General features: G+C 72.5%; 50 protein-coding genes (2 of these 50 only partly in view). 22 read left to right on the top strand and 28 right to left on the bottom strand.

Annotated features, from left to right (window positions below; all coding sequences use genetic code 11):
- Positions 1-687 carry the 3' portion of a 2-phospho-L-lactate transferase gene (gene cofD / locus QSK36_RS06260; protein WP_183534701.1) on the top strand. Its footprint begins 252 nt before the window's first position, so 687 of the gene's 939 nt are visible here — the last part of the coding sequence; its start codon lies off the left edge, out of view; the stop codon is at positions 685-687.
- Positions 688-718: 31 nt separating this feature from the next.
- Positions 719-2,002, top strand: coding sequence for a coenzyme F420-0:L-glutamate ligase (locus tag QSK36_RS06255; RefSeq protein WP_285781637.1), 1,284 nt, complete (start codon positions 719-721; stop codon positions 2,000-2,002).
- 9 nt (positions 2,003-2,011) lie between these two features.
- On the opposite strand, the gene QSK36_RS06250 is transcribed toward QSK36_RS06255, so the two are convergent.
- From QSK36_RS06250 to QSK36_RS06240, 3 genes are all read right to left on the bottom strand, one after another.
- Positions 2,012-2,134 (bottom strand): RICIN domain-containing protein, encoded by a 123-nt coding sequence (locus tag QSK36_RS06250; RefSeq protein ID WP_285781636.1) that lies wholly within the window; start codon positions 2,132-2,134, stop codon positions 2,012-2,014.
- Between the two features lie 22 nt (positions 2,135-2,156).
- Positions 2,157-3,920, bottom strand: a complete 1,764-nt coding sequence (locus tag QSK36_RS06245) for a substrate-binding and VWA domain-containing protein (protein WP_285781635.1) — start codon at positions 3,918-3,920, stop codon at positions 2,157-2,159.
- A 113-nt stretch (positions 3,921-4,033) separates the two neighbouring features.
- Positions 4,034-6,658: a bifunctional FO biosynthesis protein CofGH gene (locus QSK36_RS06240; RefSeq protein ID WP_285781634.1), complete on the bottom strand. Its 2,625-nt coding sequence runs from the start codon at positions 6,656-6,658 to the stop codon at positions 4,034-4,036.
- A gap of 146 nt (positions 6,659-6,804) precedes the next feature.
- On the opposite strand from QSK36_RS06240, the gene QSK36_RS06235 reads away from it, so the two are divergent.
- The gene (locus QSK36_RS06235) at positions 6,805-7,236 is read left to right on the top strand and encodes a hypothetical protein (protein ID WP_285781633.1); all 432 of its coding nucleotides are present in this window, start codon (positions 6,805-6,807) and stop codon (positions 7,234-7,236) included.
- Here QSK36_RS06235 and QSK36_RS06230 read toward each other — a convergent pair.
- The 5 genes from QSK36_RS06230 to QSK36_RS06210 form a co-directional block, all read right to left on the bottom strand.
- Positions 7,221-8,192: a DNA-3-methyladenine glycosylase family protein gene (locus QSK36_RS06230; RefSeq protein ID WP_285781632.1), complete on the bottom strand. Its 972-nt coding sequence runs from the start codon at positions 8,190-8,192 to the stop codon at positions 7,221-7,223. The two genes, QSK36_RS06235 and QSK36_RS06230, sit on opposite strands and share 16 nt — an antisense overlap.
- A 1-nt stretch (position 8,193) precedes the next feature.
- Positions 8,194-9,297 (bottom strand): mannose-1-phosphate guanylyltransferase, encoded by a 1,104-nt coding sequence (gene manB, locus QSK36_RS06225; protein ID WP_285781631.1) that lies wholly within the window; start codon positions 9,295-9,297, stop codon positions 8,194-8,196.
- Positions 9,298-9,686: 389 nt separating this feature from the next.
- Complete coding sequence (locus tag QSK36_RS06220) at positions 9,687-10,814, bottom strand: glycosyltransferase family 4 protein (RefSeq protein ID WP_183534689.1); 1,128 nt, start codon at positions 10,812-10,814, stop codon at positions 9,687-9,689.
- A gap of 230 nt (positions 10,815-11,044) precedes the next feature.
- Entirely contained in the window at positions 11,045-11,971 is a 927-nt protein-coding gene (locus QSK36_RS06215; RefSeq protein WP_183534687.1) for a lysylphosphatidylglycerol synthase domain-containing protein, read from the bottom strand.
- Entirely contained in the window at positions 11,968-12,822 is an 855-nt protein-coding gene (locus QSK36_RS06210) for a class I SAM-dependent methyltransferase (protein ID WP_285781630.1), read from the bottom strand. The genes QSK36_RS06215 and QSK36_RS06210 overlap by 4 nt, the downstream gene beginning before the upstream one ends.
- A 143-nt stretch (positions 12,823-12,965) precedes the next feature.
- Between QSK36_RS06210 and QSK36_RS06205 the strand changes: the two genes are divergently transcribed.
- Complete coding sequence (locus tag QSK36_RS06205; RefSeq protein WP_352239771.1) at positions 12,966-13,919, top strand: lysylphosphatidylglycerol synthase domain-containing protein; 954 nt, start codon at positions 12,966-12,968, stop codon at positions 13,917-13,919.
- Here the strand turns inward: QSK36_RS06205 and QSK36_RS06200 are convergent.
- The 4 genes from QSK36_RS06200 to QSK36_RS06185 all read right to left on the bottom strand — a co-directional run bounded on the left by QSK36_RS06200 (position 13,883) and on the right by QSK36_RS06185 (position 18,976).
- Positions 13,883-14,965 carry a glycosyltransferase family 4 protein gene (locus QSK36_RS06200; protein ID WP_285781629.1) on the bottom strand — a complete coding sequence of 361 codons (1,083 nt, stop codon included), beginning with the start codon at positions 14,963-14,965 and terminating at the stop codon, positions 13,883-13,885. The genes QSK36_RS06205 and QSK36_RS06200 overlap by 37 nt on opposite strands.
- On the bottom strand, positions 14,962-15,897 hold the full coding sequence (locus QSK36_RS06195; RefSeq protein ID WP_205825597.1) for a glycosyltransferase family 2 protein: 936 nt from the start codon (positions 15,895-15,897) through the stop codon (positions 14,962-14,964). The genes QSK36_RS06200 and QSK36_RS06195 overlap by 4 nt, the downstream gene beginning before the upstream one ends.
- Positions 15,898-16,011: 114 nt before the next feature.
- Entirely contained in the window at positions 16,012-16,797 is a 786-nt protein-coding gene (locus QSK36_RS06190) for a permease-like cell division protein FtsX (RefSeq protein ID WP_285781849.1), read from the bottom strand.
- Positions 16,798-16,921: 124 nt separating this feature from the next.
- Positions 16,922-18,976, bottom strand: a complete 2,055-nt coding sequence (locus QSK36_RS06185) for a hypothetical protein (protein ID WP_285781628.1) — start codon at positions 18,974-18,976, stop codon at positions 16,922-16,924.
- A gap of 457 nt (positions 18,977-19,433) precedes the next feature.
- Here QSK36_RS06185 and QSK36_RS06180 point away from each other — a divergent pair, with 457 nt between their 5' ends.
- From QSK36_RS06180 to QSK36_RS06165, 4 genes are all read left to right on the top strand, one after another.
- A complete protein-coding gene (locus QSK36_RS06180; protein WP_285781627.1) occupies positions 19,434-20,909 on the top strand; it encodes a hypothetical protein in 1,476 nt (491 codons plus the stop codon).
- A 335-nt stretch (positions 20,910-21,244) separates the two neighbouring features.
- On the top strand, positions 21,245-23,179 hold the full coding sequence (locus tag QSK36_RS06175) for an LCP family protein (protein WP_285781626.1): 1,935 nt from the start codon (positions 21,245-21,247) through the stop codon (positions 23,177-23,179).
- 301 nt (positions 23,180-23,480) lie between these two features.
- The gene (locus QSK36_RS06170) at positions 23,481-25,997 is read left to right on the top strand and encodes an acyltransferase family protein (RefSeq protein ID WP_285781625.1); all 2,517 of its coding nucleotides are present in this window, start codon (positions 23,481-23,483) and stop codon (positions 25,995-25,997) included.
- A gap of 67 nt (positions 25,998-26,064) precedes the next feature.
- Positions 26,065-27,228 (top strand): glycosyltransferase, encoded by a 1,164-nt coding sequence (locus QSK36_RS06165; protein WP_183534680.1) that lies wholly within the window; start codon positions 26,065-26,067, stop codon positions 27,226-27,228.
- On the opposite strand, the gene QSK36_RS06160 is transcribed toward QSK36_RS06165, so the two are convergent.
- Positions 27,225-27,908, bottom strand: coding sequence for a hypothetical protein (locus tag QSK36_RS06160; protein WP_285781624.1), 684 nt, complete (start codon positions 27,906-27,908; stop codon positions 27,225-27,227). The two genes, QSK36_RS06165 and QSK36_RS06160, sit on opposite strands and share 4 nt — an antisense overlap.
- A gap of 26 nt (positions 27,909-27,934) precedes the next feature.
- Positions 27,935-28,285 (bottom strand): hypothetical protein, encoded by a 351-nt coding sequence (locus QSK36_RS06155; protein ID WP_183534678.1) that lies wholly within the window; start codon positions 28,283-28,285, stop codon positions 27,935-27,937.
- A 138-nt stretch (positions 28,286-28,423) separates the two neighbouring features.
- Here QSK36_RS06155 and QSK36_RS06150 point away from each other — a divergent pair, with 138 nt between their 5' ends.
- On the top strand, positions 28,424-30,400 hold the full coding sequence (locus QSK36_RS06150) for a sensor histidine kinase (protein ID WP_285781623.1): 1,977 nt from the start codon (positions 28,424-28,426) through the stop codon (positions 30,398-30,400).
- Positions 30,388-31,032, top strand: a complete 645-nt coding sequence (locus QSK36_RS06145; RefSeq protein WP_285781622.1) for a response regulator transcription factor — start codon at positions 30,388-30,390, stop codon at positions 31,030-31,032. The genes QSK36_RS06150 and QSK36_RS06145 overlap by 13 nt, the downstream gene beginning before the upstream one ends.
- Here QSK36_RS06145 and QSK36_RS06140 read toward each other — a convergent pair.
- Both QSK36_RS06140 and QSK36_RS06135 read right to left on the bottom strand, forming a co-directional pair.
- Entirely contained in the window at positions 31,011-32,252 is a 1,242-nt protein-coding gene (locus tag QSK36_RS06140; RefSeq protein WP_285781621.1) for an RNA polymerase sigma factor, read from the bottom strand. The two genes, QSK36_RS06145 and QSK36_RS06140, sit on opposite strands and share 22 nt — an antisense overlap.
- The gene (locus QSK36_RS06135; protein WP_285781620.1) at positions 32,236-32,604 is read right to left on the bottom strand and encodes a YciI family protein; all 369 of its coding nucleotides are present in this window, start codon (positions 32,602-32,604) and stop codon (positions 32,236-32,238) included. The genes QSK36_RS06140 and QSK36_RS06135 overlap by 17 nt, the downstream gene beginning before the upstream one ends.
- 161 nt (positions 32,605-32,765) lie before the next feature.
- Between QSK36_RS06135 and QSK36_RS06130 the strand changes: the two genes are divergently transcribed.
- The 6 genes from QSK36_RS06130 (at position 32,766) to QSK36_RS06105 (ending at position 38,442) form a co-directional block, all read left to right on the top strand.
- A complete protein-coding gene (locus tag QSK36_RS06130; protein WP_183534668.1) occupies positions 32,766-33,515 on the top strand; it encodes an acetoacetate decarboxylase family protein in 750 nt (249 codons plus the stop codon).
- Between the two features lie 43 nt (positions 33,516-33,558).
- A complete protein-coding gene (locus QSK36_RS06125; RefSeq protein WP_285781619.1) occupies positions 33,559-34,209 on the top strand; it encodes a response regulator transcription factor in 651 nt (216 codons plus the stop codon).
- A 59-nt stretch (positions 34,210-34,268) separates the two neighbouring features.
- The gene (locus QSK36_RS06120; RefSeq protein WP_285781618.1) at positions 34,269-35,480 is read left to right on the top strand and encodes a sensor histidine kinase; all 1,212 of its coding nucleotides are present in this window, start codon (positions 34,269-34,271) and stop codon (positions 35,478-35,480) included.
- Positions 35,481-35,580: 100 nt separating this feature from the next.
- Positions 35,581-35,958, top strand: a complete 378-nt coding sequence (locus QSK36_RS06115; protein ID WP_285781617.1) for a hypothetical protein — start codon at positions 35,581-35,583, stop codon at positions 35,956-35,958.
- Positions 35,959-35,968: 10 nt separating this feature from the next.
- Complete coding sequence (locus tag QSK36_RS06110) at positions 35,969-36,865, top strand: ATP-binding cassette domain-containing protein (protein ID WP_285781616.1); 897 nt, start codon at positions 35,969-35,971, stop codon at positions 36,863-36,865.
- The gene (locus QSK36_RS06105; RefSeq protein ID WP_285781615.1) at positions 36,862-38,442 is read left to right on the top strand and encodes an ABC transporter permease; all 1,581 of its coding nucleotides are present in this window, start codon (positions 36,862-36,864) and stop codon (positions 38,440-38,442) included. The genes QSK36_RS06110 and QSK36_RS06105 overlap by 4 nt, the downstream gene beginning before the upstream one ends.
- A gap of 10 nt (positions 38,443-38,452) precedes the next feature.
- On the opposite strand, the gene QSK36_RS06100 is transcribed toward QSK36_RS06105, so the two are convergent.
- A complete protein-coding gene (locus QSK36_RS06100) occupies positions 38,453-38,785 on the bottom strand; it encodes a TetR/AcrR family transcriptional regulator (RefSeq protein WP_352239869.1) in 333 nt (110 codons plus the stop codon).
- 196 nt (positions 38,786-38,981) lie between these two features.
- Between QSK36_RS06100 and QSK36_RS06095 the strand changes: the two genes are divergently transcribed.
- Positions 38,982-39,941 carry an SDR family oxidoreductase gene (locus QSK36_RS06095; protein WP_183534658.1) on the top strand — a complete coding sequence of 320 codons (960 nt, stop codon included), beginning with the start codon at positions 38,982-38,984 and terminating at the stop codon, positions 39,939-39,941.
- Here the strand turns inward: QSK36_RS06095 and QSK36_RS06090 are convergent.
- The gene (locus QSK36_RS06090) at positions 39,932-40,912 is read right to left on the bottom strand and encodes a helix-turn-helix transcriptional regulator (protein ID WP_502883288.1); all 981 of its coding nucleotides are present in this window, start codon (positions 40,910-40,912) and stop codon (positions 39,932-39,934) included. The genes QSK36_RS06095 and QSK36_RS06090 overlap by 10 nt on opposite strands.
- On the opposite strand from QSK36_RS06090, the gene QSK36_RS43690 reads away from it, so the two are divergent.
- Positions 40,816-41,463 carry a recombinase family protein gene (locus tag QSK36_RS43690; RefSeq protein WP_502883287.1) on the top strand — a complete coding sequence of 216 codons (648 nt, stop codon included), beginning with the start codon at positions 40,816-40,818 and terminating at the stop codon, positions 41,461-41,463. The genes QSK36_RS06090 and QSK36_RS43690 overlap by 97 nt on opposite strands.
- A 115-nt stretch (positions 41,464-41,578) precedes the next feature.
- Here the strand turns inward: QSK36_RS43690 and QSK36_RS06080 are convergent, their stop codons facing one another.
- The 6 genes from QSK36_RS06080 to QSK36_RS06055 all read right to left on the bottom strand — a co-directional run bounded on the left by QSK36_RS06080 (position 41,579) and on the right by QSK36_RS06055 (position 47,715).
- Positions 41,579-42,460, bottom strand: coding sequence for a glycosyltransferase family 2 protein (locus QSK36_RS06080; RefSeq protein ID WP_183534656.1), 882 nt, complete (start codon positions 42,458-42,460; stop codon positions 41,579-41,581).
- 180 nt (positions 42,461-42,640) lie between these two features.
- The gene (locus QSK36_RS06075; protein WP_183534655.1) at positions 42,641-43,399 is read right to left on the bottom strand and encodes a CDP-alcohol phosphatidyltransferase family protein; all 759 of its coding nucleotides are present in this window, start codon (positions 43,397-43,399) and stop codon (positions 42,641-42,643) included.
- Entirely contained in the window at positions 43,377-44,417 is a 1,041-nt protein-coding gene (locus tag QSK36_RS06070) for an iron-containing alcohol dehydrogenase family protein (protein ID WP_167538693.1), read from the bottom strand. Before QSK36_RS06070 ends, QSK36_RS06075 begins: the two co-directional genes overlap by 23 nt.
- 44 nt (positions 44,418-44,461) lie before the next feature.
- Positions 44,462-45,193, bottom strand: coding sequence for a phosphocholine cytidylyltransferase family protein (locus tag QSK36_RS06065; protein ID WP_285781612.1), 732 nt, complete (start codon positions 45,191-45,193; stop codon positions 44,462-44,464).
- 93 nt (positions 45,194-45,286) lie between these two features.
- A complete protein-coding gene (locus QSK36_RS06060) occupies positions 45,287-45,952 on the bottom strand; it encodes a DUF5941 domain-containing protein (protein ID WP_285781611.1) in 666 nt (221 codons plus the stop codon).
- Between the two features lie 254 nt (positions 45,953-46,206).
- Entirely contained in the window at positions 46,207-47,715 is a 1,509-nt protein-coding gene (locus QSK36_RS06055) for a CDP-alcohol phosphatidyltransferase family protein (RefSeq protein WP_285781610.1), read from the bottom strand.
- A gap of 169 nt (positions 47,716-47,884) precedes the next feature.
- Here QSK36_RS06055 and QSK36_RS06050 point away from each other — a divergent pair, with 169 nt between their 5' ends.
- Genes QSK36_RS06050 through QSK36_RS06040 form a run of 3 tightly spaced genes read left to right on the top strand, consistent with a single transcriptional unit; the run spans position 47,885 to position 51,807 of the window.
- Positions 47,885-49,291, top strand: a complete 1,407-nt coding sequence (locus QSK36_RS06050) for a bifunctional cytidylyltransferase/SDR family oxidoreductase (RefSeq protein WP_139573396.1) — start codon at positions 47,885-47,887, stop codon at positions 49,289-49,291.
- Between the two features lie 34 nt (positions 49,292-49,325).
- On the top strand, positions 49,326-51,176 hold the full coding sequence (locus tag QSK36_RS06045; protein WP_285781609.1) for a CDP-glycerol glycerophosphotransferase family protein: 1,851 nt from the start codon (positions 49,326-49,328) through the stop codon (positions 51,174-51,176).
- Between the two features lie 19 nt (positions 51,177-51,195).
- Positions 51,196-51,807 carry a Uma2 family endonuclease gene (locus QSK36_RS06040; RefSeq protein WP_183534650.1) on the top strand — a complete coding sequence of 204 codons (612 nt, stop codon included), beginning with the start codon at positions 51,196-51,198 and terminating at the stop codon, positions 51,805-51,807.
- Here the strand turns inward: QSK36_RS06040 and QSK36_RS06035 are convergent.
- Positions 51,784-52,842, bottom strand: a complete 1,059-nt coding sequence (locus QSK36_RS06035; RefSeq protein WP_285781608.1) for a glycosyltransferase family 2 protein — start codon at positions 52,840-52,842, stop codon at positions 51,784-51,786. The genes QSK36_RS06040 and QSK36_RS06035 overlap by 24 nt on opposite strands.
- A 195-nt stretch (positions 52,843-53,037) precedes the next feature.
- Between QSK36_RS06035 and QSK36_RS06030 the strand changes: the two genes are divergently transcribed.
- The gene (locus QSK36_RS06030; RefSeq protein ID WP_285781607.1) at positions 53,038-54,417 is read left to right on the top strand and encodes an LCP family protein; all 1,380 of its coding nucleotides are present in this window, start codon (positions 53,038-53,040) and stop codon (positions 54,415-54,417) included.
- Positions 54,418-54,541: 124 nt separating this feature from the next.
- Here QSK36_RS06030 and QSK36_RS06025 read toward each other — a convergent pair whose 3' ends face one another.
- From QSK36_RS06025 to QSK36_RS06015, 3 genes are all read right to left on the bottom strand, one after another.
- Complete coding sequence (locus QSK36_RS06025) at positions 54,542-56,020, bottom strand: AAA family ATPase (RefSeq protein ID WP_285781606.1); 1,479 nt, start codon at positions 56,018-56,020, stop codon at positions 54,542-54,544.
- A gap of 160 nt (positions 56,021-56,180) precedes the next feature.
- Positions 56,181-57,365 carry a serine hydrolase domain-containing protein gene (locus tag QSK36_RS06020; protein ID WP_285781605.1) on the bottom strand — a complete coding sequence of 395 codons (1,185 nt, stop codon included), beginning with the start codon at positions 57,363-57,365 and terminating at the stop codon, positions 56,181-56,183.
- A gap of 38 nt (positions 57,366-57,403) precedes the next feature.
- Positions 57,404-57,671, bottom strand: partial view of a hypothetical protein gene (locus tag QSK36_RS06015; RefSeq protein ID WP_285781604.1) — the 3' portion only. The gene runs 110 nt beyond the window's last position; 268 of the gene's 378 nt are visible here — the last part of the coding sequence; its start codon lies off the right edge, out of view — the gene reads right to left on this strand; the stop codon is at positions 57,404-57,406.

Genomic DNA, 57,671 nt, shown 5'->3' with positions numbered 1-57,671 from the left:
GAGCCGCAGTGGTTCGGCCTCGGCGACCGGGACTTCGCCACCCACATCATCCGCAGCCAGATGCTGGCGGCCGGTTATCCGCTCTCTCAGGTGACCGAGGCCCTGTGCGACCGGTGGCGGCCAGGGGTGCGGCTGCTGCCGATGTCGGACGACCGCACCGAGACCCACGTGGTCGTCTCCGACGAGGCCGGCAGGAGGGCCGTCCACTTCCAGGAGTGGTGGGTGCGGCTGCGCGCCTCCGTGCCGGCCGAGCAGATCGTGCTCGTCGGCGCGGACGAGGCCCGCCCCGCGCCCGGCGTGCTCGACGCCGTCGCGGCGGCGGATGTCGTCATCCTCCCGCCGTCGAACCCGGTCGTCAGCATCGGCACGATCCTCCAGATCCCGGGCATCCGGGCGGCCCTGGAGGACAAGACGGTCGTCGGCGTCTCCCCCATCATCGGCGGCGCGCCGGTGCGCGGCATGGCCGACGCCTGCCTGACGGCGATCGGCGTCGAGACGAGCGCCCAGGCCGTCCTGGAGCTGTACGGCTCCGCGTTGCTCGACGGCTGGCTCGTGGCCGAGGAGGACAAGGGCGTGGCGCTCGACGGCGTGGTGGTCGAGGCCCGCCCGCTCCTGATGAGCGACCCCGAGGCCACGAGGGACATCGCCGCCGCGGCCCTCGCCCTGGCCCGATCCCTCGCGTCCTGAACCGATGCCAGAACAGATGTCAGAGGAGCCCATGCCCCAGATCACTGTCAGCGGCGTGCCCGGCCTGCCCGAGGTGCGTCCCGGCGACGACATCGCCCTGCTCGTGGCGCAGGCCGCGCCCGACCTCCGGGACGGCGACATCCTGGTCGTGACCTCCAAGATCGTGAGCAAGGCCGAAGGCCGCGTCCGCCAGGACGGCAGCCGTACGGCCGCGATCGAGGAGGAGACCGAGCGCGTGGTCGCGCGGCGCGGGGACACGGTCATCGCGCAGACGCGGCACGGCTTCGTGATGGCCGCGGCCGGCGTCGACGCCTCCAACACCTCCCCCGGCACCGTGCTGCTGCTGCCCGAGGACCCGGACGCCTCGGCGGGCCGGATCCGCAGGGGGCTGCGCGAGCGGCTCGGCGTGCGGGCCGGGGTGATCGTCTCCGACACCTTCGGCCGGCCCTGGCGGCACGGCCTGACCGACGTCGCCGTCGGCGCGGCCGGCGTGCGGCCCCTGGAGGACCTGCGCGGCGGCACCGACGGCTACGGCAACCCGCTCAACGCCACCGTCACGGCGCTGGCCGACGAGATCGCGGCGGCGGGCGACCTGGCGAAGGGCAAGCTGTCCGGCGTTCCGGTGGCCGTCGTCCGAGGGCTGGGCGACCTGGTGACCGACGAGGACGGCCCGGGTGGGCGGGTCCTCGTCCGCCCCGCCGACGAGGACATGTTCCGGTACGGCTCGGCCGACGTCGTCTTCGCCCGCCGCACGATCCGGGAGTTCTCCGCCGCCGAGGTGGACCCCGCGGCCGTACGGCGGGCCGTGGCCGCCGCCGTCGCCGCGCCCGCCCCACACCACACCACACCGTGGCGGTTCGTGCTGCTGGAGACCCCGCGGGCGCGTACGGAACTGCTCGACGCGATGCGGGACGCCTGGATCGAGGACCTGCGCTCCGACGGCTTCTCCGAGGAGTCGATCGCCCGGCGGATCCGGCGCGGCGACGTGCTGCGGAACGCGCCCTACCTGGCGGTGCCGTGCCTGGTGATGGACGGCTCGCACACCTACAGGGACGAGCGCAGGAACGCCGCCGAGCGGGAGATGTTCGTGGTGGCCACCGGCGCCGGCGTGCAGAACTTCCTGGTCCAGCTCGCCGTGCAGGGGCTGGGCTCGGCGTGGGTGTCGTCCACGATGTTCTGCCGTGACGTGGTGCGCAAGGTGCTCGACCTGCCGCAGAACTGGGACCCGATGGGCGCCGTGGCCATCGGCCATCCCGCCGCGCCGCCGAAGGACCGGCCGCCGCGCGACCCGGCCGACTTCCACGTCACGAGGTGAGCGCCGGAATCACTGCCGCTCCATGTACCACTCCTGGTCCGCGAGGGTGTTGCAGGTCCACTGGATGGCCTTCTTCCCCTTGCGGACCTCCCCCTTGCCGATGGCCAGGCACAGCCCGGTCTTCGCGTTCATCGTGGTGAAGTGGTTGTGCTTTTCAGCGATTCGAGCAAGTCGGGTGGCACAGCCGCCGGGCCAGCGCCGACAGGAACACGTCGATGATCTGGCCCGGCTCCTGGGCCACGTAGAGCTGCCCGTTGGTGGCCGAGACGATCTCGCCGAGCGCCTGCCGGTCGGCGGCCTTGCCGAACGCGACCACGATGATCTGCACCGGCTTGTCCGGGTCCCACTCCTTGCGCAGCTTGTTGACGAGGTCGCGCCGCGAGACGCCCTTCCCGTCGTCCACGCCCGCGGTGAGCACGAGCAGGGCGTTGCTCATGAGGGGGTCGTAGCCCTTCGACACCGACCGGAAGCCCGCGTCGATCGCGTCGTACAGCGAGCTGCTGCGGTCGCCGAGCGCCTTGATGCCGTCGGCCACCCGGAACAGGGCGGTCCTGCGGATCTCCTCCTGGCCGTCGTCGGGCTTGGTGATCGGGCCGAGGCCGACGAGTTCGCGATGGTCCGCGCCGTCCTTCAGGTCGCGGGCGAACTCCCACAGGCCCATGTGGGTCTCGTTCGGGAACAGCTGCAGGCCGAGCTTGGCCGCCTCGACCGCGACGTCCAGCCGGGTCTTCCCGCCCGCGCCCTTCGGCCCGTCGATCGGCTCGGCGTTCTCCTTCGACACGTCGGCCAGCACGAGGAGCCGGCTCGGCGGGGCCAGCCTGCTCCACGCCTCCAGCGCCTCGTCGATCACCTCGGCCGTGATCGACGGCCGCGGGCGCGGCAGCTCGGTCGAGATGCCCGCACCGCTGTCGAACGGCGGCTGCCCGTCGGCGCCGCGGAACCCGGCCTTCCGCACGGCCTCCTGCGTCGCCGCCGACCGCAGCCATGCCGCGAACAGCCGCGAGGCCGCGGCCCGGTCGGGGTCCGCGGCCGTCACGACGTACGGATAGTCGAGGTTGATCGTGCCCTCCTTGGGCGGGAGGGCGACCACGGGCTCCGCGCCGCTCCCGCGGTTGTGCGCCCACACCGACTGCTCGGGGACGATCACCACGGGACGCGACCAGAATCCGGGGGCGTCCACCGCGCCGAGCATGCTGCGGTAGTCGGGGGCCGATCCCGACTGCGCCATGCGCACGAAGGCCGTGAGGTCGCGGTCGGCCTTCTCGCCCGTGCCGACGATGTCACGGGCCGCCGCGACGGTCGCGATCCCCGCCCCCGAGACCGACGGGTCGGGGATGCGGACGATGTCCGGCTCGTGCTCGGTGGGCTGGAGGCGTCCCCGCACCGTGGCGGGAAAGACCATGTCCCAGCTCATGGCCGTCCCCCCGGCGGCGAACCTCTCGGCGAGCGAGCGCCGGGTGGCGAAGACCAGCGGGGAGGTCGCGACCACGGTCTCGTCTGCGGCGATGTCCTGCCCGCCCTGCTTGCGGGCCAGCCGCACCCACACGGAGGAGTCGGCGATCCATCCGTCCGGGCGATCGGGCAGGACGCCGGCCCGGTCGCCGATCAGCGTGCGGAGCACCGGCGCCGGGGGCTGCTCGGCCACCTGGACCTGGACGCACCGTCCCTCCACCCCCGCGCCGGAGGCGTTGAACCGCCCGGCCGCGTCCATCACCGGCGGCGCGACGTCCACGGCGGCCGCGACGCTCACGAGGATCGGATCCCGGGCGGAACACGTTCCCGTCGAGCGCGTGAGGAACAGGACGCCCCCCGCCGCGACGATCGCCACGGCCGCCAGGGCCGCGACCATGCCCTTCCACCTGGCCTGCCTGCGGCGCCGCTCGACGGCGAAGGCGGCGCGGTGACGACCGGACGGCACGGTGCGGGTCCTTCCCAGTTCTCATGACCGGTGCAGCGGCATTGTGATTCTGCCCATCCCCCCCGCGTGCGGCGCAAGAGCGAAATAGAACTTGTTATATACAGCGCGTCCAATTACTCCCGACGCACGACGGGCGAGACCGTGAGCAGCGGCCCGCGGACCGACTGGCACACCCCGTCGCTGCGCCGGGCCGCCTCGGCCCGCTCCTCGCTCGGCCGGCCGTACGACGTGGTGCGCTGGCGCAGCGGACGGCCGGTCGGCGCGACCATGGCCGCGATCTCGCTGATCGTCTTGTAGGAGCCGTTCTCCGAGCCGGCCATCCGGCTGATCGTCTCCTCCATGAGCGTGCCGCCGAGGTCGTTCACGCCTCCGGCGAGCACGTCCCGGCACAGGTCGTCGCGCAGCTTCACCCAGGAGCACTGGATGTTGCGGATCGCGCCGTGCAGCATGATCCGCGCCAGCGCGTGGACGGCCCGGTTCTCCCGCGCGGTCGGCCCCGGCCTGGCGATCCCCGCCAGGTAGATCGGGGCGCTGTGGTGCACGAACGGCAGCAGCACGAACTCGCTGAACCCGCCCGTCTCCTCCTGGATCGAACGGATCAGCCGGATGTGGCGCACCCAGTGCTCGTGGGTGTCCACGTGGCCGTACATCATGGTCGAGGTCGTCGGGACGCCGACCCGGTGGGCGGTGGTGATGACCTCGATCCACTCCCGGGCGGGCAGCTTGCCCTTGGTCAGCACCCACCGCACGTCGTCGTCGAGGATCTCGGCGGCCGTGCCGGGCAGCGAGTCGACCCCCGCCTCCCGCGCCGCGTGCAGCCACTCCTCGACCGACAGGTTCGTACGGCTCGCGCCGTTGACGACCTCCATCGGCGAGAACGCGTGCACGTGGATCTCGGGGCAGCGTTCCTTCACCGCGCGGGCGATGTCGAAATAAGCCGTGCCGGGCAGGTCGGGGTGGATGCCGCCCTGCATGCACACCTCGGTCGCCCCGGCCTCCCACGCCTCCTGCGCCCGGTCGGCCACCTCGCTCAGCGACAGGGTGTAGGCGTCGGCGTCGGTGCGCCGCTGGGCGAACGCGCAGAAGCGGCAGCCGGTGTAGCAGACGTTGGTGAAGTTGATGTTCCGGTTGACGACGTAGGTGACGTCGTCGCCCACCGCCTCGCGGCGCAGCCCGTCGGCGATCCGGCACAGCTCCTCCAGGCCGGCGTCGTCGGCGCCCGCCCCCGACTGGTCCCCGGCGAGGTCGAGCAGCGTCAGCGCCTGCTCGTCGGTCAGCCGCGCCGGGTCCGCCTCGGCCTGCCGCAGCGCCTCCCGCACGTCCGCCCTCACGGCCCCGTCTCGTCCGCCGCTGGGCAGACGCTCGCGCAGGGCGTCCCAGTCGCCGTACACGCTGTCGAAGTCGGCGCGGCGGTCGCCCGTCCGGCCCTCGGCGTCGACGGCGGTGTGCAGGTCGGCCCGTCCGCCGGTGACGAGGCCGCCGTCGGGCTCCTGCCACGGACGGCCCGCAAGCACGGCGTCCTCCCGCGCGAGCCCGGTGGCGGGGTCGGCCAGCGCCGCGACGTGCTCGGTGAGCCGGGGGTCGAGCCACGGCTCCCCCGCGAGCACATACTCGGGATAGATCGTGAGGCGCTCGCGCAGCCTGAACCCGGCGGTGGCGGTCCGCGCCGCCAGGTCGTCGATCTGCGGCCACGGGCGCTCGGGGTTGACGTGGTCGGGCGTGAGCGGGGACACCCCGCCCCAGTCGTCGATGCCCGCCCGCAGCATCAGCGCGTACTCCTCGCCGATCAGGTTGGGCGGCGCCTGCACGCGAACCTTCGGGCCGAGCACGAGCCGCGTCACCGCGATCGTCGCGGCCAGTTCGTGCAGGTCGGCGTCGGGCATCCCGCGCATGGCCGTGTCGGGCTTGGCGCGGAAGTTCTGGACGATGACCTCCTGGATGCCGCCGTACTCCCTGGCCACCCGGCGGATCGCGAAGATCGACTCGGCTCGCTCCTCGATCGTCTCGCCGATGCCGATCAGCAGGCCCGTCGTGAACGGCACGCTGGAGCGGCCGGCGTCCTCCAGCACGCGCAGCCGTACGTCCGGGTCCTTGTCGGGAGAGCCGTAGTGGGCCTCGCCCTTCTCGGTGAACAGCCGCCGTGAGGTGGTCTCCAGCATCATGCCCATCGAGGGCGCGACCGGCTTGAGCCGCTGCAGGTCCTTCCAGGTCAGGACGCCGGGGTTGAGGTGGGGCAGCAACCCCGTCTCCTCCAGCACCCGGATGGCCATCGCCCGGACGTACGACAGCGTGTCGTCGTACCCGTGGGCGTCGAGCCACTCGCGCGCCTGGTGCCACCGGTCCTCCGGCCGGTCTCCGAGCGTGAACAGCGCCTCCTTGCAGCCCATCGCCGCGCCCTGGCGGGCGATCTCCAGCACCTCGTCCGGGGGCAGGAAGGCGCTGGGCAGCTTGTGCGGCGCGGTGGCGAACGTGCAGTAGCCGCATCGGTCCCGGCACAGCCGGGTCAGCGGGATGAACACCTTGCGGCTGTAGGTGATGACGCCGGGCCGTCCGGCTGCCTCCAGTCCCGCGTCCCTGACCCGCGAGGCGTGCGCGAGCAGGGCGTCCAGGTCGTCGCCGCGGGCGCGCAGCAGGATCGCCGCCTCGGCGAGGTCGAGGGTCTTGCCGTCCCTGGCCCGCGCGAGTGCCCGGCGGGTGCCGCTGTCGGAGCTGACGTTCGGGGGTCGCTTCGCCGTCATACGCCGCACCCTATGAGGCGTGGGTCCGTCCGGCGCACCCAGCCCCCGGCCGCCCGTACGGGAGAAGTCATGGCGTACGCCCGCCGGGCAGTTTGCGGCCGGAGGGTATTAGCGGTGGGACCAAATCGATGAACGGGGGAAATTCGGTGGCTGTTATCGGGGCGAATGGGGCGTTTTGTCTAGCCTCAGGGGTCCGGTCGCTGGCCGTCGCGACGCTCGTCATCGGGTTGTCGGCGCCGGCGGCCGAGGCGTTCGCGGCGCCGTACGCCGGGCACGGCGGCGGATCGGGCAAGGGCCACGCCAAGCAGGTCACGGACGGCCGCAACACGGCCAACACGCCCGCGATCGCCAGCGCCCCCCGGCAGGTGTCCATGGGCAGGCGCAACGTGAACGCCCCCGCCGGCAACATCAGCCTCGCGTTCGCCGGCCTCCAGCAGGAGTCGAGCGCCAGCGTCTTCACCAACACCCTCAGCGGGCAGTGCCACGCGGGGGTCGAGCACTGCGGGATCAACCAGGACCTGAAGACACACGAGGCCGGTGGCGCGCGGCGCACCGGACGTGGTCAGAAGGCCCGGTAGTCGCGCGGGGCCATGCGCGGGCCGCGCGCCGGCGGCCTGACGCCGCTGAGCTCGATCAGCCGGACCACACGGTGGCGGTGTCCCCGGAACGGCTCGAGCAGGTCGAGCATGCCGTCGTCGTCGGTCTTCTGCCCGGTCAGCGCGTAGCCGACGATCCCCGGCAGGTGGAAGTCGCCCACGCTCGGGGCGTCCGGGTCGCCGTGGGCCCGCTGGCGCACCTCGGCGGAGGTCCACACGCCGATGCCCGGCAGCGCCCGCAGCAGGCGGTCCGCCTCCGCCGACGCCTCCGTGGTGCGCTCCAGCTTCTCGGCGTGCCGGGCCGCGTTGACGATCGTCCTGGCCCGTACGGCCTCCGCGCCCGCCCGGTGCCAGTCCCACGACGGGATCGCCCGCCACACCTCCGGCGGCGGCATCACGTGCATGCCCTCGGGGGCCGGGCCGGGGGCCGGCTCGCCGTACCGGCCCATGAGGAACCGCCAGGCCCGCCACGCCTCCCTGCCGACCACCTTCTGCTCCAGCACGGCGGGCGCGAGCGCCTCGAAGACCCGCAGGGAGCGCCCGATCCGCAGCCCGCCGGCACGGCCGGCCAGTCCCGCGACGAACGCGGCGGCGCGGGCCTGCCGGGGATCGCCCGAGCGGGTGAGCCGCGCGAGCGTCGCAGCGAAGCCGGCCACGTCGTCGTCGGCGCCCAGCAGCGACGGAAGCGTCTCAAGCAGCCAGTCCGCCCCCGGCCCCCACGCCTGCCCGAGGACCTCGCCGCCGCTCACCGTCACGCGCAGGGTGCCGGGCCCTTCGGGGGTGCGCGAGGTGCGCCAGATCGCCCCGTCCGGGGTACGCCGCCAGGCCGGGTCGCCTCCCCCGTGCCGGTGCGGCGACAGCGTCAGCGCGAGGTCGAACGGCGCCGACGGCCGCCAGTGCCGCTCGCTTCGCCGTCCGGTGGAAGCCGTTCGGATCATTTCAGACGTCGCTGGAGAAGCGGACCGCGCACTCGGGCAGATTTACCCCCGGCCAGACGCGTATACCGGAGGTGAGCTCGTTGCCGGGGCCGATGAGCGCGCCGTCGCCGACGACGACCTGGCGCAGCACGGCGCCGGAGGCGACGCGGGCGCCGACGCCGACGACCGAGTCCACGACGGTCGCGCCGGACGCGACGTGGCAGCCCTCGGACAGCACGCTGCCGCGTACGCTCGCGCCGGCTTCGACCGTGGCCCGGGCGCCGACTACCGTGCCACCGGTGACCTTGGCCTCGGGCGACACGACGGCCCCGTCCAGCAGGAGGCTCTCGCCCACCGGACCCGGCAGCGCGGGCGAGCCGAGCTTGCCCCGCACCAGGTCGGCCGAGCCCTGCACGAACGCCGCCGGCGTGCCCACGTCCAGCCAGTAGGACGCGTCGGCGTAGCCGAGCACCAGCTCACCGGCCGCGATCAGCCCGGGGAAGGTCTCCCGCTCCACCGACACCACCTGGCCCTCGGGGATCGCGTCGATGACCGAGCGCTGGAACACGTAGCAGCCGGCGTTGATCCGGTTCGTCACGGGATTGGGCGTCTTCTCCAGGAAGGCGCTGACCCGGCCGTCGTCGTCGGTCGGCACGCAGCCGAACCTCGACGGGTCGTCCACCTCCGTGAGATGGAGGGTCACCGCGGCCCCCCGTGAAACGTGCAGGTCCACCTGCGCCGCGATGTCGTGGCCCGACAGGATGTCGCCGTTCAGCACGAGCACCGGCGCCTCGGGCGGGCAGGTCAGCGCCCGCGCGGCGTTGCGGATCGCGCCACCGGTGCCGAGCGGGGTGTCCTCGGTCATGTAGACGATCTCCAGGCCGAAGCCCGACCCGTCCCCGAACGCCTCGCCGAACATGGAGGCCCGATAGGACGTCGCGAAGACCACCCGGCGCACCCCGTACGCCCGCGCCTTGGCCAGCTGGTGCGCGAGGAAGGGCACCCCCGCCGTCGGAAGCAGCGGCTTGGGCGTGCTGAGTGTCAGCGGTCGCAGACGCGTGCCCTGGCCGCCCACGAGAAGGATCGCCTCAAGACCATCCGGCGACCGCACAGAACTCTCCCTCACAGCCGCGAGGGTAGCCTAGCCGGGCCCTCCGCATGGCTCGCCGCCGCCGACCGTTGTGCGGACGTTTCACGACAGGCGCGGAATCTCCGTTCGCGAACCCCAAACCGGGCAACACCAGGGATGATTTCGCCCCAACATAAGCAGTGAAAACGGACGTCCAAAAATCGGGCTGTCGATGCCCTTCGCGCGTATGGTGGCATTCGGCTCACACTGGGATAAGTCGACGACACGCCTCGGGGTGGATACCACTTCCGGCTCTTCCTGGATTCGGAGCTCACGGAAGTGGTCGCCTGCTTGGGAGTGAAACCATCCGGTCACTGATCGGCAACTCTGATGGCACCTCACGCCGATTCGCTGCGCAGGCGACTCGGCCTGTGGCGTTCGCCTGCCTAGCCTTCGACGGCCCGTTGGTAGGCGACGAGGTGGGCCTCGGCGGAATGCCGCCAGGTGAACTCGCGTGACCGGGTGACACCCGCCCGCGCCAGCGACTCGCGGCGCTCCGGTGACTCCAGCATGGCCCGCAGTGCCCGCGCGATGCTGTCGGCGTCGGGCTCGGTGTAGGCCACGGCGTCGCCGCCCACCTCGGGCAGCGAGGCACGGTGGGTGGTCAGCACGGGCGCCCCGCAGGCCATCGCCTCCAGCACCGGCAGGCCGAACCCCTCGCAGCGCGACGGGGAGGCGACCACGAGCGCCCCGCCGAGGAAGCCCGGCAGGTCGGCGAAGGGCAGGAAGCCGGGACGCACGACCTTCACCCGGGGCGGCAGCGCGGTGACGGCGGCGTCGACCTCCTCGTCCCAGGCCGGGCCGCCCGCCAGCACCAGCGCGGGCGGCGAGGACAGATGCCCGACCGCCCGGCCGAACCCGGTCACCAGGTTCGGCACGTTCTTGCGCGGCTCCAGCGCGCCCAGATAGGCGACGTACGGCCGGCCGTGCAGGCCGATGCGCCCGGCCACCCGGCGCACGTCCTCGGGCCCCGGCGGGTGGAACAACGTGGGATCCACTCCGTGATAGGCGACGTCGATCCGGGTGGGGTCGGCGTCGAGCACCCGGACCAGCTCGTCCATGGTGGCCTTCGACGGCACGATCACCCGGTTGGCGTGGCGTACGGCGGTGCGGGTGGCCGACCGGAAGAACGAGGCTCTGACGGGGTCGTGCTGGTCCGGGTCGGTGAACGAGGTGACGTCGTGGACGGTGGCCACAGTGGGCAGGCCCGAGCCCAGCGGGATCGAGTAGTAGGGGGCGTGGATCACCTGGGCGCCGGCGTGCCTGGCCAGGACCGGCAGCCCGGTCTGCTCCCAGGCCAGCCGTTTGTTCCGGTTGGTGATCGCGGGCGGTCCGGAGAGGATCCGCGCCGAGGGGGCCAGGGCGGCGTATCGCTCGGCGTCCGCGCGCTGGCAGACCACCGCGATGTCCGCGCCCGCCTCGTGCAGGGCCGCGACCAGTCCATCGACATACCTGATCAGGGCGCCGCGATCGGCGGGGACCGCGGCGGCGTCGACGAGCACCCGGGGTGTCAAGTGAATCGCTCCCCTCACTGGGCCCGCACAAGGCCGGGAGGATCGCTCCCCGCCCGCGCGGTCCCGCTGGTTCCGGCGGTGTTCCGGCAGGGGCCAGGGGCCCACGCCACGAACTGACGCCTTCCCCCGCATCCCTCCCTGTCACTCTATTTCCGACGTCCCCCGAAACGTGAGCGATATCACGTGAGGATCATCTCTCCGGATGGGCGACCCGCGCCGATTCCACGGATTCAGGCCCGTGCTACGGGTTCCTCCCGCGTACGGACCGCGCGCCGTGAGGCCAGACCGGCGACGCCGGCGCACACCAGGTCGCCGACGGACACGATGAGCCGGGAGCACAGCGCGGCGGCGATCGCGGCGGGCCGGTCGAGCACCGGGGCGAGCGCGGCCACCATCGCGACCTCCCGCACACCGGCGCCTGCCGGGGCGATCACGAACACGAACCCCAGGCACCAGGCGAGCGCGAACGCGCCGAAGCTCAGGATCACGGCCGAGGGCCCGCCCGCCCCGAGGCCGTGCACGATCAGCGCCAGGTGCACGCCGTACGCCGCCCAGCCCGCCAGGGCCCAGCCGCACGCGACGAGCACGCCGCGCCGGGTGAGCGGCCGTTCGAGCGGCGGGCGGCGCAGCGTGCGCAGTCCGAAGGCGATGACGCCGTTGACCACCTTCGGATGCAGGGCGGCGGCGACCACGGGCACGAGCAGCAGCAGCCAGGCGTATCTCACGACGGACTGCCCGGCGAGCACCGGCAGCGTCACGACGGCCACCAGCAGGCCGGTGCCGAGGTAGATCGGATACGTCAGGAAGAAGGCGGCGGCGCTGCGCGGCCGGGGGATGCCGTGGTCGCGGCCCATCTCCATCTGCGCGAGCATCGGCCACACCGACCCGGGGATGTACTTGCCGAGCTGGCCCACAAAGAAGATCTTGGACGCGTCGGTGAACGCCAGCGGGGAACCCAGGTCGGTCAGCAGCGCCCGCCACATGAGCATCCCCGACAGCAGCGCGCCGAGCACCGCCACCAGCGAACCGGCGAGCTCCGCCCACGACAGGCGGGCGAACCCGTCCGTCACGGCGGTCCACTGACTCGCCACCGCCCAGACGCCGAACCCCAGCGCCACGAGCAGAAACAGCGCGCGAACGGCCTTGCGCCGACTCATCGGGACGTACGGACCGGCTCGGGCGGCTGCGGGAGCGGCGCACCGAGGGGACGGCGGGGCGTCTTGGTCGCGACCCACAGATAGGTGGGGACGACCGGCAGCAACGCCCGCAGGGCCGGGCGCGGGGTCCGCTCCAGCGTGGCCTTGGCGGCGCGGCCGGCCGCACCGGGGAACAGCTCGCCCCCGGCGAACCGCTCGGGCGCGGCCAGCACCGGGAACGTGTAGTCCCACACGTGGAAGTCCGCCAGCATCCGCCGCAACCCTGGCCGGGTGCGGAAGCGCTCGTAGTAGTGGTCGGCCCGGCCGAACGCCCGCACGTACCGGTCGGCCGCGGCGGGCGGCAGGTAGGACAGGAAGGGCAGCTTGTAGTGCGGCTCCATGACCCCGAGCCGGTTGCCCAGGCCCAGGTAGAGCACGCCGTCGTCGGACAGCACCCGGTGCATGTCGGCGATCACGGCGTCGGGGTCCACCACGTGCTCGTAGATGTGGTTGAAGACCAGCACGTCGATCGAGCCGTCAGGGAACGGCAGCCGGGAGCCGTCGGCGCAGACGAATTCGACACGCTCGCCGAACCGGTCGGACGCCTTACGCAGGCCCGGGACGTCGATGTCGAGCCCGAGTGTGTGGCGCGCGCCCGCGGCGGCGAGCTCGTCGGCGATGAACCCGGCCGAGCACCCGACGTCGCCGACCGTCAGCCCCGAGAGCGCCTCGCCGGGCTTGGCCGCGTCCCTGCCCAGGAAGTGCGCGAGCACGGCGATGATCTTCGCGGCCTTGCGCCTGCGCTTGTCCTCGTCGAGCATCGCGGCCTGGAACTCGGAGTATTCGAGCTGGGCCGCGCGTTCCGCGCTCACCCTCGTCCTCCGCTCACCCTCGTCTTCACGCTGCCCAACAGTACCCGTGCCCGCCCCGCCCCCGTCTCCCGATCAGCCGACCCTGTGGATAACCCTCGCGTCGGACCTACCGATCAGTAGCTTCAGGCTTTACTCTGGGGCGCGTGCCGCGCCTGCTGAACCGCCTGCGCTCCAGCCCGCTGCTGCGGGTGCTGCTGGCCCTGGTCGCGCTCGCCTTCCTGGCGTACGGCCTGGCCCGGAACTGGACGGAGACCTCCGCCGCCCTGTCGCGGCTGTCGTGGTGGTCGCTCGGGACCTCGTTCCTGGCCGTGCTCGCCGGGCTGGGGTTCATGCTGGTCGCCTGGCGCGACATCCTCGCCGGGCTCGGCTCGCCCCTGCCGCTGCGCGTGGCCGCACGGGTGCTGTTCGTCGGTCAGCTCGGCAAGTACATCCCCGGCTCGGTCTGGGCGTTCGCCGCGATGATCGAGCTGGCCCGCGACCACGGCGCGCCGCCGCGGCGGACGTTCAGCGCCACCGCCCTCGGCCTGGTGACCTCCCTGGGCTGCGCGCTCGCCCTCGCCGCGGCCACGCTGTCGCAGCAGATCGCCAGTCAGGCGTGGTGGCTGCTCGCGCTGGTCCCGCTCATCCTCGTCGGCCTCCACCCGCGGGTGATGACCTGGGGGCTCAACCTCGCCCTGCGGGTCGCCCGCAGGGAGCCGCTCGACCGGGTGCTCAGCGGCGCGGAGATGGCCAAGGCCGCCGCCTGGACGATGGTCGGCTGGCTGGTGTACGGCGTACACCTGTGGGTACTCGTCGGCGGTGTGCGCCCGGCGGGGCCGTCCCTGTACGCCGTCGCGGCCGGGGCGTACGCGCTGGCCTGGGCCACGGGCATCCTCACGGTCGTGGTGCCCGCCGGGATCGGTGTGCGGGAGGGTGCGATGGTCGTGGCGCTGGCGCCGGTGCTCGACACGCCGAGGGCGCTGGCCATCGCCGTGGTGTCCCGCGTGATGTTCACCGTCGCCGACGCCGCCTGGGCCGGGCTCGGCTTCCTGCTCGCACGCGGCCGGACCGCCCCGGCCGGTCAGCTCTCCGACGCGGCCAGCAACGTGTCCACGTAGGCGGCCCAGTGCGGCTCGGGATCGACGGGCGCGACGCCCGCCCGCAGCCGCTCCGGCGTCCCCGGCTCGTAGAACCGCTTGAGCGCCTCCGCCAGCGCGCCGGCCGAACCCGGCTCCACCAGCAGGCCGTCCACATCGTCGCGTACGTTGTCGGGCAGCGCCCCCACCCGGGTGGCGATCACCGGCACGCCGTGCTCGTGACCGAGCCACACGTTCTGGCTGGCGGTCGCCGACCGGTAGGGCAGCACCAGCGCGTCGGCTCCGGCGAACAGCCCGGGCACGTCCTCGGCCGCCACGTATCCCGGCCGGATCTCGACCCGGCCGGCCAGGCCGAGCCGGGCGATCAGGTCGTGGGTGTCCTCCAGGCCGCCCCAGAACTCGCCGGCGACCGTCAGCCGTACGTCGGGCACCTGCGCGAGCGCCTCAAGCAGCAGGTCGAGCCCCTTGTAGGGCCGGACGATGCCGAAGAACAGCAGCCTGCCCTGGGGCCCCCGGCCCGCCGCCTCCCGCGCGCCGCGCACGGGCAGGTGCGGGGCGAGGGCGGCCACCCGCACCGGCGCGTCGGTGAGCGCGCGGGCGAGGTCCGCCTGCTGCTCCGAATGGGCGAGCACGCCGTCCACCCGGCGCAGCAGCGCCTTCATCAGCGGCCTGTCGTACGGCTTGGTCTCGTGCGGCAGCACGTTGTGACACAGTGCGACCACGCGCGCCCGGCGGCGCAGGCCGTACAGGATGCCGAGGTACGCGGGCACCTGCACCGGGCTGAGCACGGCGAGCACGACCAGGTCGGCCCCGCGCAGCCGCCGCCCGCAGGCCACCCAGCCGTCCGGCCGCCGCCAGTCGAGGTCGCGGCGGGTGCCGGGGTAGGGCTCGCCCTCGGGGCTGTCGATCGTCTGCTGCCCGGGGTACAGGAACGAGGGGTACTGCGCCCGCCACGACTCGATGACCACGTCGTGGCCCCGCGCCCGCAGCCGGTGAGCCAGCTCGGTGGTGTGCTGCGCCCCGCCGCCCTTGTACGGATACGTCGGGCCGACGATCGCGATCCTCACACATCACCCCGAGATCGCACGATCAGGTCGGCCAGCAGGGCCACCGCCCCGATCAGCATGCCGGACAGGAAGGTCACGACGGTGTTGCTGGTGAGGTAGAAGGCCAGGTGGCTGATCATGTCGTACACGCCCTTGACCAGGCCGATCCCGACGAGCCAGAGCGCGGGCGGCATGAGCACCTTGAGCGGGTTGAAGTACATGACCATCCGCAGCACCTGCAGGATGTAGCGGTAGGCGTCGGAGACGAAGTTGAACTTCGACTTCCCGGCCCGCTTCGCGTACTCGATCGGCAGGTAGTAGACGTCGTGCTGGTTCGACATGAACGCCAGCGTGATCGTCGTGACGCAGGAGAAGCCGGGGGGCAGCAGCCGCAGGTACGGCTTGGCGACCGACTTGCGGAAGGCCCGCAGGCCGGAGTTGAGGTCGGGGATCTTCTGCCCCGCCAGCCGCTCGGCCACCTTGCGGATGAACCACTTGGCCGGCACGCGCAGGAACTTGTGCGAGCCCTCCTCCGTGGTGCGCGCGCCCACGACCTGGTCGATCGTCTGGTCCTTCTCCAGGATCTGGACCAGCTCGGGGATGCGCTCGTTCGGGTAGCTCATGTCGGCGTCGGTCCACACGACGATCTCGCCGCGGGCCTCCTGGCTGCCGATCCTGCGTACGGTGCCCGAGCCGCCGTTGCGGTGGAAGGCCCTGATCCGCATGTGCGGGAAGCGCGGTGCGGCCTCCTGCAGGCGCGCGAGCGTCTCGTCGGTGGAACAGTCGTCCACGGCCAGCAGTTCGTAGGTGTATCCGCTGGCGTCCATGGCCGCGCAGATACGCTCGACCTCGTCGATGACGTGGTCCTGCTCGTTGTAACAGGGCAGGACGATCGTGACGTACGGGGTTTCTGCGGGAGTCACGGCGCTTCCAGAGGTCTCGGGCGTGGTCACGTCCGGCTAGGCTACTCTGCCCCACCAAATCGCGGTCTCACTTCGAATCTCCCGGTCCCCGCCGCTACAGGGGGCGAACGTGCCGCACCACCTTCACGACGCCCGGGGGAAAGGTCATGAAACCGGCACCACCTGGGCGACGCCGGGCATAGGGAGGAAGATCTTCTCCATTTCGGTCTTCGCCGGTGGACGGTCGAGCGCGATGTAGAACGCCTCAGGCAGGGCGCGCACGTCGACATCCTCGGTGTCCGGCCGCCAGAGGATCCGCCGCCTGTTCACGCGCGCGTGGGCGGCGTCCTCGACGTACACGGCCTTCACCCCGTCGAGGTCCCTGATCCGGTCGAGCACGGCCGCCTTTTCCTCATCTGAGACCCTTTCACGTCCCCGGCACCGCGGATAGTCGCTGCCGATCTCCGGACAGAGCGCGATCCCGATGTCGGCGACTCCTCTCCAGAGGCTGTCGCCGTAGATCTCCGTGGCCAGGACGCCACGCAAGTCGTCGATGCGGAGCCGGACCGCCTCCCAGTCCCCGGGACCGAGGGTGGCTTGGTAGGACTCGGGCATCTCGTCGACTCTCGTTTTCCGCACGAACTCCAGACCGGCCGGGTCATCGCCGGCACTCCTCCGGAATTTCTCGTACGCCTGTTCCTTCGTCTCGAAGGAGAAACCGCGAAGTTCCGGGAGCGACCTGAGCGCGGCCTCGATCGCCCGCTTGTCATCGGCGGTCGCGGCACCGTACAGGCAGTTCGGCGCGTCCTCGTCCGAACCGTCCACGCACAGGAAGACCGACAACCTCCCGGTGAGCGGGGCGGGGGTTTCGGGCGGGGGCAGCGGCCGGCGGGAGTGCTCGTAGATCCGCCACCCGGCGAGCCCGAGTCCGGCGAGTCCCCCCAGGAGCACGACCACGAGTCCGGCGACGACCAGCGGCTTCCGGAGAAGGCCCGTCCTGGATTCCGGCTCACGACGATCGTCGCCGAAGGACGATTCCTCCGTCGCAGGGGAATTCACACGCCGAACCCTAGATCTATTGGGTGGGCACGGTCATCCAGACGTCGATGGTGAGCGACCAGGTGCCGTTGGGCGGGTCCACCAGCGAGCGTTCGTCCTGCCGGGTGTGCAGGCTCATCACGCGGGTCGCCGGGCCGTACGCCATGAGCTGCTCGGGCTCGGCGGCGAGCAGCACGGGCACGCGGCCGGTGCGCCGGACGGCCTCGACCAGGCGCAGGACGTCGGCCCGGGGCGGCACGTCGGAGCCCCGGGGATAGACCACCCGGGCGGTCGGCAGCCCGCACTGGCCGCGCACGACCTGCGTGAGCCGGTCGCCCGTGACGCGTTCGGCGATGAGCACGGAGGCGTTCGCCGGGATCGCCCGGCACAGGCCCGCCACCGCGGCGGCCTCTCCCCGGTTGACCGGCGTGAACGCGGTGCCGATCGAGGTGATCGCGGGCGGGACCGCCAGCAGCAGCGCCCCCACCGCGACGGCGGCCCGCGAGCGTCCCCGACGGGCGGCGAACCAGCGCGTACGCGCGAGACGCCGCGAGAGCCACCGCAGCCCCCAGACGGCGAGCAGCACCAGGCCGGGGATGACGATCGGCACCAGCCTGCGGGAGGCGAAGGGGTGGTCGGGGGTGATCGCGGGACGCCAGAGCGTCGTCACCGTCGTCCACCCGATCACGGCCAGCGGCAGCAGCCAGCCGAACTCCTCTCCCTTCATCAGGCTGCCCCTGGTCAGGCGCCGGGCGAGCACGGCCGCCGCCACGGTCGCCAGCACGACGGCGGGGATCCCGACGTACCAGAAGACCCAGTCGAGGGAGTGCTCGTAGTACAGCCGGGACATGTCCTTCGCAAGGCCGTTGGCGACCTGCGTCTTCTCGATGAAGTCGGCCGTGAGCCTGTCCTCGGGCGTGACCGCGTCACGACGCACGGTCTGCACCCAGGGCCGTACGGCGAAGGCCGCCATGACCAGCACGACCAGGGCCGCGGCGGCGTTCGGCAGCCACCCGGCTCCCGTGAGGAGCCCGCGCGCGCGGACGACGATCCAGGGCGCGAGGGCCGTGCCGGCGACCGTGAGCGCCACGACGACGGCGCAGATCGCGAGCAGGGGCATGAGTGAGCCCGACAGATACTCCAGGTATGGCCGGGCGAGGACGTAGCCGCCGGTGAACCCCCACAGGCCGCCCACGACCAGGCCGGTCAGCAGGGGCACGCCCAGCCGCCCCTCGGGGAAGGGCCTCGCGCGGGGGATCCGCCGGAGCGCGACGAGCACCCCGGCGAAGGCGAGCACGGGCAGCACGTCGCGCAGGCCGTCGATGCGCACCAGCAGCGCCAGCCCGAACGACAGCCCCGCGAGCGCGGCGGACGGGAAGCCCGCACCGGGCAGTGCCGCCCTGAGCCGGGCCCGGGCGTCGAGCAGCAGGTTCATCGCGCCGAACAGCAGGATCAGCGAGGGGATCTCGCTGAACGTCGTCCGCGACGTGTAGATGATCGGCAGGCTGACCGCGAACACGAGGGCGGCAAGGGGTGCCCAGCGCGCGCCCGCGAGCCGCGCGGCGGTTCCTGCGACGGTGAGCACCGCCAGCGCGCCCAGCACGGGCGGCACGAGCAGCAGGCCCGGGACGCCGCCCACCCAATGGCCGATCGCGTAGGTCATCGGCGGCCCGGCCATGAACTGGGGGACGATCCCGTCGCCGGTCATGTAGACGCCCATGCTGTCGAAGCGCAGCGCGGGATCGGGACCGCCGAAGTCCCCCACCGGGATCGGCAGCGACCCGTGCCGGGCGAGCCAGACGGCGTACTGCGCGTAGGTCGACGGGTCACGCCGGACGATCAGCTGCTCGCCGTGCAGGAGCCCGTTGAACACTCCCGACCCGAGTGCCACGGCGAGTGTGGCCGCCGTCGCCCAGCGGTGCGGCGTGGCGGTCGCGGGCAGGCGGCGCAGGCCCGCCGCGCACAACAGGAGGGCGGCGGCGCCGCCGAGCAGCGCCGTGGGCAGCGGCCGGAACCATCCGAGCAGCAGCAGCGGCAGCCCGGCGAGCAGCCACCCGCTCAGCGCGAGCGCGGGCACGACGGAGACGGCCACGAGCGTCCTGCCCGCCGCCTCCTGCTCCGATGGCAGCCGTGTGCGGCCACGTGAGTGGCCGGATCTGTGCACTGGAATGCACCCGAGACTAGCGGCCCACCCCCGCGCCCCGCCTTCATCGGGCAGCACGCCCGCTGCGCGCGTCGCGGTTGTCCACAGGCGCGGGCGGCCCCCGCACAGGGGTCGTACGGAGCCGGTAGCGTACGCCGGGAAGCAGGCGGGGGGGCATATGAGGGTGTCGGACAGCCGGGGCTCGGCGCCCTGGCCGGAGCGGGACGGGCACCCGCACGAACGCCCCGGACCCACCCGGCCAGGCGAGCCGCCGTCCCCAGGGCCGCCCACGACGCCTGGGGAGGGACGGCTCGCGAACCGGGGGCTCATGGGCGAAGGTCCGGCGAGCGGGCGGCTCGGGAGCCGGGTCCGTGGGCGTCTGGCGCCTCGCGATCCGTTTCACCCGGTGGCCTGGGCGCGTGCGGAGCTCCCCGGGTGGGCGCGCAGGCATCGGTGGTTCCTCGCGGTCTTCGGGCTGGGGGCGCTCCTGCGGCTGGTGACCGCGCTCGGCTACCGGCCCGCGCTGTGGTTCCCCGACTCCTACACGTACGTCGTGACGGCCATGCGGCCGAGGCCCGACCTCGTCCGCCCGGCGGGCTACTCGATGTTCCTGAGGCTCCTGGAGGCGTTCCACAGCTTCGCCCTGGTCGTGACCGTGCAGCACGTGCTGGGGCTGCTCGTCGGCGTGATGCTCTACGTGACCGTCCTGCGGCGCGGCGGTCCTTCCTGGGCGGCCGTCCTGGCCTGCGTCCCGGTGCTGCTCGACGCGTACCAGATCGAGCTGGAGCACCTGCTGGTCTCCGACTCGCTGTTCACGTTCCTGGTCGTGGGAGCGGTGTGCCTGGCGATGCGCCGCCCGCTGACGCCGCGCTCGGCCGCCGCGCTCGGCCTCGTGCTGGCCGCCGCCACGCTGACCAGGACCGTCGGGCTGCCGCTGATCGCCGTCTTCGCGCTCGTCCTGCTCGCGTACGGCGTTCGTGGCGCGAGCGGGGCGGGCCGCCCGGGCCGGGCGGTGGCCAGGCTCACCGTGCCCTTCCTGGTGGCCGCGCTCCTGCCGGTCGCGGGCTACGCGGGCTGGTTCTACGCGACCTACCAGCGCGTCGGGCTGGTCGGCTCGAACGGCGTCTTCCTCTACGCCCGCACGATGGCGTTCGCCGACTGTTCGGTGATGAAGCCGCCGGCCGACCTCGCCGTGCTGTGCGACTCCCGGCCTCCCGCGTCCCGGCCGGCGTCCCAGGAGTACATCTGGAACGCCGAAGCCCCACTGGTCCGGCTGCCCGGCATCACATTCACCAAGGAGACCGACACCCTGGCCGGGAGGTTCGCCTCGCTCGCGATCCGCAGCCAGCCGCTCGACTACCTCCGCGGCACGCTGACCGAGCTCGGCAGGTCGTTCACGCTCGGGCGGCCCGTCTATCCCGACGCCGAGACGTACGGGTACTACGAGTTTCCGGAGACCGTGCCGCCGCCGCCCGGGCGGAACCCCGCCGTGGTGGGCAAGGAGTTCGCGCAGCGTTACGAGGGCGGGCCCATCACGCTGCGCATCTCCGAGCCGTTCGCCGGCCTGATGCGGGCCTACCAGGACGTCGTACGGCTGCCGGGGACGGCGCTGCTGGTGCTCCTTCTGGCGCCCCCGGCCGCCTGGCTCGTCCGGGCCCGGTCGGCGCGGACACGACGGCCGCCCGCGAGACGGGCCCGCTCGAACCGGGGCTCCTCGAATCGGGCCCACTCGAATTGGGGCATCGCCTGGGCGACGGCCTGGGCGCTGCTTCTCGTCCCGCCCGCCACGGCCCAGTTCGACTACCGCTACGTCCTGCCCGTGGTGCCGCTTGCCTGCCTGGCCGCCGCTCTGTCCGTCCGGGGGCTCCGCCGACGGACATGACCGGTTGACCTGGCCAAACAGCCCTCCGAACATCAAATCCAGGTAAAGGGAAACTCAATCTCATACCCAAAATGTCGGTGTTTAGTATGCTCTGCCCCTGGATCAGGGGGACGCGGCACGGCGTGATCGCGCCCTGGATCCTCCCAATCGCGGCGCCCGCAGACGCTTCAGTGACCTACCCTCGGAGCGCGACGTGTGATCGCCAGGCAAGGAGGACAAGTGTGCGAGCGAACCAGTAATCCTTCCGGCCCCTCGCCCACTCGTCCGGTCGCCAGACTGTGCCGTACGGCCGCCGCGCCGTGCCGCCCGGCTGTCGCTTCCTGGGCAGGCGTGCGGTGAGCGAGCGCAGGCGCGTCGCCGCGCGTTCCAGTCCTCCGCAGGCTCCGTCCGACCAGAGGGTCTGGGGTCCCCCGCAAGACGGCTCGTACGACGGCGCCTTCGAGCCCCCCCGGGGCCGCAGAGGGGCGCCCGCGCCCGCCGGGTACGCCGACATGCCGGTGGCCACCGCCCCCGCGGGCTACGCGGAGATGCCGGGGAGACGAGACGGGCAGCGACCGCCCAGGGACGACTACCCGCCGGAGGCGTACGACGAGGGACGCCGCCGAGGCGGGCGGCGCGCCGAGCCGAGCGGGCCGCCCGAGCCCCTTCACGAGGAGGAGCCGCCGCGGCGGCGTGGCCGCAGGCGCGGCGGCGACGAGGAGACCGGCTACAGCCCGGCCCCCACCGCGCCCACCGCCCCGAGCCGCGCGTCCAGAGGTGGCGGCGATCTCCCCCCTCCGGACGGCAGGCCGTCCCGCCGGCGCGGCGGGGGCGGCGGCCGCCGGTCCGGGCTGGGGATCGGCGGCTGGATCAGCGTCGTGCTCACGTGCGTGCTGGTCATCGGCACGCTGACGGCCTACAAGGTCTACCGGAGCACGATCGGCCTGATCAACAGAGGCGCGTCCACCGACGACCTCGACAAGAACCGCCCCGTCAACGAGACCGGCGCGATCAACGTGCTGCTCGTCGGCTCGGACACCCGCGCCGGAGACAACAAGAAGTACGGCCAGCACCTGGTCAACGACGGCGAGCGCACCGACACGATCATGCTGCTGCACGTGTCGCCCAACCGCGACGGGGCGACGCTGCTCAGCTTCCCCCGCGACTCCATGGTGATGATCCCCGCCTGTTACAACAGGAACAGGACGCTCGTTCCCGCGCACCTGGGCATGATCAACTCCGCGTTCTCCGACGGCGGGATGATCTGCACGCGCCGGACGATCGAGAGCCTCACCGGGATCCGTGTCCACCACTACGTGAAGGTGGACTTCACCGGCTTCAAGTCCATCGTGAACGCGCTCGGCGGCATCGAGATCTGCCTGCCGCAGGCCGTGAACGACAAGAAGTCGAAGCTCACACTGCCGGCCGGCAAGCAGATCGTGAAGGGCGAGGCGGCGCTCGGCTACGTGCGACTGCGCTACGGCCTCGGCGACGGCAGCGACATCTCCCGCATCAAGCGCCAGCAGGTCTTCATCTCCCAGGTCGTGAAGAAGGCGACCAGCAGCGCCCTGCTCACCGACGTCGGCAAGCTGCAGAACTTCATCGCCGCCGCGGCGAAGTCCGTCACCATGGACGACGCGCTCAACACCGAAGAGCTCATCAAGATCGCGCAGAGCGCGCAGAAGCTCTCTGCGAAGGGCTTCAAGGCCACCACCGTGCCGTGGGAGCCGTACGTCGCCGACAAGAACCGCGTCCAGTGGAAGCAGCCGGCCGCGGGCAACCTCTTCAAGGCCATCGCGAGCGACACCGAGGTGACGCCCACCGCCACCGCGACCCCGAGCGCGGCCGCTTCGCCGTCCGGGCCGGTGGTGACCAAGCCGCAGCAGGTCAAGGTGCAGGTGTTCAACGGCACCAACACCCCCGGCCGGGGCAAGGAGGTCGCCGAGGAGCTCTCCGGGCTCGGCTTCAACGTCGTCGGCGTCGGCGACGCGAGGAAGCCCGACGGCACCGACCAGCCGAAGACCGTGGTCCGCTACACCGGTCAGGGCTGGAACTACTCGAAGATCCTGGTCGGCAAGCTGATCAACCCCGTCAGCCCGGAGACCGGGAAGGTGGCGAGCGGCCCGGTCACGCCGTTCACCCCGTCCTCGCCCCCGCCGGACGCGCCCAAGGGCAAGGTGCGCGGGCCGATCATCCAGCTCGTCATCGGCGCCGACTGGAAGGGCGTGCGCGTCCCCCTGCAGGTCGGGGACAACGCGGTGACCTCCGAGACCAACATCTGCGCGAGCTGACACGCGTCACACTCTGCCGACATCCTGGCCGGGGCTCCGTCTCATGAGAACGGAGCCCCGGCCGTCCCGTCTCCGGCGGTCTGACAACAGAACCGACAGACGTCACAGGAGTCACGTTGAGCCTCAGAGGCGACATCAGCGTCCAAGAACGTTAGGGTGAACACCTGGCGAACGCGCCCTGTTCGCCCGTTCGGGCTGATGCGCCGGGGCGCCTTCGCTAGTGTCCGAAAGGACGCGGCGACGCTACGCCAGGCGTGGCCGTTCCCCCCGAGCCTCCAACAGATAGCTGAGCGTTTCTCCCGTGAGTGACACCCGCCATCACCCCCCGGTTCCCGGATCCCCGCAAGGCAACGACCCCGATGCCGAAGAGGCTCCCACCGGAGTGATAGGCCGCATCACCGGAGACTGGCCCGCTCCGGACGGCGGCCTGCCGCGGCGGGAGCCGAAGACCGCGGGTGGTCCGGAGGCGGAGCAGGGCGCGGGCCGGCCCGGCTCCCAGGCCCACGAGCGGCACGAGCACGGGCGTCACGAGGGGAGTCTTCCGGCTCTCGGCGACGAGAGCGCGATCGCATCGGCGCAGGGGCGCCACGAGAGCGGCGAGACGGCCCCGGGCAGCACGACAGGCACGGGTAGCGCGGCAGGCGCGGCCGCCGAAGCCGGGCGCGCCGAGGGCCCCAGCGCCGTACAGAACAGCGCCGTACAGAACAGCGCCGCGCCGGCCGGTTCCACGCCCGCCGGCGCCCCGCCGTACGAGAAGCAGCCCCTGCCCGTACGCAAGCCGCGGAGCGCCGGGGTGCCCGGAATCTCGTCGAGCAGCGCCGCGCCGACCGGTTCCATGCCCACCGGTTCCACGCCCACCGGTTCCGCGTCGCATGACAAGCCGCACGAGAAGCAGCCCCTGCCCGTACGGAAGCCGCGCCAGCCGGGCGCCTCCCGCCTGGGCATGCCGCCCGCGTCCGCCCCGCAGCCGGAGGGCTTCGACTACTTCTCCGCCGGCCGGGGCCCAGATCGTATAGACACAGATCGTCAGGACACAGAGCGTCCTGTGGCGCGCGCGAGCGCCGCCGACGGCCCCGCGTGGCCGCAGACGTTCCCCGAGCACGGTCCCCGCAACCTCGCGGACGCCTTCCCCGGCGCCACCCGGCGGTCGTCCGCGCCCGGCCCACAGGACGGCTCCGACGTCCCCACGCCTCCCTTCGGCGAATCCCCGGCCTTCCCCACCCCGGCCTTCGGCGCCGGGCCGGAGCCGCTGGGGACGCGGTTCTCCGGCTTCCCCGAACCTCCGGGCTTTCCCGAACCCCCGGGTTTCCCCGAACCTCCCGGCTTCCCGGAGCCGCCGGCGGCCGCCGCCGGCAGGACGGCGAACCCCTTCCTCGACACTCCTCCGTCCGGCGCCGGCCCCGTCTTCACACCGGACGACCCCTTCGGCGCCACGCCGTTCCCCGAGACCACCCGCGGCCCGCGCGGCGGGCGGGGTGTGCCGGACGCCTTCTCCGGGGCCGCCCCGGACGCGGCCTTCAGCCCCGCGCCCGCACAGGACGCGCCGGCTCCCGCGTGGCCCGGCCAGGAGGCCGGCGACCCCGCCCAGTGGGACCCCTGGCGGCGCTCCCAGGACGGCTTCGGCGGCGCGAACGACCCCCGCCAGACCGGTCCGCTCGGCAGGCCGCTGCGCGCTCCGCTGCCCGCCTGGGCCGAGGTGCCCGTCCGGCCGGACGACCCGTTCGCCCGGGGTACGGGACAGCGTGACGGCCTGGAGGACGAGCCCGAGCAGGAGCCCGCGCCCCGGGCCAAGAAGCCGCGCGACCCCTACCTGGACAACGTGAAGTTCGTCGGCATCGCCCTGGTGCCGATCGGGCACTCGCTGGTCCCGACGCTGGCGGCCGACTCCTCCCGGGCGGCGTACCTGTTCATCTACGTCTTCCACATGCCGCTGTTCGTCATCGTCAGCGGCTACCTGTCCAGGAACTTCTGGAACTCCAACGCGAAGACCAACAAACTGGTCGACACGTTCCTCGTGCCGTACGTGATCGTCGAGCTGGGGTACGCCCTGCTGCGCACCGCCTTCGGGCACAAGTTCAGCATCACGATCATGGACCCGGCCTGGTTGAACTGGTATCTGCTCGCGCTGCTGTTCTGGCGACTGTCCACACCCGTGTGGAAGCGAATGAAGTATCCGTTCGTCATCTCGATCGCCGTATACCTGTTCTCCGGGTTCTCCGAGTTGTCCGGCGACTTCAGCATGGACCGCTTCTTCGGCCTGATGCCGTTCTTCGTCCTCGGCCTCGTGCTCAAGCCGGAGGTCTTCGACTTCCTCAAGCAGCGCTGGGTGATGGCGCTGTCGGTGGTCGTCCTGGTGGGCGCCGCAGGTGTGGCGATCTTCCTGGTGCAGAACTACTCGATCAAGCTCGGCCCGATCTACTACAAGGACAGCTACAAGGACCTCCACCTGGTCTGGTGGAAGGGCATGCTGCTGCGGACAGGCCTGCTGGTGGCCGCGCTGGCCATGTCGGCGGCCGTGATGTCGCTGATCCCCCGGCGCCAGACGTGGTTCACCGACCTCGGCACCCGCACGCTCTACTGCTACCTGCTGCACGGTGTGCCGGTGATGATCGCCAAGGAGATGGGCTGGCTCAGCTTCTCCTGGCTGCACGGCCCGCTCGGCGTGGCGGCCATCGCGTGCTCCTGCTTCGCGCTGGCCATCGTGCTGTGCCTGCCGATCACCCGTACGGCGTTCAAGTGGCTGCTCGAACCCCGGCTGACCTGGTTGTACCGGAGGCCGAGCGGGCGAACGCCGCAGCCGGCGAGCACCGGAAGTTAAGCGGCATTTCGAGGGGCATTCACCCAGCGCATCCGGTCATTTCGGACGGTGCAGTCAGCCTCCCCATATGAGGGTATGCGTCGGCACGACAGTCCATCACCCCGAGGACGCCCGGATCACCCACCGGCAGATCCGGGCGCTGCTCGACGCCGGGCACGAGGTCACCTTCGTCGCGCCGTTCACGCACTGCAACGTGACGCCGCGGCCCGGCATCCGGGCCGTGGATGTGCCGAGGGCCGTGGGGCTGCACCGCGCCAAGGCGCTGCGGGCCGCCACCTCTGCCCTGCGCACGGCGGCCCGAGACGCCGACCTGCTGCTCGTGCACGACATCGAGCTGCTGCTCGCGCTGCCTCGCAAACGGCCGCCCACGGTCTGGGACGTCCACGAGGACACGATCGGCGCGCTGAACGCCAAGGCGTACCTGCCGGGGCCGGTGCGGAGCGTCCTGCCGCCGCTGATCCGCGCGGTCGAGGGCCGGGCGGAGCGGCGCCTCCACCTCATCCTCGCCGAGGAGTCCTACCGTGAGCGCTTCCCCGGCGCGCATCCCGTGGTGCCCAACCACACGTACGTGCCGCAGACGCCGCCCGCGCCGCCGGGGGACCACCGGATCGTCTACGTGGGCCACATCTCCCTCGCGCGCGGCGCGGCCGAGATGGTGGAGATCGCCCGGCGGCTCCGCCCGTACGGCATCCGCCTGGATCTGATCGGACCGGCCGACGCCGCGGTGCGTCCGATGCTGCGCGACGCGCAGCGCGCGGGGCTGCTCGACTGGTTCGGGTACGTCCCCAACAACCACGCGCTGCGGATGGCCGAGGGCGCCCTGGCCGGGCTGTCCCTGCTGCACGACGTGCCCAACTACCGCGAGTCGACGCCCACGAAGGTCGTCGAGTACATGGCCCGCGGCATCCCCGTCGTCACGACCCCGCTGCCGAGGGCGGCGTCCCTGGTCGGGCGGGTCGACTGCGGGACGATCGTCCCGTTCGGCGAGGTCGGCGCGGTGGCCGACGCGGTCGTGCAGTGCGTGCTCCGCCTGCGCGAGGACGCCGAACGGCGTGCCGCGATGGGCGCGCGAGGTTACGTCGAGGCGCTGAACCACTTCCACTGGCCCGCCGTGGCCGGGGAGTTCGTCGCCCTGCTCGAGCGGTGGGCCCAGGCTCCGAGCTCCGTCGCCGCCCTGCCGGACCGCTCTCCCGCCGGCCGCCTGACCAACCTGTCGGGGCAGAACGTCTAGCGACCCGCGCCGACTTGGGGATCGCTTGAAAACGACAGCAGGCGCGTGCCGGTGACGGCCAGGCCGGCGGCCTGGGCGAGCGCACCGGCGACCTCGAACCACTCGGTGCCGGCCACGAGCCCGATCACGTGCAGCGGCGGCCATGACATGATCCCGGCGGCGGCCCAGAGCGGCACCACGCGGGCGCGGAGCAGGGCCAGCCCGAGCAGCAGCGTGCCGACCAGGTTGCCGAGCACGAAGAGCAGGAACACCCAGACGGCCGACGGGTCGCTCTGGGCGCCGTCGACGACGGCCGCGTAATCCGCGAGAGGACCTCCGCGCCGCGCCATGACGTCCACGGTGATCCCGCCGAAGACGACCGCGAAGTAGCAGATGTAGCCGCCTGCCATGAGGGTCGCGCCGAGGAGGCCGAGCCTGGGGCTCCGGCCCGCGAGCAGCCGCCTGGCGCCGAGGACCGCCGGGACCATGAGCAGGCTGCCCAGCATCGCGGCGACCGTGGCCAGGCGCGTCTCCGCGGGGTGAGCCGCCATGAGCGCCAGCGCCTCCGCGCCGGTGGCGTCGCTTCCCCCGTGGCGCGTGGCCCACGCGTACGCCGCGTTGGCCACGACGAAGCCCCACGGCGCGGTGAACAGCGCCAGCGCGAGCGGCGCATGACGAGTGTCGTGCGGAGCCGTTTCCATGGATTCTCCTCAACCGGAAGGGGAGGTCAGGCGTGGGAGCGCAGCGCCGGGGCGAGGAACGCGACGCAGGCGAGGGTGAGCACGATGCCGACCGCGGCCACCGCGATCGCCGGCGCGGGGACCCCGCCGGCGAAGAACGCCGGCACGGCGCTGAGCGCCGACAGCAGCCTGGTGACGATCACGGCCACCACCCCGGCGCGGCTGCCGCGCCAGGCCAGTACGACGCCGGCCACGGTGATCAGGCCGAGTACGCCGTCGGCGAGGGCCACCGCGAACGGCGGGTGCTCGCCGTCGCCGAACGGCACCGAGATCACGTCGATGAGACCGAACAGGCCCGCCATGACCAGGCCGATGACGAGAGGGACGGAGCGTTTCATGCGCTTCTCCTGAGCTGTGGGATGCCGATGTCCGCAGTGTGGGCGCGCAGGCCCCGTCGGCGGATCCGGGCGGCCCCCGGTTCGATCTCCGTGCTGGCACGTATTCACCCCGGCCGCCCGGCGACCTACGGTGTGCTCGTGGCACTCCCCCGTCTGCTCGCGTACGCCGCCGTGGTGGTGGTGTGCGCGCTGGCGGTCGCCGGTGTGGTGCCGGCCGGCGACGACGCGGCGGCGGGCACGGTGCTCGCGATCGGCACCGCGCTCGCCCTGCCCTCCGTCGGGCTCGGCGTGCTGGTCGCCACCCGGCGTCCGCGCAGCGTGGTGGGCCTGCTGCTCGTGCTGGCCGGCGCGACGCCCGTGCATCTGGCGGTCGGCGACTCGTACGCGAGCCTGGCCGCGCGCCACCCGGGGCTGCTGATCTCCGAGGTCTACGCGGCGCTGTCGCAGGGCGACTGGATGCTCCTGTACGTGCCGGCGGCGCTGCTCACGCTCGTCTTTCCCGACGGACGCCTGCCTGGGCGGCGCTGGCGCTGGGCCGTCGCCGGGCTGCTGGTCGTGCCCGTGCTGTTCATGCTGATCGCGGCGTGCGTGCCCGGCGCGTACCCGCCGCCGTTCGAAAGCACGCCACACCTGCTCCGGCCCCCGGAGGCGTACCTGCCGGTGCTGGAGATCGTGGGAGTGGCGCTGCTGCCGGTCTTCCTCGGGCTGCTGGTCGCGTCGGCGGCGGCGATGGTGATCCGCTACCGGCGGGCGGCCGACGATATCGGCCGGGCGCGGCTCAAGTGGTTCGCCCTCGGCGGCGGCTTCCTGCCGCTCACGCTGCTGCTGTGCTGGGCCAGTTACCTGTTCCTCGGCAGTTCCGACCTGGTGGTGATCGGCCTGGCGGCCACGGCCGTGTCGATCCCGGTGGCGACCGCGATCGCGGTGCTCCGCCACGACCTCTACGACGTCGACCGGGCGATCAGCGCGGCGGTCACCTACGGCATGGTGACCGCGGTCCTGCTGGGCTTCTACACGGCCGCCTCGTTCCTCGTCGGCCTCGGCGCCGGCCGCGACTCGCCCGTCGCGGCGGCCGCCGCCACCGCCGTCTGCGCCGCCGCGCTGTCCCCGTTGCGCGTGCGGCTCCAGCACCGGGTGGACCGCCGGCTCTACCCGGCCCGGCAGGCCGTGCTGACCGCCGTACGGCACCTGCGCGACCGCATCCACGCCGGGCAGGCGCGGCCGGAGGAACTGGAGGCGGCGCTGCGCGAGGCACTGCGTGATCCGGAGCTGCGCGTCGGCTACCGGCTGCCGGGTGCCACCGGGCTGGTCGACGCGACCGGCGCCCCCGTCGATCCCGGCGACTCCCCCGTAACACCCGTACGGCTCGGGGGCCACCAGATCGGCGCGATCGTACGCGGCCGGGCCGGAAGCCGGGAGCTGCTGCGCGAGGCCGCCGACGCGAGCGCGCTGCTCATCGAGGTGGTGCGGCTGCGGATCGAGGTGAGCCGGGCGCTCGAGGAGGCCGAAGCCAGCCGGGCCCGGCTGCTGCACGCCGGTTACGAGGAACGGCGGCGGCTCGAACGCGACCTGCACGACGGGGCCCAGCAGCGCCTGGTGTCCCTCGGCATGGCGATCCGGCTCGCGCAGCGCCACCTCGGCGACGGCACGGCCGACGTCGGCGCCCTGCTGGACGGGTGGGTGGGCGAGCTGGCGGTCGCGGTGTCCGAGCTGCGGCAGATCGCGCACGGCCTGCGGCCGAGCAGCCTCGACGACGGCCTCGGCAACGCGCTGGTCACGCTAGCCGGCAAGGTCCCGGTGCCCGTGGCGCTCGACGTGTCGGCCGACGACCTGCCCGACGACGTGGCGACGACCGCCTACTACGTGGCGAGCGAGGCGATGACGAACGCGGTCAAGCACGCCGGCCCGGCCGCCATCGGCGTCCGCGTCAGCCGGACCGGTGACCGGGTCACCGTGCGGATCAGCGACGACGGGCGGGGCGGGGCCGAGATGCGGCCGGGCGCCGGACTGGCCGGACTGGCCGACCGGGTCCGCGCGGCGGGCGGCGCGCTGCGGCTGTCCAGCCCGGAGGGCGGCGGGACGACGGTGGAGGCGGTGCTGCCGTGCGCGTCGTGATCGGTGAGGACTCCGCCCTGTTCAGGGAGGGGCTGGCCCGGCTGCTCGCCGACGCCGGGCACGAGGTCGTGGCCAAGGCCCAGGACGCCCCCGGGCTGGTCGCCGCCGTGGACACCGCCGATCCCGACCTGGTCATCGCGGACATCCGGATGCCTCCCGACCACACCGACGACGGCGCGCGGGCGGCCCGGCGGATCCGCGACGCCCACCCCGGCCTCGGCATCGTCCTGCTCTCCCAGCACGTCGAGACCCGGCACTCCGTCGACCTGGTGTCCCGCGGCGGGTTCGGCTACCTGCTCAAGGACCGGGTCTTCGACGTGGACGACTTCCTCGACACGCTGCGCCGGGTGGCGGCGGGCGGCTCCGCGCTCGACCCCGAGGTCGTCTCGCGCCTCATCGGCGTACGCCGGGCCGCCGATCCCCTCGCGTCGCTCAGCGCCCGGGAACGGGAGGTGCTGGCGCTGATGGCCGAGGGCCGTACGAACGTCGGCATCGCCCGGCGGCTCTACCTGACCGACCGGACGGTGGAGACCCACGTCAGCTCGATCCTCGCCAAGCTCGGCCTGCCCGGCACGGAGGAGGACCACCGCCGCGTGCTGGCCGTCATGCTCTACCTCAATTCCCGCACCTGACGCAGGCGGCGGTCGAGGAAGGCCCGCTCGGAGGCGTTCCGGGTGCGGGCGATCGCCGCCTCGTACGCCCGCTCGGCCTCCCCGGCCCGGCCGAGCCGCCGCAGCAGATCGGCCCTGACGGCGTGGAACAGGTGGTAGCCGTCCAGGCCGAGATCGTCCAGGAGGGCGAGCGCGGCTTGCGGCCCGTCCACCTCGGCCACCGCGACGGCCCTGTTCAGCGCGGCGACCGGGTTCGGGGCGAGGGTGAGCAGGTGGTCGTACAGGCTCAGGATCTGCCTCCAGTCGGTGGCGGCGGCGATCGGCGCGTCGGCGTGAACCGCGTTAATCGCCGCCTGGATCTGGTAGGGCCCCGGCCGGCCGCGCCGCAGGCACGCCCGCACGATGTCCTGGCCCTCGGCGACGAGCGCGCGGTCCCACCTGCCGCGGTCCTGCTCCGGCAGCGGCACGAGGTCGCCGGCCGGGGTGGTGCGGGCGTCGCGCCGCGCGTGGACGAGCAGCATGAGCGCGAGCAGCCCCATCGCCTCCGGCTCGTCGGGCATCAGCGCGGCCAGCAGGCGGCCGAGCCTGATGGCCTCCGCGCACAGGTCGTCGCGGGCCAGCCGGTCGCCCGCGCTCGCCGTGTGCCCCTCATTGAAGATCAGGTAGACGACGGCGAGCACGGCCCGGAGCCGGTCCGGCAGGTCGGCCTCGCGCGGAACGCGGTACGGGATCCCCGCGTCGCGGATCTTGGCCTTGGCCCGGACCAGCCGCTGGGCCATGGTCGGCTCGGGGACCAGGAACGCCCGCGCGATCTCGGCCGTGGTGAGGCCGCCGAGCAGGCGCAGCGTCAGCGCGACCCGGGCGGCCGGGGCGAGCGCGGGATGGCAGCAGGTGAAGATCAGGCGGAGCCGGTCGTCGTGCACGGGACCCTCCTCGGCCGGTTCGTCGTCAGCGTCGCCGGGGGCGTGCAGCAGGACCGCCCGCGCGTGCCGGTCCGCACGCAGGGACTCCCGCCGGTGGCGGTCGATCACCCGGTTGCGGGCGGTCGTGATGATCCAGCCGGCCGGGCTCGGCGGCGTCCCGTCGCGCGGCCAGCGCCGCACCGCCTCGGCGAACGCGTCCTGGACCGCCTCCTCGGCGACGTCGATGTCGCCGAAGTGGCGGACCAGGACCGCGACGGCCCGGCCGTACTCCTCGCGGAACACCCGCTCGACGCCGGGGTCCCTACTGCCGGTCGTCATCGCCCTCCACGACGCCCGCGAAGGGGCGCACCTCCACGGGGAGCGTGGTCGCGCGGGCGAGCCTGCGACCCCACTCGAGCGCCGCGTCGAGGTCGGGCGCCCTGACGATCGTCAGCCCGCCGACGTGCTCCTTCCCCTCGGTGTACGGGCCGTCGGTGACGAGCTCCTCCCCGTCGCGCACCCGCACCACGGTCGCCGTGCCCGGATCGTGCAGCCCGCCGGAGAAGACCCACGCCCCCGCGGCGCGCAGTTCCTCGTTGAGGACCGCCAGGTCCCGCATGATCGGCTCCAGGACCTCCGGCGGGGGCGTCCCGCCGTCGGGCTGCTGGATACTGAGCAGATAGTGCCTCATGGTCTCTTACACCTCCTCGGCGAGGCCCGCCCGGCGCGGGCCCGTTCACCCTCTACACGAACGACCGCCCCGCATATCGACATCCGCCGGAAAACAGGGCTGGGACAACCTTGCCGCCGTACGGCTGTCGCCCGGCCGCCGGGCTTTGCTGTACTGGAGGCATGGCAAGCCATGTCGTCCAGGGGCGCAGGGTCGAGACGCCGGTGGAGGTTCGCGACGCCTCGGTCTGCCTCGCCGCCTACCTGGTGCGGGCCGACGCCGCCCGCGCGGTCCTCGCGTACTCCAGGATGGACGTCACCGAGGTCCTGCCGGGCAAGGCCCTGTGCTCGCTGGTGTTCGTCCGTTACCACGACTCCGACCTCGGCTCCTACAACGAGTTCGGGGTCACCTTCCTCGTACGGCCGGCCGACGCGGGCCCCCCGCCGAGGCGCGGGCCGCTGGCCGGGCTGAAGGACCTGCGCGGGGCGGGGTCGGGCGCCTTCGTCCACTGGCTGCCGGTCGACCAGGCGTTCACGCTGGAGGCCGGGCGGACCATCTGGGGCTTCCCCAAGGAGCTGGCCGACGTGGATCTGCGGCTCGGCTCGCCGTACAAGCGGTGTCTGCTGCGCAGGGACGGCCGGATGGTCGTCGACCTGCTGGTCAGGCCGGGCATCCCGGCGACGCCCGTGCCGTTGCTCGGCGAGGCGCTGCCCGTGCCGGACGCCTACGCCCACCTGGACGGGGTCACCCGTCGCATCCCCTGGACGGTCCGTGCCCGGGGCATCCGCTGGCGGCCGGGCGGCGCGCTCATCCGCCTCGGCAACCACCCGATCGCCAAGGAGCTGAGCGAGCTCGGCCTGCCCCGGCGGGCCCTGATGACGGCCACGGCCGAGCACGCGTCGATGACGTTCGAGGAGCCGGGACGGGCGTGACGCCGCCGCGGGCGGTTGCCGGCGGGGCTGGAAGAATCGGCGGATGATTCGTGTCCTGATCGCCGACGACCAGGAGATGGTGCGGCGGGGCCTGCGCCGCATCCTGGAGAGCCAGCCGGACATCCAGGTCGTCTGCGAGGCCGCCGACGGAGTGGCCGCGGTGGAGATGGCCCGGCGGTTCCAGCCGGACGTGGCGCTCGTCGACATCCGCATGCCCAGGATGGACGGGCTCGAGGTGACCCGGGCTCTCGCCGGCCCCGGCGCATCGGTGCCGACGAAGGTCGTGGTGGTGACGACCTTCGACCTGGACGAGTACGTCTACCCGGCGCTGCGGCACGGCGCGTCCGGGTTCCTGCTCAAGCGCTCGGGCCCCGCGCTCCTGGTCGAGGCGGTCCGGGCCGCCGTGGCAGGCGACACCCTGATCAGCCCCTCGGTCACGGTGCGGCTGCTGAGACACGTCACCGGCGGCGGTCCCCGGCACACGCCGCCGTCGGAACCGCTGACCGAGCGTGAAATCGAGATCGCCGGTCAGGTGGCCGAGGGGAAGACCAACGCCGACATCGCCGCCGAGCTGTTCATCTCGCCGGGCACGGTCAAGACCCACGTGGCGAGCATCCAGCGCAAGCTCGGCGTGCGCAACCGGGTCGGCATCGCCGTACGCGCCTGGGAGCTGGGGTATGCCAGGGTTCGATGAACAGGGTTCGATGAACGGGGTGCGGTGACGGTCCCCACCGCGTGCGTACCCTCGGTGGCATGACGAGGTCCCGGGTCCGCGCCTTCCTGTGCGCCGTGGTCGTGGTGATGGTGCCGGCGCCGGCGGTCCTCGCTCCCCCGCACGCGCTCGTCGTCGCCCTGTCCGCCACCCTGGCCGTCGCCGTCGCGCTGACGCGCCTGCCCTACCGGCGGATCGGCCTCGCCACGGCGGCGACCGTCGTCGTGCTGGTCTCCTACGCCGTCACGTTCGTCTACCAGGGGCGACACCAGTTCGCCGGGCTGTGGCTGCCCGTCGAGATGGGCGCGCTGCTGCTCCTGTTCGGGCGGGTCGTGCGGCGGCTGCCGGGGCGGCAGGCGGCGGTCATCGGGACGGCGCTCGGGGTCGCGACTGCCGTCGCGCTGCCGTTGCGGCTGACGCTGCGCATGCCCCGCTCGACGGCGGAGGCCTCGGTCATCGCCTGCTTCCTGTCGTTCATCGCCGTGGCCGCCGTGGCCGCCGTCGCGCTGTACCTCAGGTCGCTGGACGACCGTCGGGTGCGCGCGGTGGCGGACGCGCGGCGGGCCCAGCGGCTGGAGACGGCCCGCGACCTGCATGACTTCGTCGCCCACGAGGTCACGGGGATCGTCCTGGAGGCCCAGGCGGCGCAGCTCGGCGAGCTCGATCCGCACGAGGCGCGCGAGCTCGCCGCACGCGTCGAGGAGGCGGGGCTGCGCGCGCTGGCGTCCATGGACCACATGGTGAGCGCGCTGCGCGACCCGGACGAGCGGGCGGCGGAGGAACCGCCGCCGACCCGCGTCTACGGCCTGGCCGACCTGCCCGACCTCGTCGGCCGTTTCTCGGCCACCGGAAGGATCCCGGCCAGGCTCGACATGCCCGGCGACCTCGCCCTCCCGGTGGCCCCCGAGATCGGGAGCACGGCGTACGCCGTCGTGCTCGAGGCGCTGACCAACGTGCGGCGGCACGCCTCCTCCGCGACCCGCGTGGTGGTAGCGGTCGCCCCAGTCGACGGCGCGGCCGACGGCGCGGCCGGCGGCCCGGCCCTGCGGGTGTCCGTCACCGACGACGGCGGCACCTGTCCGACCGGCCTCGCGGGAGACGACCGGCACGGCGGAGGCACCGGCCTGATCGGCCTGGCCGAGCGGGTGAAGGCGCTCGGGGGCGCGCTCCACGCCGGCCGTCAGGCGGCGGGCTGGCAGGTCGGCGCCGTCCTCCCCGTTCCGCGGAGTGCCAGGAGCCGCGCCGGCCGCTGAGCGGCGCGCCATCGGACCCCGGATATCTGCCGAACGGCAGATGCCGGCCCGGCCGCCCGCAGCGGATCCTGCTCGGGACGGTTTCACCCCGGAGGATCCGATGACTACGCGCAAGACGGTGTGGTGTGCCTTGACGGTGCTCGCGGCGGCGGTTCTGAGCGGCTGTTCAGACGCGTCGAAGGCCGCACCGGTGTCCCAGACCTTCACGTTCAGCGGCAGGACGCTGAACGTGCGGGCACACGACACCCCGGCCGACCTCGTCGCGACGGACAGGAAGGACATCAAGGTCACCCTGTGGTTCGACGTGCACGGCACCAACCCCCGTTCCAGCCAGACCCTCGACGGGAACACGCTCGATCTCAACGCCGGATGCTCCGGGTGGGCCGACTGCTCGGCCCGGTTCAGGGTCGAGGTGCCCCGCGAGGTCAGGGTGCTGCGGGACGGCCGCACGACCGATCTGCGCGGCCTGCCCGGGTGAGGGGAACGAGATGATCGATGCTCCGGCCCTCGAACTGGTGGACGTCACCAAGACCTACAAGGGCGGCAAGCGCGCGGTCGACGGCGTCACCCTGCGGGGCGGCCCGGGACTGCTCGGCCTGCTCGGCCCGAACGGCGCGGGGAAGTCGACGCTGATGCGCATCTGCGCGACGGTCACCAGGCCGACCGGCGGCAGGGTCCTGTTCGACGGGATCGACGTGGTGTCCCGGCCCGACGCGCTGCGCGGGGTTCTCGGCTACCTCCCGCAGGACTTCGGCGTCTACCCGCACCTGACCGCGCGGGAGTTCCTCTCCTACCTCGCCGCCCTGAAAGGACTGGCCGCGCGTGCGGCGCGTGCGCGTATCGACGAGCTGCTCGAACTGGTCAACCTGACGGAGGCGGCCCGCACGCCCCTCGGCAAGTACTCCGGCGGCATGCTGCGCCGGGTCGGCATCGCCCAGGCCCTGCTGGCCGACCCGAGGGTGCTGATCGTGGACGAGCCGACGGCGGGGCTCGACCCCGAGGAGCGGGTGCGGTTCCGCGCCATGCTCGCCGACCTGGCGGAGGACCGGGTGGTCCTGCTGTCCACGCACATCGTGTCCGACATCGAGTCCGTCGCGTCCGACGTCGCCGTCGTGACCGGGGGACGGCTGCTGCGGCGCGGCACCCCCGAGGCGCTGCTCGCCGAGGTCGACGGCCACGTCTGGGAGACGGTCGCCGGGCCCTCCGAGGCCGCCGCCCTGCGGGAGCGCCACCCGGCCGGCCGCGTGATCCGCACGGCGGACGGCATCCGCCTGCGGCTCCTGTCGGACACGCCGCCGGCCGCCGGCGCCGTACGGGTGCCTCCCGACCTGGAGGACCTGTACCTCGCCGTCGTGGGCGGCGGCGTCCGGGAGGCGGCCCGATGACGGCACGGGTCACGGCGCGGGCGACGGTCGCGCTCTCCCTCGCCGACTTCCGGGAGCGGGTCCGGCGGCCCGCGTACGCCGTGATCCTGCTGGCGGCGGTCGGCCTGGCCCGGCTGGCCGTCCCGCCCGCGGACTCCGGGTGGGTGATCCTGGACGTCGGAGGCTACCGCGGCGTCTACACCAGCGCCTGGGTCGGGACGGCGACCGCGCTCGCCGGCGCCCTCTGGCTCACTCTGGGCGGGTTCTACCTGGTACGCGACGCGATCGGCCGGGATGAGCGCACCCGCGTGGGCCAGCTCGTCGCCGCCACGCCACTGCGCACGTCCGCCTACCTGCTGGGGAAGTTCCTCAGCGACTTCCTGGTGCTCGCCTCGATGGCGGGCGTGCTCGCGGTGACCGCGCCGATCATGCAGCTCGCCCGCGGGGAGTCCGGAGCCGTGGACCCGGTGGCGCTCCTGCTGCCCTTCGTGACGATCACGCTGCCCCCGCTGGCGCTGACGGCGGCGGCCGCGGTGCTGTTCGAAACCGTGCCGCTGCTTCGGGGCGGCGTGGGAAACGTGGTCTGGTTCGTCGTCTCCCTGGTCCTCCTGATCGGCGGACAGTCGCGGAAGGCGCCTCTCGGCGGTCTCGGGGTGCACCAGGCCGCCGACTCGATGCGCGCCGCCCTCGCCGCCCAAGGCGTCGACGTGCACGGCCGGGAGTTCAGCCTCGGCCTGACCTCCGTCGCCAGGCCGCTGCGCACCTTCCACTGGGACGGCTTCTCCGTCACCGGCGCGTTCCTCGGCGGCCGTCTCCTGGTGGTCCTGCTGGCGGTCGTTCTGGCGCTGCTGCCGTGCCTCTGGTTCGCCCGGTTCGACCCGGCGCGTCGCCTCACCGCCCCGGCCGTCACGCCGTACGAGCCGGGCGTCACCGCAGAGGGCGGCCGACCGGCCTTCCGGACGGCCCTCCGGACCGCGCCCCGGGTGACGCCGCGTCCGGGCCGGGCGTTGCGACGGCTTCTCGCCGGGGAGCTGCGCATCCTCCTTCAGGGCGTCTCGCGCTGGTGGTGGCTCGTGACCGCCGGGGTGACGGCGGCCGCCTTCGCCACGCCGGAGCCCGCGACCATGCTCCCGTTCGCCTGGATATGGCCGGTGCTGATCTGGTCACGGCTGGGAACCCAGCGAGCGGAGTACGGCGTGGAGGGGCTGCTCGGCGCCTATCCCGCACCCCGGCGCGGGCTGCTCGCGGAGTGGGCGGCCGGAGTCGTCCTCACGGCCGCGACGGGCGTGGGACCCCTCGTCCGCATGGCGGTCGCCGCCGACTGGCCCGGAGTGGGGTCATGGGCGGGCGGCGCGCTCCTGGTGCCCTCGCTCGCCCTGGCGCTCGGCGCGGCCTGCCGTACGCACCGGGTCTTCCAGGTCGTCTACCTCGGCCTGTGGTATCTCGCCGTCAACGGGACGGCGGCCGTCGACTACATGGGCGCGGTCCGCGTGGAAGGGCTGCCCGCCGGGCCGTCCCCGCTCGTCGTGGCCGGCCTCGCCGCGGCCCTGCTCTGCGCCGCCCTGGCGGTCCGCACCGCCCGCCACGCGACCCGCTGACGCGGCGTGCTCACGCTCGGCCGTCGCACGCGAGACGGGCGACGGCGGCTCGTGTCAGGGTCCGCGGCTGCGGGTCCGGGTCGAGTGCGATGTGCAGTGCCGCGCCTTCGATGTAGGCGTCGAGCGCCCGGGCGGTGTCGGGGGCGAAGTGCCGTTCGAGGGCGCGGCGGCTCTCACGCATCCACCTCTGCGTGATCGACCGGAAGACGGCTCGCCGCGCGGCGAGGGTGTACAGCTCGTATGTCAGCACGTGCTCGCGCCGACACCGCTGCAAGTCCCCGTGGATCAACGCGACGATCGCCTCTGCCGCGGCGCAAGCGCCGCTCGGTCTTGATCGGGGCAGGCGGCCAGGCGACGGATCCTAGTTCAGTCACGGCGGGCACCTTGTCTCGGGGCCGAGTCAAGGTGAGCCCAAAAGCCGCAATGAGCTGGGCGGCCGGTGTCGGCCCGCCGGATGGGGGTGCGCCTCGGCAGCGCGCAAGAACACGCCCCGGGAAATGGCGACGCAGACTGTCACCTTTGGCGTGCACCGTGGTGACATGGACAAGGACTTCAACACCCAGCACGTCGGCCAGGTAGGCTCGCTCGCCGGCCGGATAGCGCTCGTCGCCGGAGCAACCCGCGGTGCCGGACGTGCCCTCGCCGTCGAACTCGGCCGCGCCGGCGCCACGGTCTATGTCACCGGCCGCACCACCCGCGAGCGCGCCAGCGAGGTCGGCCGAACCACAGAGACCATCGAGGAGACCGCTGAGCTGGTCACGGCGGTCGGCGGTACCGGCATCGCCGTCCCTACCGATCATCTGGACGCGGACCAGGTACGCGCACTTGTCGAGCGGATCGACTGTGAACAGGAGCGACTCGACATCCTCGTCAACGACCTCTGGGGCGGCGAGCACCTGCTCGTCGATTCCGTCTTCGGCAAGAAGAGCTGGGAGACGCCGCTCGCCGACGGCCTTCGCATCCTGGAACTCGGGGTGCGCTCGCATCTGATCACCGCGGCACTCGCCCTCCCGCTGCTAATCCGCTCGGACGCGCCGCTGCATGTGGAGGTCACCGACGGCACGGCGGTCTCCAACCGCCGTTACCGTGAGAACCTCTACTACGACCTCGCCAAGAACGCCCCCATCCGGATCGCCTTCGGGTTGGGCGAGGAACTGGCCGAGTACGGGGGCACAGCGGTCGCCGTCACGCCGGGCTTCCTGCGCTCGGAACAGATGCTCACCCATTTCGGCGTGACTGAGGAAAACTGGCGCGACGCCGTCGCCCAAGAACCGGACTTCGCTATCGCCGAGTCGCCGTACTACCTCGCCCGCGCGGTCGCCGCGCTCGCCACCGACCCGGGCCGGGCGGCCCGCTGGAACGGGAAGTCTGCCTCCAGTGCGGAGCTTGCCAGAACCTACGGGGTACGGGATGTGGACGACAGCCAGCCAGACGCCTGGGGGTACTTCGAGGACGTCAGGTACGGCGGGAAGGACGGTTCGCCGGACGACTACCGCTGATCCTCCGACTCCGCGCCGTACAGGGTGGCGAGGCCCCGCGTGTGCTCGCGGAAGCGGGCGCGTAGGCCCTCCGGGGCCAGCACCTCCGCGTCCGCGCCGAGCCCGGTCAGCTGGGCGAAGGCGACGTCCTCCGACTCCGCCGGCAGGTCGAGCGTGACTCGCCCGGCGGCGTCCGGCGCGGTCGCGGACGCCAGCGCCTCGCCGACCCCGGCCGGGTCCGCCACATCTGGCAGGCGGAGCAAGCCGCACTCGGTCAGGCGCACGGTGACGGTCGTGCGCAGCAGTGTCCGGGCGAACCCGGCGGCGTGGTCCTGCCAGTGCGAGGCTAGGTCGAAGGATGGGTCGCGGACGAAGGGTTCGTCGGCGCCGGGAGCAGGGGAGAGCGCCGTGACGCGGTCGACGCGGTAGGTGCGCCATGCGCCGTCCCGGCCCGTCCGCTCACCCGGGACACGGCCTACGACGTACCACACCCCCGCCTTCAGGACGAGGCCGTACGGCTCCAGCAGGCGGGTGACCATGCGGGGTGGCGTGCCGTCCCGGCCCGGTCGCGCGTAGGCCAGCTCGACAGTGCGGTCGGACCACACGGCGCGGGCCAGCTCCGGCAGTAACTCCGGTGCCGACGGCTCGCGGAACCAGGCCGGGGCGTCGAGGTGGAAGCGGCGTACGGACGACTCGGCCGCCGCACGCAGCGACGGGAGCAAGGTGGCCGACAGCTTCAGCCGGGCCGTGTCCGCCGCGCCCGACAGACCGAGATCACGCAGGGCCGTGGGCAGGCCGGAAAGATAGAGCGTCTCTGCCTCGGTGGGATGGAGCGTGGTGAGCCGGGTCCGGTGGCCCGGTGCCAGGTGGTAGCCGCCCGTGCGTCCGCGCTCGGATCGGATGGGAACGCCCGCTTCCTGCAGAGCCTGGGCATCGCGGATCACCGTGCGCTTGGAAACGTCCAGCTCGCGGGCAAGGGCGACAGCGGTCAGACCGGGGCTCGACTGGACGAGGAGGGCCATGCGGATCAGGCGGGCGGCACGCATGCCTCAAGGATCGCGGACCCGGTGCTCCAGCAACGCCTTCGGCCGCTTACGGGACGAGGCCCGAAACCGCGCCCCAGGCCGACTTCCGCTACGGCCGCAGCCTCCAGGACCTCATCAACATGGTCGCCGACCTGCGCGAACGTGGCATCGGCTTCACCTCGCTGCATGAGAACCTCGACACCACCACCCCCGGCGGCCGGCTCGTCTTCCACGTCTTCGCCGCCCTCGCGGAGTTCATCCGCGAACTCATCGTCATCGGCACCAACGAGGGCCTGGCCGCCGCTCGCGCCCGCGGCCGGGTCGGCGGACGCCCCAGCGTCGCCACCGAGGAAGTCATTCGCGCCGCCCGCGACCTCCTGCCCGACCCCGGCCGCTCCATCACCTCGATCGCAAAGCTCCTCGGCGTCTCCCCGGGCACCCTCTACAACCACATCCCCGACCTACGCGAACTGCGCGCCGGCGCCGTCCCCCGCCAGCTCAAAGCACCCGCGAAGTAGGCGAACCCCAGCAAGATCAATCTCACCGGGATTTCCTGTACCGCAACTACTCACGCCCGGACCTGTCACGCCGGCCGCTTGCCCCGGTCACGCCGGGGGGCGAGAACGACGAACGCTAGACGATGGGCGGGCGGCCGAGGCGGAGCATGCGCCAGGCGGTGCGCCAGGCCATCGGACGGCGCTCGCCCGCGGGCTCCCGCAGCCCTTCGAAGAAGCCGCGGAACCACGCCTTGATCGCGGGCATCGAGCGCTCGCGTGCGAGCGTGAGCACGACCCAGTTGAGCAGATAGAACATCGCGAGCGGCCACGGCAGATTGCGCCGGGCCAGCCAGACGCGGTTGCGGGCGTTCAGCCGGTAGAAGTCCGTGTGCCGGGACGGCAGCACCAGCGGGTGGTACATGACCGTCTCGGCGTCGTACTCGATGCGGTAGCCCTCGCCCAGCAGGCGCCAGGCGAGGTCGGTCTCCTCGTGGGCGTAGAAGAACCGCTCGGGCAACCCGCCGACCTGCAGGAACGCGGACTTGCGGATCGCGCAGGCGCCGCCGAGGAAGGTCGTCACCGGAGAGGACCGCTCGGGGTCGCCGGCCCGCAGGCGGGGCACGTGCCGCCGCTGCACCGAGCCGCCCTCGGGGTCCATCACCCGGAAGCTGATCACGGCGAGGTCGGGCTCGTGCGTGAACCGCTCACGGACGTGCGCGGCGACCTTGGTGTTGGCGTACCAGCCGTCGTCGTCCAGGAACAGGACGATGTCACCCGAGCACTCCTGCACGCCGCGGTTGCGCCCCTCGGGGATGCCCGCGTTGTGCTCCAGCCGTACGGTCTTGATCATCGCGGCGGAGCCGGGGAGCGGCTGGGCGGTCAGCTCCGGCACGTCCGCGCCGTTGCCGACGATGACCACCTCGATGTCGCCGTCGGTCTGGGTGAGCGCGGATTCCACTGCCCGGTCGAGCTCGGCGATCCTGTTGCCCATGGTGAGGATGACACAGGAGATTTTCACCGCGTCATCGCCTCGACGTGGGGCGCACTACACACGACTTCATGATCACCGAGTCTGTATGGCCGGGCAATCCGGAATCTGCCTGGTTTACCGTGGAATAAGGGTATCGGAACTGCCACCAAACCCCTACCCAACCGCGAATGTACGGCCGATCGGCACGCCGGGCGGGAAACGACGCGCTCATGACAGCCGCCGGGAGGCGAGGATGCTGACCAGGTGCAGCAAGAGCTGGACTCCCGCGATGACGACGCAGGCGACCACGAGGATCCGGGTGGCGGAGAACCAGTTGTCGAGCACCGCCGCGACCACGACGATCAGCGACAGCTCGACGGCCTGGATCAGCCGGTGGAACCGCAGCGCCGCCGCGGCCCTGCGGGCCAGCGCGAGCCGCGGCGAGGTGAACTGCTGCGCCGCCGCCTCGGTGGTCGCCACCAGGCCCGACCGGGCGCGGGCGACGTCGACCAGATCGGTCTCCGACTTGATCAGAATCGCGCCGAGCGCCGCCGCCACGCCCATGACCGTGTACCAGTCGGGCAGGGTCTCCGAGGCCCGGAAGCCCAGCCCGATCAGCAGCGCCGCCTCGGCGAAGTAGTGCCCGACCCGGTCGAGGTACACCCCGGTGATCGAGGTGCGGCCGGTCCACCGGGCCAGCTCCCCATCGGAGCAGTCGAGCAGCAGGTAGACCTGGATGAGCAGGGCCGCGCCCAGCGCCGCCCAGAAGCCGGGGAGGGCGAGCACGGCGCCCGCCGCCACCCCGCACACGATCATCAGGCCGGTGACCTGGTTCGGCGAGATGGGGGTCTTGGCCAGCAGCCAGGTGGCGTAGATGGACAGGCGCCGCATGTACAGCAGGCCGGCCCAGTGCTCGCCGCTGCGGCGGTCCATGGTGGTCTGCGGCTGGGCGACCGCGCGAAGCTCAGCGACCGACGGCGCGGACATAGTCCTCAACTCTCCCACGGACCTCGTGCTCCGACAGCCGGAGGTGCTCAAGAATGGTGTAGCGGCCGGGCCGGGTGCTGGGGGCCAGCATCACCGCGGCCGTGAATTGTTCGGTCGTCAGGCCGACGTCGCCGGGCACGACGGGCAGGCCGTGCCGCCCGAGGCAGCCGGTCACCTGGCCGAGCCGGTGCGCGTCCTCACGGAGGAAGTAGCAGAACGCCGCACCGATGCCGGCCAGCTCACCGTGGTTGGAGGTGCCGGGGAAAAGCTGGTCCACAGCATGAAGGATCTCATGATCGCCGCCACTCGCCGGACGGCTTGACCCCGCGATGACCATCGACATCCCCGACAGGATCAGCGCCTCGGCGAGCACGGTCAGGAACGCGTCCGACTCGATCGAGTCCGGCCGGCCGAGCACGGCCTCGGCCGCGGTGCGCGACATCGAGATCGCCAGCCCGTCGATGGGCTCGCCCCGCTCGGTGTTGCCGAGCTGCCAGTCCTCGATGGCCGACAGGTTGCTGAGCACGTCGCCGATCCCGGACCGGACGAGCGAGGGCGGGGCGTCGTGGACGAACTCGAGGTCCACCATGATCGCCAGCGGCATGGGCACGCCGAACGAGCCCTTGCCGCCCTCGTACACGAGTGAGGCCACCGGCGAGCAGATGCCGTCATGCGAGAGGTTGGTGGCGACGGCGACCATGGGGATGCCGGCGAGCGACGCGGCGTACTTGGTGGCGTCGATCGTCCTGCCGCCGCCGACGCCGACCACCGCCTCGTAGTTGCCCTTGCGCAGGTCCGCGCCGAGTGACACGGCCGCGTCCACGGTGCCGTCCGCCACCCGGAGCACCTTGGCCTCGCCCAGCGACGGCGCGATGACCTCCGCGATGCGGTCACCCTGCCCGACGCCGACCGCGACCGCGACCCGGCCGGAGGTGGCCACCCTGCTGTCGGCGAGCAGGGTGCCGAGCTGCGCGATCGCGCCCCGCCGCACCTCCATCGTGAGAGGCGCGGGGAGCATCCTTGCCAGAATCGGCATGCGAACTCCTCAGAAGGCCGCGGAAATCAGTATCGGCATGCGATCTCACGGGCCTTCGCGAGGTCGTCGTGGTTGTCCACCTCGACCCACTCGACCTTGCCGATCGGCGCGACGGCGATCTTCTCGCCGCGCCCGACCATCTCCTGGTAGCCGTCCTCGTAGTAGAGCTGCGGGTCGTGCTCGAACGTGGCCCTCAGCGCGTCGGCGAGCCGCTCGGCCGCGCCCGGCCGGATCAGCGTGGCGCCGATGTACTCGCCGTACGCCTCGGCCGGGTCCATCAGCTTGGTGATCCGCTTCAGCCGGCCGTCCTCCAGTGTGACCTTCATCTCCTCGTCCGCCAGCGACTTCACGTCGTCGACGGCGAGCAGGATGTCGGAGGTGTCCTCGGCGGCCAGCAGGGTCCGCTCCACCGACACGGGGTGGACGGTGTCGCCGTTGACCAGCAGCGCGCCCTGGGAGAAGTAGTCGCGGGCACACCACAGCGAGTAGGCGTTGTTCCACTCCTCGGCCTTGTCGTTGTGGACAAGCGTGAGCTTCACCCCGTGGCGCCGCTCCAGGTCGGCCTGCCGTTCCCTCACGGCCTGGGCCTGGTAGCCGACGATCACCACGACCTCGCGGAGGTCCACGGCCGCCAGGTTACGCAGGGCGATGTCGAGGATCGTGGTCTCACCGTCGACCGGCACCAGCGCCTTCGGCAGCGTGTCGGTGTACGGCCGCAGGCGACGTCCGGCTCCGGCGGCCAGCACCATTCCGAGCAATTTCCCGCACTCCTTGAGGTCGAGCGTCAGACAGTAACCCCAAAGGTTAGTTGGCTCGGCACCCCGGTTGGGTAATCCACCGTTGGTCTGACGTTAATCCTGGGGTGCCGGTTCCACGGCCTCGTCGGGCGTGCGGGGGGCGGCGAGCCAGCAGGTCAGGCTCTCCCAGCCGAACAGGGCCCACAGGTAGACCGCGAGCAGCACGAACACGGCGGTCACCACGTCGAGCAGGCCGCCGAGGGCGACGACGAGCATCCGGCCGTCCCAGCCCAGCCCGGCCGTCGCCAGCCACGGCGGCGGATACACGTGCTGGCGCAGCCGGTAGACCGTGTCGTAGTGGTGGAAGGCCATCGCGCCGAGCAGCGCGACGATGAGCACCGGCGGGACGGAGCGGGCGAACCCGGCCGAGGCGATGAAGCCATACTCGGTCATCCGCAGGATCGGGGGCGCCAGCCAGTCGAGCCGGCCGTCGTGCCGGTGGGCGCTGCCCGCCCCGGCCAGCAGCAGGGCCACCGCCGGGGCGAAGACCGCGAAGTCGTCGGCCCCGGCGATGCCGAGCACCAGCAGCACGGCGGTCACGAAGGCCCCCGCGACCGCGGGCGGCAGCGGCGGGAGCTGCCCGGCCACGAGCAGCCCCATCGCCCTCGACAGCGGGCCGTCGTCGCGGTAGGCCACCACGACGCTGCGCGGCACCGGGGTCATGTGCACGGAGATCGCGCCCCGGGCCTTCCCGCCGGCCTCGCGGGGGCGGCGGCTCATGCCACCTCCTCGCCTTCGGCTCGGAGCGGCATGCGCCAGACGCTGTGTTCACTGATTCGCTCGCTACGCTCGCTCATGCCACCTCCTCGCCTTCGGCTCGGAGCGGCATGCGCCAGACGCTGTGTTCACTGATTCGCTCGCTACGCTCGCTCATGCCACCTCCTCGCCTTCGGCTCGGAGCTGGGTCGTGCCGGAGGCGCGCAAGTCAGCACTTCGCCAGACGCTGTGTTCACTGATTCGCTCGCTACGCTCGCTCATGCGAAGGACCTCGCCATCCGCCCGGCGGCCGTGTAGGCCAGGGCCACCGCGCCCCAGCCCAGCAGTGCGAGGAACGTCACCCGCGCGTCGAACAGCGCGGCCGTCACCGAGATCAGCGCCATACGCTCCCCAATCGGCAGGACGATCATCTTCTTCGCCCAGTAGGCCACGCCCCTCGCGCCGCTCAGCGCGTCGAGCCGCCGCGACAGCGCCAGCACCGATCCGGTGCCCTTCGCGGCGGCCGCCGCGGGCGCCTCGTCCCAGGGCACGGCCATCGGACGCGGGGCCGCCGCCCGCAGGCCGGCCGCCCTGGCCCGGTCGGCCATCGCTCCCGCGTAGGAGAAGTCGACCACGTGGCGGATCGTCTGGAGGATCATCGCGCCCACCGCCAGGGCCCAGATCTCCCACGGCTCCCGGGAGCCGGCCAGGTATCCGGCCGCCAGGCCGACGTACACCAGGTATTCCTTGAGCCGGTCGCAGATCGCGTCGAGCCAGCTCCCGAGCGGGGAGAACCGGCGCGTATACCGGGCGAGCTGCCCGTCCAGGCAGTCGAGCACGAACGACAGATAGAGCGCGGCGGCGCCGACCACGAGCCCCGCCCGGCGGCCGTCGGAAAACCAGATCGCGGCGATGGCGGCGAACCCGACCGAGATGCCGGTGACCGTGTTCGGGGTCAGGCCGAGACGGGCGGCCGGACGGATGAGGTGACGCGACCACGAGCTGACGCAGTAAGTGGTGAAGAAGCCGTCGCCGCTCTTCACCGCGGCGTCGAGCCTGGCCTGCGCCTCGTCGACGTCGGCCAGCTCGCGCACCGCGCGCTCGGCGGCCGGGCGCGTGCCGGCCCGCCCGCAGTGCAGGGTGTTCAGCGCGACGGCGTGCACCTGCACGCCCGCCCGCACCAGGCCCGTGAGCAGCAGCTCGGGAACCTCGCCGTCGCCGACCCGCCCGAGGTGGCGGCGCTGGGCAAGGTCGGCCAGGTCCTCGGCGATGTCGGCCAGCCCGGCCAGGTGGGCCTCCCCGACCTGGAGGACGCCGCGGAAGGTGCCGTTGGCCCACTCGACCTCGTGGAAGGACGTGCCCGCCGACACGACGCGGCCCCACTCGGTCCGTACGGGCGGCCGCAGCGGGGCGGGGTCGCCGCTGGCGACGATCGCGCCGGTCGGGCGCGCGGGATGTTCGAGCAGCAGCGACAGCGCCTCGGTGTGCGCGACCACGTCGGCGGCCAGCACGGCGACCGGCGAGGTCGAGGCGCGGGCCGTCTTGGCCACGATCCGCAGGTCCTCGGCGAGCCCGTCGCTGACGCAGATCTGATGCCGCGGGCCGCTCTCCGCGCCCTTCTCCCACCCTCCTGCCTGGGCGTCCTGGCTCCGCACCACGACCAGCACCTCGCGGACCGGCAGCGTGAGGAGCTGGGCGGTGAGCCGCTCCAGGAGGCTGCCGTCGGACCGGGCGCCGTCGGACCAGGGCAGCCCGGCGGCCGGTGAGGTCGCGAGGACGACCGCCACCGTCTCTGTGTCCCGTGACGTACCGGGCTTGCTCGGATCCGCCCCCATATGGAAACCCGCTTCACGTCGACCGCACGTGCTCACCTCGCAAAGTAACCGAGTGATCACTAGGTGGCAATCACCTTCTCCGGCTTCCGGCACGGGTATGGTCTCCTCCGGGGAGGACATCATGATCGCCGAATCGCGTCTGCGCAGGGTGGGGGTGGTGCTGGCCGGCGGCGTCGGCCAGCGCGTGGGCCTCAACACCCCGAAACAGCTTCTGAAGATCGCCGGGAAGACGATTCTGGAGCACACCCTCGACGTGTTCGACGGCCACCCGGAGATCGACGAGGTCGTCGTCCTGATGGCCCCCGGCTTCGTCGCCGAGGCCGAGGAGCTCGTCAGGAGGAACGGCTACACCAAGGTCGGCCGGGTGCTCGAAGGAGGGGCGAGCCGCACCGAGACGACCTGGCGGGCGCTGTGCGCGCTGGGCGAGCAGGAGTGCGACGTGCTGCTGCACGACGCCGTACGGCCGCTGATCGAGCCCCGCATCATCAGCGAGTGCGTGGCCGCGCTCGAACGCTACGAGGCGGTCGAGGTGGCGATCCCCTCCTCCGACACGATCGTGGTGGCCGCTCCCGGCCCGCGCGGCGACATCATCCGCGACATCCCCGACCGCTCCCGGCTGCGCCGGGGGCAGACCCCGCAGTGCTTCCGGCTGTCGGTGATCCGGGCGGCGTACGAGCGGGCCCTGGCCGACCCCGAGTTCCCCTCGCTGCCCACGACGGACGACTGCGGCGTCGTGCTGCGCTACCTGCCCGACGTGCCGATCTACATCGTGCCCGGCAGCGAGCACAACATGAAGGTCACCCATCCGGTCGACGTCTTCATCGCCGACAAGCTCTTCCAGCTCGCCGAGAACACGGCGCCCGCACTGGACGAGGAGGCCTACCGGGCCGGGCTCGAGGGCCGCACGCTCGTGGTCTTCGGCGGCAGCTACGGCATCGGCGCGGACATCGTCGCGCTGGCCAGGAGACACGGCGCGAGCGTCCACTCGTTCTCCCGCAGCCAGAACGGCGTGCGCGTCGAGGACGTCGCCGCCGTGGAGGACGCGCTCGCCCGGGTGTACGCCGAGACCGGCCGGATCGACTACGTCGTCAACACGGCGGGCGTGCTGCACATGGGCAAGCTCGGCGAGGCCGGGCAGCACACGATCGAGGAGACCATCGGGGTCAACTACCTCGGACCGGTCAACATCGCTCGCGCGTCCGTGAAGTACCTTATGGAGACCCACGGCCACCTGCTCCTCTACACCTCCTCGTCCTACACCCGCGGCCGGGCCGACTACAGCCTCTACTCCTCCACGAAGGCCGCCGTCGTCAACCTCACCCAGGCGCTCGCCGACGAGTGGGCCTGCCAGGGTGTCCGCGTCAACTGCGTCAACCCCGAGCGCACCGCCACCCCCATGCGGCTGCGCGCGTTCGGCGACGAACCCGCCGGAACACTGCTCTCCCCCGCCGCCGTCGCCCGCACCAGCATCGACGTGCTGCTGTCCCGCCTCACGGGACAGGTCGTGGACGTACGGCTCAGCCGATGACCGCAACCATGTACGGAGGGACGGGCACTCGCCCATGGGGGGAAACATCAAGGGGCGCAGGGCCCCGAACGCACTGGCCGCGATAATCCGGCGGCCGGCCCTGAGAAGCCTGGCCGGTGGGCGCAGGGGCGCGTTCACCGCGCTCACGCTCGCGTCGTACCCGGCCGTGCTCGCGGCCGCCGTGTGGCCGCTGCCCGCGACCTTCGCGGTGCTCGTGCCGCTGTCGTACGCCGCGGAGGCCGCGCTGCCCGGCCGGGCGGCGGGGGCGCTGAGCCGGGCCCACCTCGGGGCCACGGTCCGCTTCCTGTCGCGTGAGACGGCCGCCGTCGTGCTGCTGGCGCGGCTGGCGCCGGGCCGGCCACTGTGGTTCGCGGCGCTCGCGGCCGGGCTGTTCCTGTTCCACGGCCTGCGGGCCGTGCAGACGTGGCTCGCCGAGCACGTCGACCGCCGGCACAACCTGATGCCGGTGGTGACCCGCAACATCGACCTGCCCGCGCTGCGGATCCCGCCCGCGCCGCCCCGCGCGCTGCTCGCCTGGCGGGGCGCCCGGCTGCTCTACCTCGACGCGCTCGCGGTCCTGCCCGCGGCGGCGACGGCGCCCATGGGCCTGGGCTGGACGGGCGTGGCGGGCGCCGTCGCGGCCCTGGTGCTGGAGGTCACCGCCGTGGTCGCGCTCCTGGCCCACGCGAGGCGGGCCAGGCATCTGGGCGACCGGCGGCGGGTCCTCTCCGCGGTGGACGACTGGGTCGCGGCCTACCGGCCCGAGGTCGTCATGTACTTCTCAGGGCCGGTCACGGCGGTCTACCAGGCCACCATGTGGCTCGGCACGCTGGAGCGGATCACGCCGAGGACGCTGGTGGTGCTGCGTGACCGGTCGCTGGCCACCGCCCTCGGCACGACGACGCTGCCGGTCGTGTGCATCCCCTCGTCGGTCGACCTCATGAACTTCCGCGCGCTCGACGGTGTGCGCGTCGCGCTGTTCCCCGCGAACGTCGGCAACAACATCCACATGCTCCGGGTGCCGGGCGTGCGGAGCGTGTTCATCGGCCACGGCGACAGCGACAAGGAGGCGTCCTTCAACCCGTACACGAAGGTGTACGACGAGGTCTGGGTGGCCGGCCCTGCCGGGCGGGACCGCTACCTGCGCGCCCAGGTGGGCGTGCGGGACGAGGCCGTCGAGGAGGTCGGCCGCCCCCAGCTCGCCGGGGTGCTGCGCACCAGCCCGTACGCCGAGGGGCTGGCGCCGCACCGGACCGTCCTGTACGCGCCCACGTGGGAGGGGTGGAGCGACGACCTGTTCCACAGCTCGCTCGTCGCCATGGGACCCGCGATCGTGCGCGCCCTGCTCGGCCGGCGGGTGCGGGTGATCTACAAGCCCCACCCGCTCACCGGTCACCGCTCGCCGGCCGCCAGGGCCGCGCACCGGAAGATCCTGGCCCTGTTGCACGAGAGCACAGGGATGCCCCACGTCGCCGTGACCGGCCGGGAGCCGTCGCTGTACGAGTGCTTCAACGAGGCCGACGTGCTGGTCTCCGACATCTCCAGCGTGGTGTCGGACTTTGTGGCCAGCGGCAAGCCGTACATCGTGGCCAACGTGGCGGGCCTTCCCGAGGACCGGTTCCGCGAGCGCTACCCGGCCGCCGGGGCGGCGTACCTGCTCGGGCCCGACCTGGCGGAGCTTCCCGACATCCTGCGCCGTCTCGGCGTGCCGGGAGAGGACGACATGGCCGCGGCCCGGCGGGCCCTGCGCGCCTACCTGCTCGGCGCCGACCACCCCGATCCGCTGGCCCGCTTCGAGGAGGCCGTACGGCGTGCCGCCGCCCGCGCCGAGACCCGCGCCCGCTCCCTCGGCCTCGAAGCCCTCGCCCCTTCCGCCCGTGACTGAACAAGCCGAGGAGAGCCCTATGGATGCCGCCGAAGCGCCGCCCCGGCCCGCTCTGGCGCCGGTGCCCGGCCGGCCGCTGCCCAGAACCCCGCGCGAACTGTTCGATGCGCTGCCTCCGCTGCCCGGTCTGCGGACAGAGGTGATCGGCGGACGGCTCGTAACCCGCCTACGGGACGCTCCCGAACACGCGTCGGCGGCGATGCGGTTGTTCAAGGCACTCCTGCCGCTCATGGACGACCGCGGCTGGCAGGGATGGGCGGGAAACGTGGGCGTGTGCCTCGACGGGACCAACGAGCCGGTGGTGCCGGATCTCGTGCTCGCCCCGCGAGGCTGTCCGCGTTGGGAGGAGCGTGAGCTGCTGTCCTCGGGGCTGATGCTGGTGGCCGAGGTGGTCTCGAAGGGGAGCGCGGAGGACGACCGCCTCAAGAAGCCGGCGATCTACGCCGGGGGCGGGGTCCCGGTGATGCTCCTCGTGGACACGCTGACGAGGCCCGCGTCGGTCACGGTCTACAGCGACCCCAAGGAGGGCCGGTATCAGGTGACCTCGACGGTGCCGTTCGGGCGGGAGATCCACATCCCCCACCCGATCGGCTTCACGCTGGACACCTCAGTCTTCGAAAAGGTCCTCTAGCCTCGCCCGTTCGGGCTTGGGACGGGGCTTGCTGAGCTTCGGGGGGCTGGTCAGGAAGCCCGTCCCCCACGAGATGTGCATGGTGGCGTACACCACCGGCAGGCGTACGAGCGCGGCGCCGGACAGCCCGCGACCGGTGAGGACCGAGCCCGCGAGGATCGCCACCAGATAGCCCCCGGGGATGATCAGGCCCGGCCAGAAGAAGGGCGAGACCACCAGGCCCAGCGCCATCGCCGCCACGGCGGCGGGCGGGGCGAGGTAGCGCAGGTTGATCGTGCCCTGGTGGGTGCGGGAGACGACCCGCCGCCAGCGGCCGTAGTGGAAGTACTGCTTGGCCAGGGCACGCACGTTGGGCCGGGGACGGTAGGTGACGCGCATCCTCGGCTGGAACCACACCAGCCCGCCGGTCTCCCGGATGCGGTGGTTCATCTCCCAGTCCTGCGCGCGCAGGAAGTGCTCGTCGTAGCCGCCCACCCGGTCGAGGGCGCTGCGGCGGAAGACGCCCAGGTAGACGGTGTCGGCCGGGCCCGCCTCCCCGCCCGTGTGGAACCGCGCGTTGCCCACGCCGATCTTCGAGGTCATGGCGCAGGCCACCGCCTGCTCGAACGGCGTGATCCCCTCGGCGGCCATGATGCCGCCGACGTTGTCGGCGCCGGTCTGCTCCAGCGTCTCCACGGCCGTACGGAGGTAGTCGCGGGGCAGGATCGCGTGCCCGTCGACCCGCGCGATGATGGGGTTGCGGGACGCCGCGATGGCGGCGTTCAGCGCGTTGGGGGTGCGGCCCGTGGGGTTCGGCACGACGACGACACGGCGATCCTCGGCCGCGATGGCGTCCGCGACCTCCTGCGTGCGGTCGTGGGAGGGGCCCACGCTGATGACGACCTCGAGAGGGCCCTCGTAGTCCTGTTCGAGGACCTGCCGTACGGCGTCGCGAAGGTGCCGTTCCTCGTTGAGCACCGGCATGATCACCGACACCGGCGGCCAGGGCCGCGCGGGATTCTGGCTCGACTGTCGCGAGTCGGGAAAGGGCTTCATGGCGGCGCTCACGCTACTGTACGGGGGGGTGGAGACGGCAACCGGAGGACGGGAATGCCCGGCGACCATGAGGAGGACTCCGGCGTCCGCGTAGGGGGCGACGGGTACGGCGGGGTAAGGCTGACGGCGCAACGCGCCCGCCAACGGAGATCAAATCTCCGATCCCTGGTCATTTCGGGCTCGCTGTCCGGAGTCGTGCTGATCGGATCGGGCGTCGCGTGGCTGGCGCCGAACTACGCGGTCAACCGGATCCACTCGGTGGACGCCGGAACGAGCGAGGCCGAATCCACGGGCGCGATGAACATCCTGCTGGTGGGCGTGGACAAGCGCGACAACCTGACCAGGCGCCAGCAGAACCAGCTCCATCTCGGCCGCGACGTCGGGCAGCGCACCGACACGATGATGGTGATCCACCTGTCGGAGGACCACCGCAGGGTGACCGTGGTCAGCCTGCCGCGGGACACGTGGACGACGATCCCCGGCCAGGGCGAGCACAAGATCAACTCGGCGTACCAGTTCGGCGGCGCCAAGCTGGCCGTGAAGACGGTGGAGCAGGCGACGGGCCTGAGCGTCAACCACTACGTCGAGGTCAACGTGCTCGGGTTCATCGACGTGGTGGAATCGCTGGGCGGCGTCACCGTCTGCACGCCGGTGCCCATCGACGACCCGAAGACGAAGCTGAACCTGCAGCCGGGGACGTACACGCTGGACGGCGTCAACGCGCTCGCGTACGCCCGCACGAGGGCCACGGCGCGCTCCGACCTCGACCGGATCGACCGGCAGCAGCAGGTCATCTCCGCGCTGCTGGGCAAGGCGCTCAGCGGTGGCACGCTGGCCAACCCGGCCAAGCTCGCCGGGTTCCTCGACTCCACGTTCAAGACGCTCACCGTGGACCCGGCCCTGCAGAAGGACCTGCTCGGCATGGTGAACCAGTTCAAGGACGTCTCGACCGACGACGTGTCGTTCGCGACCGTGCCGCTGGCCGACGTGAACTACCACGCGCCCACGGGCGAGTCCGCGGTGCTGTGGGACAAGACGGCCGCCCGCGACCTGTTCCAGCGGATCGACGCCGACCAGCCCCTCGTCAAGCCGTCGACGAAGGGCTCGGCGTCTCCTTCGGGCAGCCCCGCGGCGTCGGCGAGCGCCTCCCCCTCGGCAGGGCCCACGGCCTCTCCGACGGCACTCACGATCCCGCCGGGCCGCATCTCGGTCAAGGTGCTCAACGGCACGCTCATCACCGGCCTGGGCGCGACCACGAAGGCCCGCCTCGTCGAGGCCGGGTTCATGGTGCCGTCGTCCCCGGGCGACACGGCCCGCCGCGACTTCACCACCACGGTCATCCGCTACCCGCCCGGCCGCGAGGACTCGGCGCGTACGGTGGCCGCCGCCATCCCGGGGGCCGAGTTGCGCGAGCAACCGGACGTAACCGGCATCGAGGTCGTCGTGGGCCAGAAGAACCACGACGTGAAGAAGGTGACGGTGGCCGCACCGGAGGGCTCCGCCACGCCGGCGACGCCCACGCCGCAGGCGACCCCCTCCGCCCGCACCGCCACGCAGAACATCTGCAAGAAGTGACCGCCCCGGCCGGCGAATATGGGCCGGGGCCCGCTTTCCCGCGCCGAGTGACCTCGTGCGGAGCCCGGGATAGATCGCGAGTCGGCTGACAGGCCGAGCTGCGGTGCGCGTGGCCGGCGGGGCTTCAGCCGAATGCACCCGGGGCGTAGATGTCGTCCAGGCCGATCAGGCGGATACCGGGGTCCCCGGCGGCCGAGGCCAGCAGCTCAGTGGTGAAGCCCGAACCGCTGTAGCAGGCCAGAATCGTGTCACGGGTGTCGTAGCCCTTGGCGGCGAGGAGGTCGCGGGCCCGGGCCAGCCGCCCCACGTGGTGATGGCTCATCGTCTCCCCCCACTTCGCCTCCCCCAGGGACAGCAACCTGCCCGCCCGGCCTCCATCAGGGGGAGAGAAGACCGCCACGTCGATCTCTATCTGGGTGCGGTTCTCCGGGTCGTTCACGGTGCCCGCGCCCACCGTGGCGGGGAAACCCCCGAACACTTCTTCGCCTGCGCCCATGGCGTAGTCGCGGCACAGAGCCTCGAAGTGCGGGCCCACGATCTGGGCCAGGAAGGTCTCACGTACCGAGCCCCACACGGCCTCACCGCGATACGCCTCCAGCTCCGGCCAGCGCCGCCGCATCACACCCTCGTAGAAGGTGATCAGGGGCTCGACGATGCGGTAGCGGGAACGGCCCTGGCGGAAGACGTCCGGCTCACGGGCCACCAGCGCGCAGTCCTCGAGGACGTTGAGCGGATGAGTGATCTGGTCCGACCTGCGGCCGATGTAGCTCGCGATACCGCCGTTCGTGGTGTTTCCACTGGCGATCGCCGCCAGTACGGAGTGGTAGAGAGCCGGATCGCGGATGTCCGACTCCTCCGCGAGAAGATACCGGGCCTCACGGAAAAGAGGCTTCTGCGGGTTCAGCACGGTCCTGACCACCCAGGAGTCGAAGTCGCCCGGCCCGGCGGGCGCGTCACCCTGCGTGAACTCGAACCGGTACGCGGGAGTGCCCCCGACGATCGAGTGCACGAGCACGGCCAGGCGCGGGTCCGTGAGCCCCCAGAACCGCGCGGCGTCGCGGTAGCCGAAGGGCTGGACGACCAGCTCGAGCCCGGCCCGCCCCCGCAGCGGCGCCTGCCCCGCGAGCAGCCCGCCCATGACCGCCATGGCGGAGCCGCAGAGGATCAGTCGCGCGGAACTGTCCCGTCCGCTGCCGCCCGGGCCGAGTTCGCGTTGAATGATGGAGGGGAGGCTTGGCGTGACTCTGGACAGGAAGGGAAACTCGTCCACGACCACCAGAGTCGGCCGGCCTCGGAACCTGCGGAACAACTCCGCGATCGCGTCGTTCCAGTCGCGGAAGGGACGCTCCGGCACCTCCCGCGTATGCCGTACGAGCGCGTCCGCGAAGAGCCGGAGCGACTCCGCCTCCGTGGCCTCGGTAGCGGCGAAGTACATGCCATCGGTCTCCTCCGCCAGGGCCCGCAGGAGAAAGCCCTTCCCCTGCCTGCGGCGTCCGCTGACGACCCCGAGCGCGGCGCCGCTCATCGCACTCGCCGACACGAAGGAGGCGAGCCCCTGCCACTCCCGCACCCGGCCGAACATCCGCTCAGGCTTCGGAACCACATCACACCTCCATGACAGAGTGTGGTCCACAGGTGACGCCGCGGAAGTCGGTACTGGTTCATTTCGGCGTCCGGGGCGAGCCCGTCGTCGAAGCGATCGACAGCCGCCTTCACGCCTCCGGCACCCCGGTCGATGCCCTCACCGAAGACTGGCCCCGCGGCTAACGAGCCCCGGCCATGATCGCGCCGCGGACCGCGTCGAGGAGCGTGGCGGCCCTCCGGTCCGGTACGCCTTCCCGGATGTGGTTCATGACGTAGCCGAAGGCCAGGCCGGTCGCCGGGTCGGCGAAGCCGAGCGATCCGCCGTAGCCGGGGAACCCGAAGGCGGTCGGGCTGTACCAGAAGGCGTCGGGTGTCGGCAGGCCGAAACCGGTGGCGATCCGGACGGGCACGCGCAGGACGCGGTCCACACCGCTGACCTGCTCGGCGGTCGCCGCCGCCAGAGTGGCGGGTGAGATGAGGCGATGCCCGTCGACCTCACAGATGAGCGCGGCGTAGAAACGGGCCAGCGCGCGGGCGGTGCAGATGCCGTTGGTGGACGGCATCTCCGCGAGTTGCTCGGCGGGGTCGTCGTGGTTCAGCATCGGCGTGACGACGGTCATCGCCCGCATCGTCAGCGACGTGGGATCGGCGTAGGCGCTCATCACCTCGCGCGCGGGCTCGGGCAGGGCGTCCAGGTCGATCCCGGCCAACGCGCCGAGGTCGATTGGGGCGGAGACGATCCGGCTGACCCGGTGCTGCTCGGATTCCGGCAGTCCGATCCACAGGTCCAGGCCGAGCGGCGCCGCGATCTCCTCGGCGAGGAACGTGCCGAGACTTCGGCCGGTCACCCGGCGGACGACTTCGCCGACCAGCCAGCCGTACGTGTGGGCGTGGTAGCCGTGGTCGGTGCCCGGCTCCCAGAACGGCCGCTGGGCGGCCAGTGCGGTCACGATGGGATCCCAGGCGATCGCCTCCGCCGGGGTGATCGGGTGATCGAGCGCGGGCAGTCCGGCCTGGTGGGTGAGCAGCCAGCGGACCGGGATCCGGTCTTTTCCGCATGCCGCGAACTCCGGCCAGTAGACGGCGACGGGTGCGTCCAGGTCCAGTTCGCCGCGCTCGGCGAGCAGATGCGCGCAGGCGGCGGTGACGCCCTTGGTGGTGGAGAACACGACCTGCAGGGTGTCGCGCTCCCAGCGGCGGCCGGTGCCGGGATCGGCGATTCCGCCCCACAGGTCGACGACTTTCCTGCCGTGCAGGTAGACGGCGACCGCGGCGCCCACTTCCTGTCCGCCGGCCAGGTTGGCCGCGAACGCCTCACGTACCGCTTCGAATCCGGGTGCGGTCTCGCCGCCGATTTCGGGCATGCGTCATCGCCTTCGTGATGGATTGATCGGGGGAAGTGCTATCTCCGCCAGTGCCCGATGAGCCAGGCGCAGATTTCCGGCTCGGTCATCTCGGGAAAATCTTCGGACAACGTGACGAGCGCGCGCAGCGCCTCGTCCCGGTCCATGCCTCGCGCCGCCGCTTCCTTCAGGTATTCCTGTCGTGCGGCGGTAGGACGTCCGCCGCCCGCGCCACGGCCCGGCAGGCCGTTACGCCACTCGATGATCTCCGCAAGCCGGTCAGGCCGCCAGCCGGGAGTCCCGTCGACCTCGACATCGGGCTCCGGG

It is taken from the genome of Microbispora sp. NBRC 16548, assembly GCF_030268985.1.
Taxonomy (GTDB): domain Bacteria; phylum Actinomycetota; class Actinomycetes; order Streptosporangiales; family Streptosporangiaceae; genus Microbispora; species Microbispora catharanthi.
This window is presented reverse-complemented; position numbering and strand designations above follow the sequence as displayed.

Coding starts and splice junctions, on each gene's coding strand:
- QSK36_RS06160 (WP_285781624.1), bottom strand. CDS start 27,908: ATGGAAACGGCTCCGCACGACACTCGTCATGCGCCGCTCGCGCTGGCG.
- QSK36_RS06125 (WP_285781619.1), top strand. CDS start 33,559: ATGATTCGTGTCCTGATCGCCGACGACCAGGAGATGGTGCGGCGGGGC.
- QSK36_RS06255 (WP_285781637.1), top strand. CDS start 719: ATGCCCCAGATCACTGTCAGCGGCGTGCCCGGCCTGCCCGAGGTGCGT.
- QSK36_RS06135 (WP_285781620.1), bottom strand. CDS start 32,604: ATGAGGCACTATCTGCTCAGTATCCAGCAGCCCGACGGCGGGACGCCC.
- QSK36_RS06110 (WP_285781616.1), top strand. CDS start 35,969: ATGATCGATGCTCCGGCCCTCGAACTGGTGGACGTCACCAAGACCTAC.
- QSK36_RS06095 (WP_183534658.1), top strand. CDS start 38,982: ATGGACAAGGACTTCAACACCCAGCACGTCGGCCAGGTAGGCTCGCTC.
- QSK36_RS06070 (WP_167538693.1), bottom strand. CDS start 44,417: ATGCTCCCCGCGCCTCTCACGATGGAGGTGCGGCGGGGCGCGATCGCG.
- QSK36_RS06115 (WP_285781617.1), top strand. CDS start 35,581: ATGACTACGCGCAAGACGGTGTGGTGTGCCTTGACGGTGCTCGCGGCG.
- QSK36_RS06215 (WP_183534687.1), bottom strand. CDS start 11,971: ATGAGTCGGCGCAAGGCCGTTCGCGCGCTGTTTCTGCTCGTGGCGCTG.
- QSK36_RS06020 (WP_285781605.1), bottom strand. CDS start 57,365: ATGCCCGAAATCGGCGGCGAGACCGCACCCGGATTCGAAGCGGTACGT.
- QSK36_RS06045 (WP_285781609.1), top strand. CDS start 49,326: ATGGGGGGAAACATCAAGGGGCGCAGGGCCCCGAACGCACTGGCCGCG.
- QSK36_RS06165 (WP_183534680.1), top strand. CDS start 26,065: ATGAGGGTATGCGTCGGCACGACAGTCCATCACCCCGAGGACGCCCGG.
- QSK36_RS06240 (WP_285781634.1), bottom strand. CDS start 6,658: ATGACGGCGAAGCGACCCCCGAACGTCAGCTCCGACAGCGGCACCCGC.
- QSK36_RS06050 (WP_139573396.1), top strand. CDS start 47,885: ATGATCGCCGAATCGCGTCTGCGCAGGGTGGGGGTGGTGCTGGCCGGC.
- QSK36_RS06250 (WP_285781636.1), bottom strand. CDS start 2,134: ATGAACGCGAAGACCGGGCTGTGCCTGGCCATCGGCAAGGGGGAGGTC.
- QSK36_RS06035 (WP_285781608.1), bottom strand. CDS start 52,842: ATGAAGCCCTTTCCCGACTCGCGACAGTCGAGCCAGAATCCCGCGCGG.
- QSK36_RS06105 (WP_285781615.1), top strand. CDS start 36,862: ATGACGGCACGGGTCACGGCGCGGGCGACGGTCGCGCTCTCCCTCGCC.
- QSK36_RS06060 (WP_285781611.1), bottom strand. CDS start 45,952: ATGAGCCGCCGCCCCCGCGAGGCCGGCGGGAAGGCCCGGGGCGCGATC.
- QSK36_RS06040 (WP_183534650.1), top strand. CDS start 51,196: ATGGATGCCGCCGAAGCGCCGCCCCGGCCCGCTCTGGCGCCGGTGCCC.
- QSK36_RS06140 (WP_285781621.1), bottom strand. CDS start 32,252: ATGACGACCGGCAGTAGGGACCCCGGCGTCGAGCGGGTGTTCCGCGAG.
- QSK36_RS06155 (WP_183534678.1), bottom strand. CDS start 28,285: ATGAAACGCTCCGTCCCTCTCGTCATCGGCCTGGTCATGGCGGGCCTG.
- QSK36_RS06075 (WP_183534655.1), bottom strand. CDS start 43,399: ATGTCCGCGCCGTCGGTCGCTGAGCTTCGCGCGGTCGCCCAGCCGCAG.
- QSK36_RS06230 (WP_285781632.1), bottom strand. CDS start 8,192: ATGATCCGAACGGCTTCCACCGGACGGCGAAGCGAGCGGCACTGGCGG.
- QSK36_RS06130 (WP_183534668.1), top strand. CDS start 32,766: ATGGCAAGCCATGTCGTCCAGGGGCGCAGGGTCGAGACGCCGGTGGAG.
- QSK36_RS06120 (WP_285781618.1), top strand. CDS start 34,269: ATGACGAGGTCCCGGGTCCGCGCCTTCCTGTGCGCCGTGGTCGTGGTG.